This window comes from Actinomadura logoneensis (genome assembly GCF_003428695.1).
In the GTDB taxonomy this organism is placed as follows: domain Bacteria; phylum Actinomycetota; class Actinomycetes; order Streptosporangiales; family Streptosporangiaceae; genus Spirillospora; species Spirillospora logoneensis.
Genome location: NZ_QURH01000215.1, coordinates 1 through 46776 on the forward strand (window position 1 = coordinate 1; position 46776 = coordinate 46776).

The window sequence follows — 46776 nt, forward strand, 5'->3', positions numbered from 1 at the left end:
GCGACGACCAGCACGTCGGTCGCGCCGCCCAGCTCGCCGTCGCGCGGCGGCGGCGCCTCGGCCCGGACGCGGCCCGCCAGCGTCCGGTCGCCGCGCAGGAACTCGTAGAGACCGGCGGTCTCCCGCACCGGGTCCGCGGCACTGATCTTGATGCGTGCATCCATGGTCAACATGGGAGCACGGAACCCGGTCGCGGGGAGGCGTTTTCGAACACACGGACGCCCCCGTTCCGGTGCGGGAACGGGGGCGTCCGCGCGTCCGCCCGGGGGTCAGTCGGTGCGGGAGAAGCGCCGCGCGGCCCAGGCCAGCGGGACGACCGCCAGCAGCGCCAGCAGCGTCCACTCGGCGACGATCGGCGGATGCCAGGACCCGAGCAGGAGCGGCCGGAACAGGTGCGGCGACGCGTCCGGCAGCCGGGACGCCACCGTGCGGCGCAGGGCGTCCACCGCGTAGGTGAGCGGGTTCGCCAGCGCCGGCACCTCCAGCCAGGCGGGCAGCCCCGAGAGCGGGAACATCGCGCCGGACAGGAACGTCAGCGGCGCCACCAGCACCGACAGGGCCGTCCCGTAGGCGGGCGGATTCCGGACGTACGTCGCCACCAGCACCCCGATCGCCGTCATGGCCAGCGACGCGAGCGCGAGCTGCGCGGCGAGCATCGCGATCAGCACCGGATCGGCGGGGACCCCGATGAGCGGCCCGGCGGCCAGCAGCAGCGTCCCCTGGATGGTGGCGATCGTCGCGCCGCCCAGGCACTTGCCGAGCAGCAGCGACTCGCGCCGGACGGGCCCGGCGAGCATCTCCCGCAGGAACCCCACCCGCAGGTCCCACAGCAGGGACGCGCCGACCGCGGCGGCCGGCCCGAGCGCGGCCGTGACCAGCGCGCCGGAGAACACGAACAGCTGGTAGGCGCCGTGCCCGGTCCCCGGCATCAGTCCGGACAGCCCGACGCCGAGGATGAACAGGAACAGCAGCGGCTGCATCATCGACAGCAGCGCGGCGACCCGGCCGCGCCGGTAGACCAGCAGGTCGCGCCGCCACACCATGCGGACGGCCCGGAACTCGGCCGCCCACCGCCGCGCCCGCACGTCGGACGGGAGCTCCCGTGGAACCGGCGGGGGCGCGGCGGCGGGCGGTGTCCCGAGGGCCGCGTCGGCGTTCAGCGGACGGCCCGTGTGGTGCAGGAACACCTCGTCCAGGGTCGGCGGCTCCGCGCCGGGCGCGGTCAGCTCGGCCTTCAGCGCGGCGGGGGAGCCCTGCGCGACGATCCGCCCCGCGTCGATGATCGCGACGCGGTCGCACTGCTCCGCCTCGTCCAGGTAGTGCGTGGTGAGGAAGATCGTGACGGCCTCGCGCTCCCGGACGGCCCGCAGGTGCTCCCAGACGCGGGCGCGCGCGTGCGGGTCGAGGCCGAGCGTCGGCTCGTCCAGGACGATCACCCGCGGCCGGTGCAGCAGCGCGCGGGCGATCTCCAGGCGGCGGCGCATGCCGCCGGAGAACGTCCCGGCGATCCGGTCCCGCTCGTCGGCCAGCCCGACCAGGTCGAGCGCGCGGTCCACGCGCTCGGCGACCAGCTCCGGCGGCACGTCGTACAGGTCGGCGTGGAACCGCAGGTTCTCGGCGGCGGTCAGGGCGAGGTCGAGCGTGGGCTCCTGGAACACCAGCCCGATCCGCCGCCGCGCCTCCAGCGGCTCGGTGCGCGTGTCGTAACCGGCGATCGCGACCCGCCCGGCGGTCGGCCGGGTCAGCGTGCACAGCATCGCGATCGTGGTGGACTTGCCCGCGCCGTTCGGGCCGAGGAACGCGAAGCACTCCCCGGCGGCGACGGACAGGTCCACCCCGTCCACGGCGACGAGGTCCCCGTACCGCTTGCGCAGCCCCGACGCCTCGATCGCGGGCGGGACGCCGGCCGTCGCCGCGGCGTCGGGGACGGCGGAGGGTGCGGTCACGCGGCGGCCTCCAGCGCGGCCTGCCAGTCGTCGGGGACGACGAAGCCGAAGCTCCACCGGTGCCGCTCGGTCGGGTTCACGATGCAGTGCCAGAACAGCCTGGCCGGGTCCTGCTCGATCTTGAAGAAGCGCGCCATCCGGGGCCGCTCCCGCAGCGTGACCAGCTCGTCGGTGCCGGGCTTCTGGTACCGGAAGAACGAGGTGTCGGACGGGTCGGCGAACTCGTCGTCGAAGTCGATGAGGTACATCCGCCAGCCGGGCTGGTCCTCGTTGGTGTGCCAGAGCCGGTAGGACGACGGCGGGTACCACATGCTGCCGGAGAAGCGGACCTCCGGCCCGAACACCTTCTCCAGCGCGCCGACCAGCCGGACCTTGGCGTCCAGGTAGTCCTCGTAGCCGGGGTGCTCGACGTGGTCGTCCAGGTTCACCAGGTGGAAGTGGCGGCGGTCGCCGGGCGCGGTCCGCAGCTCCTCGCGCCAGCGCCGGTACTCGGGGCCGCTCGGCGCGAGGTCGGTGGACGCGAGGTCGGCGGGGACGAAGGCGTCCGCGAACCGGTCCATGTCGACCGTCGGCGGCCGGATCTTCACCAGCGGCAGCAGCTCGCGCACCTCGGCGAAGGCGGGCAGGTCGTCCAGCGCGTACTCGTGGTGCAGCACGCTCGTCCCGCCGCCCGCCTCCTCCCCGGACCCGGACCCGGTCGTGGACCCGGCTTCGGCCTCGGCCTCGGCACGTGAACCGGACGCGCGCGCCACGGCGGCCAGGTCGGGCATGGTGAACTCGAACCCGTGACTGCGGGCGAGGCGGAGCAGTTCCCCGACTCCGGTCATGGCCCGCATCCGCATCCGCAGGTCGGGGTCGGTGTCGGCGGCGTGCATGAACTCCTGGCAGGCGTCCACGGACATTCTCGTCATCACTCCTCAGGGTCGGGTCGGCGGGTCGAGCAACAGGACGGACGGGACCAGCTCGGGACGGGCCAGCCGCAGCGAGTGCATGCCGAACCCGGCCATGCCGAGCATGAGTCCCGGGAAGAACCCCGACTCGGGGCCGGGCCGCGCCTCGGCGAGGTTCCGCCACTGGTTCTGGGCGTGCAGGTTGGCCTCCACCCGGAACGCGGGCTCGGCGCGCAGCAGGGCGTGCCGCAGCAGCAGCTCGGCGTTCCCGGACCTGCCGTGGCAGAGCGAGTCGTTCATCAGCCGGGGGAAGTTGCGGACGGTCGCGGTCAGCCCGCGCTGCGCCCCCTGCAGGAGGCCGTCGTCGCTCCGGCCGAGCGTGTCCCAGGTCGCCAGGCGCGCCAGGCCGATGCCGGCGGCGCCGTTGCACCACGCGTTGGCGAAGTGCCGTCCGTTCCAGATCGGGCCGCCCGGCGAGGACCGCAGGTCGTACCAGTCCTGCACCTGCTCGTCGAAGTGCCGGTCCTCGTAGGCGAAGGCGCGGTGCGCGGCGTCGATGTAGGACGCGCGGCCGAGGCGGTGGCCGAGCATGGCGAGCGCCCAGCCGATTCCGCCCGCGCCGTGCGCGAAGCCGGTCAGGTCGGCCAGCGCCGCGCCCGCCTCGTCGCCCGGCCAGGAGAGCGCGTCGCCGTCGGAGTTGGCGTGCTTGAGCAGGTGCTCGGCGCAGCGCTCGGCGAGGTCGGCGCCGTGCCCGCCGGTCGCGTCCGCCAGCCCGAGGAACACCGGGATAAGCCCCGCGGAGCCGAAGTAGACGTCCAGCCGGTCGTCGCTGTCGATGAGGGGGGCGAGGCCGTCGGCCAGGGCCACGGCCTGGTCGAGCAGGTCCCGCTCGCCCCAGAGCCGGTGCAGGTGGACGAGCGTGTAGATCAGGCCGCCCGTCCCGGCGTACGCGCCGATCCAGCCGGTCTCGGTGACGTGCTCGCGGGCGAAGTCGAGCGCGAGCCGCGCGGTGCGCTCGAACTCCGGACGCGGGCTGACCTCGTTGAGGTAGGCGAGGAACAGGGCGACGCCGGACGTCCCGTTGTACAGCTCGGCCTCGATGTCCACCTCCTCGTGGCCGTCGCGCGACACCACGTAGGAGATCCAGGGGGCGCCGGCGGGCCGCGCCTCGGCGCAGAGCCGCAGCGCGACGGCCTCGGCCTGCTCGACGCAGGTCGCGACGAAGTCCGCGCTGGTCACGTCGCCGCCCGCGAGTCCCGCCGCGATGTACTGCCGCTGCCGCCGCCGGTTCTCCTCGGTCAGCGACCGGATCCGCTCGGCCGCGACGTCCAGCGGCGCCGCCGCCAGCCGGAGCGGGACCTCCGCGCCGTGGTCGTGCGTGACCCGGGCGGTCTCGGCGGGCGTGTCGAACAGCGGGACGTCCATCCGCCACATGGACGCGGCCTCGCGGTCCGGGCAGGCCAGGTCGTGGTCCCAGACGCGCGGGAACGTCCGGACGGTGTCGATCAGCAGGTCCACCTCGACGGGGTCCATGAGGCAGCGCGGGTGCCGGGTGGCCAGCAGCAGCTGCGAGTAGATCTGCGTGCTCCAGTTGACGAACCGCACCCGCGACCCGGTGAACAGCTCGCGCACGGTCCGGACCGCCTCCTCGCCGTCGCGGGCGAACCACCGGTAGACCGCGTCGAACCCGGCCCCGACGTCCTCGGCGAAGTCCTCGGCGTGCGTGATCTCGCCGTCCAGGAACACCCGGTTGCCCGCGCCCGGATCGACCCGGACGCCCGACACGTGCCGCACGGACGCGGCGAACGACGGGCCCCGCTCGTCCAGCCGGGGGACGCTGGTCGGCATCTCGTACGCGCCGCCGCCCGCGTAGCCGCTGAGCCGCATCGAGCTCTCCTCGGCCCGTCCGGACGGCCACTCGATCAGGCCCGTCCGGAACACCGAGTCCATCACCGTGCCGGTCGCGTCCGGGCGCTCGCCCGGGACGGCCCCGAGGATGGTCTCGCCGTCGCAGACGTAGGCGTGCCCGTCCGCGACGATGATGTTCTCGAAGTGCAGGTCGCCGCCGCCGAGCACGTAGAACAGCGCCAGGTAGCCGCCGAGCTCGGCGTACACGGCCGCGGCGGCGGCGCGGTCGGCGACGTGGTTGCGGCCGGACGGGATCAGCGCCTCGTAGCCGTAGCCGTCGCGCGGCAGGACGGGCCGGGAGGCGAAGCCGAGCACGCCGTCCGCGCGCAGCCGGTCCAGCAGGCCCTGCAGCGCCGCCTCGCCCCGGACCGACCGGGGCTTGTAGACGAGCCGGTGCGGGCCGTCCGGCGTCTCGACGTCCAGGAGCACCACGCTGCGGCCTCCGGCGTGGTCGTCGCCGAGGCCGAGGGCGGCGTTCCGCACGGCCGTGACCGGGCCGCCGTAGAACGCCGCGCCGACGTCCGCGGCGTCCGCGCGCAGCCGCCGCACCAGGTCGCGGCCGTGCTCGGAGAGCAGGGCCGTGACGTGCGCGAGCCAGCGCCCGAGGACCGGGAAGTCCAGGAAGAAGCGGTGGTGGCCGTCGGCGCCCGCGAACGTCGCGTCCAGGTACGCGGTGAAGTCGGCGGCGGTCGCGGTCTCGGGGTCGATGCCGTGCTCGGCGGCGTACGCCTTCGCGTCGGTCTCCACCGCCCAGGCCATCGCGAGCTGGAACCGGTTGAGCAGGCGCTCCTGGAAGCCGGTCACGAACCGCCGGTCGAACACCGGCGCGCCGTCGCTCTCGGCCAGGACGGCGGTCAGGCGGCGGTCGAGCTCGGCGAGGAAGGGGGCGCAGACGATCGCGTACCTGGTGTGGAACACCTCGGGCGCGCGCCACCAGGCGTCGGGGCCGCCGGCCGCGTCGTCGCGCGGGCCGTCGAGCGCCGCCCGGTACGTCGGCAGCCACTCGGCGGCCATCTCCTCCAGCAACCGGCCGAAGGGCGAGCCGGCGGCGGCCGGACCGGACGAAGAGAAGGCCAGTTCGTGCCCGCGGTAGGAGGTCAGCAGCGCCTCGAGGTCGTCGTACCCGTCGTCGCGGCCGGGCAGGTCCTTGCGCTTGGCCTGCGCGCCGCGGTCGGCCAGCTTGCGGACCTGCCGTCCGACCAGCCAGGAGTCGAACTCGCCGAGGGCGGGCGGATCCGCGGGCGGGCCGAGCGCGTCCACCACCCGGCGCCGTTCGGCCAGATGGGCGGCGCGGGCCGCCAGGTCTAGACGGTGCTGCTTCACGAACGGGTGCTCCTCGTGAGGTGACGGACGAGAGGACACGGGCCCGCGGGCCACGGGGGGGCAAGGCGGGCGGGGCGCCGGACGCGGCGGGACGGTGGGCCGGACGAGCCGGCCCACCGCCTTCTCACTGGGCCCCGGCGCTCACACGGGTGCTCACACGAGTGCTCACACCGGTGTTCACGCCAGGGGCCACGGGGTGACGGCTCGGCGCGTCATCGGGGACGCGCCGGCCCGGCCGTCACTTGGTGGTGCCGTCGCAGATGAACGTCAGCGGGCCGCTGGTGCAGGTCGACGCACAGGCGTAGACGTCCACGGCGGCGGCGCCTTCGGTCCAGTAGCCCAGCGACTCGGCGTCGGGCTGCTCGACACCCGCGGGGACCGCTGCGACGCCGAAGTCGGCGGGACGCTCGAGGAGTTCGCTGCGGAAGTCGGCGTCCGCGGCGGCGTGCCGGAGAATCGTCGTGGGGGACATGTGTTTCCTCCTTGTGATTCGCTTACTCTGCGATTTTCGGCTGCTCGGCCTTCTCGCTGGTCAGCCGAATGTCAATGAGCTTCTCGATGGCGTGGATCTCCTCCACGGCGGTCACCATTTCGGTGATGTTGTTCTGCCAGGCGGCGACCTCCACTTCGTCCGGGGTCAGGGCGGCCGGGTCCCAGAAGGACTCCAGCCAGTCCTTGGTCTCCTGCGGGTGGACGCTGGGCGCGGGGGTCGCCCGGGCGGCCATCGGGACGGGGTCGAGCTCCAGCGCCGTGGTCAGGATCCGCGCCAGCGGACTGTCCCGCCTGAGCAGCGAACACAGCACCAGCAGATGCTGGATCTGCCGCACTGTCCGGATGTTCATGTGCTTGCTGCAATCGCTGGGCGGCTTCGGCCCGGTGCTCCACATCGCGTCTCCCGAGTTGCCGGCGTCTTTCCCGCAGGGCCATCCAGCGGGTCGTTTCCGGGCCAGGTCCCCCTGGCCGAGCGCCACATTAACAACGGCAAAAGGAACCGGTGAAGGGATGTGCGGGGGAGGTTTTTCTCGCGGACACCGAGGTTTCACCCGCGAATTGTCGAGCAGTTCGCGGATTCACGGTTCAGGGGAGTTGGTCCGGCTTTATCGGACCATTGCGGAAAGCGCCCGAGCCCTCCCCCGGACGATCCGGGGGAGGGCTCGGAGGACGCCGGGACGCCGGCGCGCGGCTCAGCTGGACGCTCGGACGACCAGGTGCGGGGGGAGGATGACGACCGGCTCGGCGGGCGGCTCGCCGTTGATCCGGGCCAGCAGCAGCCGCGTCATCTCGCGGCCCATCTCCTCGGCCGACTGGTGCACGGTGGTGAGCGGCGGGTCGGCGAGCACCGCAGCCGGCGAGTCCTCGAACCCGACCACCGCGACGTCGGCCGGGACGGACCGCCCGTGCCGCCGCAGCACCCGCATCGCGCCGAGCGCCATCGGGTCGTCCGCCGCGAAGATCGCGTCCAGGGCGGGGTCGAGCGCCAGCAGCTCCTCGGCCGCCGCGATCCCGCTGGCCTCGCTGAAGTCGCCGTGCACGACCAGCTCGGGCAGCCCGGCCTCGGCGAGCGCGGCGCGGTAGCCGGTCAGCCGGTCGATGCCGACGCCCATGTCCTGCGGCCCGGCGATGGTGGCGATGCGGCGGCGGCCCCGGCCGACCAGGTGCTCCACGGCCTGCCGGGCGCCGCTGCGGTTGTCGACGTCCACGTACGACACCGGCTCGATGCCGGGCGGACGGCCGCCGAGGACGGTCGGCACGCCGCTCGCCTCCAGCCGTCCGGGCAGCGGGTCCTCGGCGTGCAGGGAGGTGAGCAGCACGCCGTCCACGTGCTGCGGGGTGAGGTACTGCTCCAGCCGCTCGTACTCGGCGGGGGAGCGGGCGAGGGCGAGCAGCAGCTGCAGGCCGGTCTCGTTCAGCGCCGCGCTGACCCCGCGGATCATCCCGGCGAAGAACGGCTCGTCGAACAGCCGCAGCTCGGACTCGGCGACGACCAGCGCGACCGTCTCGGTCCGCCGGGTGACCAGGGCGCGGGCGGCCCGGTTCGGGACGTACCCCAGCTCCTCGATCGCGGCGAGCACCGCGTCCCGGGCCCGCGGGCTCACCCGCGGCGAGCCGTTGACCACCCGGGACACCGTGCCCCGGCCGACCCCGGCCAGGGCCGCGACCTCCTCCAGGGTGGGGCGTGTTCCCCGTCCGGCCATCCCGCCCGCCCTCCCGTTCGCCCTGCTACCCGCGCTCCGTGAGCCCGCCCCGGCGGATCACCTCCGCGTACCAGCGCGCGCTGTCCTTGGGCGCCCGGCGCAACGTGGCGTAGTCGACGTGAACCAGCCCGAAGCGCCGGGAGTACCCCCACGCCCACTCGAAATTATCCAGCAGCGACCACGTGAAGTAGCCGCGAAGCGGGACGCCCGCGGCGATCGCGTCGTGGCAGGCGCGCAGATGGCCGTCGAGGTACTCGATCCGCCCGGCGTCGTGGACCGTTCCGTTGGACGGTTCCTCCTGGTAGCCCGCGCCGTTCTCGGTGACGCACAGGTCCACCGCCGGGTACTCCCGGTGCAGCCTGACCAGCACCTCCGTCAGCCCGGACGGGTCGATCTCCCAGCCCATCCCGGTGACCGGCCGTCCGGTGGACGGGAACCGCACGTGCCCGCTGCCGACCCACGGCGAGTGCTCGGCGAACGGCGACGACGCCGCCTGCGGCGCCGAGTCGGGGTCGCCGCTCACGGTGTGCCGCGAGTAGTAGTTGATGCCGAGGTGCTCGATCGGCTGGTTGATGATCGTCAGGTCGGCCTCCGAGGGCGCGAACCCGAACCGCTCCACGTCGGCGAGCACGTCCCACGGGTAGCGGCCGAGCAGCAGCGGATCGAGGAAGAACCGGTTCTGCAGGCCGTCCACGCGGCGCGCGGCGTCCACGTCGGCCTCCGCGTCGGACGCGGGGGAGACGGCGTACAGGTTCACCGCCGCGCCGAACCGGTTGTCCGGCCGCTGCGCCCGCATCGCCTGGACGGCCAGCCCGTGCCCGAGCATCAGGTGGTGCGCCGCGTGCAGCGCGGCGGCGGGTTCGCGGCGTCCGGGCGCGTGGTCGCCGGAGGCGTACCCGAGGAACGCCGCGCACCACGGCTCGTTCACCGTCAGCCAGTTCCGCACCCGGTCGCCGAGGACGTCGTGCACCCCGGCGGCGTAGTCGGCGAACCGGTACGCGGTGTCGCGCTCGGGCCAGCCGCCCGCGTCCTCCAGCTCCTGCGGGAGGTCCCAGTGGTACAGCGTCGGCCAGGGCTCGATCCCCGCCTCCAGCAGCGCGTCCACCAGCCGGTCGTAGAACGCCAGCCCCCGCGCGCCGGACGCGTGGGCGCGCGGCCACGCCACCGAGAACCGGTACGCCGTCAGCCCGAGGTCGCGCATGATCGCCACGTCCTCGCGGAACCGGTGGAAGTGGTCCACCGCGACGTCGCCGGTGTCGCCGCCCAGCACCGTGCCGGGCCTGCGGACGAAGGTGTCCCAGATGGACGGCACCCGGCCGTCCTCCCGCGTGGCGCCCTCGACCTGGTACGCGGCCGTGGCCGCGCCCCACCGGAACCCGTCCGGGAAGTTCGCGGTCCCGTTCATGCCTTGATCGCGCCTTCCATGATCCCTCCGATGATCTGGCGGCCGAACGCCACGAAGACCACCAGCAGCGGCAGCACCGCCACCGACGTGCCGGCGAACATCAGCGTGTAGTCGTTGAAGTGGGCGTTGGCCAGGTTGTTGATGGACAGCTGGACGGTCGGGTTCTCCGGGGTGAGCACCGCCAGCGGCCACATGAATTCGTTCCAGGTCTGCATGAAGGTGAACAGGCCGAGCACGCCGGCCGCCGGGCGCAGCGCCGGCAGGACGACCCGCCAGTACACGCCGAAGGTGGTGCAGCCGTCCACGCGGGCGGCCTCGACCAGCTCGTCCGGGACGGCCTGGTCGGCGTACTGCCGCATCATGAACACCCCGAACCCGGTGACCAGGAACGGGACGACCACCGCCTGCAGGTGGTTCTGCCAGCCCAGCCTCACCATGATCATGTAGAGCGGGATGATCCCCATCTGCACCGGGATCATCATCGTCGCCACGATCGTGAGCAGCAGCGCGTTGCGGCCGCGGAAGCGCAGCTTGGCGAACGCGAACCCGGCCAGCGAGGCGAAGAAGACGGTCGAGACCGTCACGCAGGACGACACGAGCACCGAGTTGAGCAGGCCCCGGGCGAAGTAGGCGTCCGGGTTGTCGAACAGCCGGTTCACGTTGGAGCCGAGATGCCCGCCCGGCAGCACCGGCGGCGGGACGTCCGCGACGACGTCGTTGGTGCGCGTCGCCACCACGAACATCCAGTAGATGGGGGCCACCGACAGCGCCACCGCGGCGAGCAGCGTCAGGTACGTCAGCGGGCTGGCGTCCCAGAGGCCGTGCAGCCGCCGCGCGGTCGTGCGCGCGGGCCGGGACAGGGGAGCGGGGATCGTCATCGGGTGCCTCCCGCACGCCGGATGAACAGGAAGTTCAGCAGGGAGAACACGATGATGAGCAGGAACAGCACCCAGGCGATCGCCGCGCCGTAGCCGTACCGGTCGTGCCCGAACGCGTTGTCGTACATGTAGAGCGTCAGCGTCTGGAACTGGTGCGTGGCCCCGCCGTCCATTCTGTTGGCCGTGTCGTTGGCGAACAGCACCGGCTCGGTGAACAGCTGCAGCCCGCCGATGGTGGAGATGATCACCGTGAACAGGATCGTCGGGCGCAGCAGCGGCACGGTGATCTGCCAGAACTGCCGCATCCGGGACGCGCCGTCGATCGCGGCGGCCTCGTACAGGTCCTTCGGGATCGCCTGCATCGCGGCCAGGAAGATCAGCGCGTTGTAGCCCGTCCAGCGCCAGTCGACCATCACCGAGATCGCCGTCCACGACCAGAGGCGGTTCGTGTGCCACTCGATGTCGGTGTGCAGGATCCAGTTGATGAAGCCGTAGTGCGTGTCGAACAACTGGCCGAACACGATCGCGACCGCCGCCATCGAGGTGATCAGCGGCGCGACCACCCCGATCCGGAAGACCGTCGCGGCCCGCATCCGCCGGTTCAGCGTGTTGGCGAGCAGCAGCGCCAGCAGGAGCTGCGGGACGGTCGAGAGCACGAAGATCCCGAGCGTGTTCACCAGCGCGTGCCAGAACTGGTCGTCGCCGAACAGGTAGCCGTAGTTGCCGAACCCCGCCCACTCGCGCGTCCCGGACGCCAGCCCCCAGTCGTGCAGCGAGACCCACAGCGTGTAGACGAGCGGGTAGCCGCCGAAGACGAGGAAGACGACGAAGAACGGCGCGACGAACGCGTAGGGGCTGGCCTTGAGGTCGAGCCGGGCGAGCAGCGCCCGCCGGCGCTCGGCGCGGGGCGTCCCGCCCGCCCGGTCCACCGGGCGCGCGGGACGCGTGTCCACACTGGTCATCTGGCGGCCTTCTTGGCCGCCTCGACGGCCTTCCCCCAGGCTTCCTCGGGCTTGACATGGCCCTGGCCGACCGCGATCAGGACGTTCTCCACGGCCTGCCGGACGTCCTCGTTCTTCGGCCCGAGGTGGACGGGCTTCACCGAGGCCACGAGCTGTCCGAAGATCTTCCCGGTGGGCGCGCCGCTGAAGTAGTCGTTGGACGCGCCGGACACCGCCGGGTCCTGCTCGGCCTTGACGTTGGACGGGAAGGTGTCCTTGTCCTTGAACGCGCCGACCTGGCTCTGCGCGCTCGTCAGGTACTGGGCCAGCTCGGCGGCGGCCTTCTGGTGCTTGCTCTGCTTCGGCACGGCCAGCCACGACCCGCCCCAGTAGCCCGAGCCGCCCGGGGTGGTCGCGACGTCCCACTTGCCCTTGCCGAAATCGCCGGAGAACTGCTTGATGCCGCCGAGCATCCAGGACGGGCAGGGCACGGTCGCGAACGTGTCGCGCTTCAGCGCCGTCTGCCACGGCGGCGTGAAGATCGACATGTCCGCCGTCATCTTGTTCTGCTCGAACTTCAGCGCGGTGTCGAACGCCTGCTTCACGGCGGGGTTCGTGTCGAAGACGAACTTGTCGTCCTTGTCGAAGAAGCTGTAGCCGGGGCCGCTGCCCGCGTTCTGCAGGACGGTCGCGCGCAGCACGGCGGTCGGGCCGTCCAGCCACTTGGCGCCGGACACCTTGCCCTGGAACTTCTGCCCGGTCGCGAGGAACTGGTCCCAGGTGGGCCAGAGCTTGGCGACCTCGTCGCGCTCGGTGGGCAGCCCGGCCTTCTTGAACAGGTCCTTGCGGTAGCACATGGCGAGCGGGCCGACGTCGGTGCCGAGGCCGACGAGCTGGCTTCCGTCCGGGCTGAGGCCGAGCTGCCACTTCCACGGCAGGAAGTCGGACTGCATCGAGCGCGCGCCGTAGTCGAAGAGGTTGACGAACTTGGTGCGCTGCTGCATGTAGGTGGGCAGGATGCCCTCCTCCAGCGCGACCACGTCGCCCGCCCCGCTGCCGGTCGCGATCCACTGCTGGAGCCGCGGCTTGTAGTCGTCCAGCGAGGACACCTTGCGCTGCTTGACCGTGACGCCCGGGTGCGACTGCTCGAACCCCTTGTACAGCGTCTCGTAGCCGAACTCGCCGAACACGTCGACGGTCAGCGTGAAGTTCTTGTCGGACTTGGAGTCGCCTCCGCCTCCGCCTCCGCATGCCGCCGCGAGTACGCCGGCGGCTGCCAGCACAGCCGCGGTCCTCAGCCGGTAACCCCTCATCGCGGGTCCCTCTCGTCTGTCGTGGGTGGGAGTGTGGGAGCGCTCCCACGAAGCAAAGAACGTGACCCCGCTCACTGTCAATGCTCGCAATCCAACCGTTACCAAGGCGAACGCCCCGATCAGGGTAGATCGGGGCGTTCGGCGGGCGTCGCGAGGACGTCCGCCCCTCAGTTGACCAGGTGTTCGGGCCCCGGGTGTTCCGCGGCGCGCGGCAGCGGGGCGGCCGGCACCGGAGCGGGCGCGGTCGAGCGGCGGACGACCAGCTCGGGCCGGTAGAGCAGTTCGGTGCGCGGCGGACGGCCGCCGCCGACCTCCTCCAGCACCGTGCTCACCGCGGCCAGCGCCATCTCCCGCACCGACTGCCGGATCGTGGTGAGCGGCGGGTCCAGGTACGCGGTGAGCGGCGAGTCGTCGAAGCCGACGACCGACACGTCCTCCGGCACCCGCAGCCCGCGCTGCCGGGCGGCCCGGATCGCGCCGAGCGCCATGATGTCGTTGCCGCAGCAGATCGCCGTGCAGCCGCGGTCGAGCAGCTTCTGCGCGGCGGCCTGCCCGCCCTCGACCGTGTACATCGTGTTCACGACCAGCCCCCCGGTGTCGGCGGACGGCCCGAGCAGTGTCTCCAGCCCGCGCCGGAACCCCTCGGTCTTGCGCCGGGTCGGGACGTACACGTCCTGCCCGATCGCCAGGCCGATCCGCCGGTGCCCGAGCGAGCCCAGGTGCGCGACGGCCGCCTCCAGCGACGCGACGTCGTCGTTGGAGACGAACGGCGCGTCGATGTCCGGCCGGTAGCCGTTGACCAGCACGATCGGCAGGCCCTGCTCGGTCAGCCGGGTGTACCGGGCCCGGTCGGAGTTGGCGTTGGCGTGCAGGCCGTTGACGAAGATGACGCCCGCGACGCCGCGTTCCAGCAGCATCTCCAGGTAGTCGTCCTCGGCGACGCCGCCGGGGGTCTGCGAGCACAGCACCGCCATGTAGCCGTGCCGCGCCAGCGCGCTCTCGATCACCTCGGCGAACGCCGGGAAGATCGGGTTGGTCAGCTCCGGGATGATCAGGCCGATCAGCCCGGCGCGCTGCTGCCGCAGCCGCGCCGGCCGCTCGTACCCGAGCACGTCCAGCGCGGCGAGCACCGCCTGCCGGGTCGCCGCCGACACGCCGGGGCGGCCGTTGAGGACGCGGCTGACCGTCGCCTCGCTGACCCCCGCGTGCCCGGCGATGTCGGCCAACCGCGTCGTCATGGCCACGAAACTACCTCCACCACACGGCGGTGTCGGGCGGGAGGAGCAGGGCGCCGTCGTTGGCGCGTTCCACGGGCCCGCTGGACAGCAGGATCTCGCCCGCCGCGGGGACGCGCGCCGGCTCGGCGCCGGTGTTGACCGCGCACCCCACCGAGGTGCCGTCGGCCGCCTTGCGGGTGAAGGCGAGCGTGCCGTCCGGGGCGTCCAGCCACGCCAGCGTGCCGTCGCCGAGCGCCCGCTCGGCGCGCCGGACGCGCAGCGCCGTCTTGTACAGGGTGAGCGTGGAGTCCGGGTCGGCCTCCTCTGCGGCGACGGTCAGCGCGCGCCACTCCGGCGGCATCGGCAGCCACGTGGACGGCCCGTCGGTGAACCCGAAGGGAGGCTCGTCGCCGCTCCACGGGATCGGCACCCGGCAGCCGTCGCGGCCCGCGTCCTCGCCGCGTCCGGCCTGCGGGTCCTTGCGGAACTCGGCGGGCAGGTCGAGCACCTCGGGCAGGCCCAGCTCCTCGCCCTGGTAGACGTAGGCCGAGCCGGGCAGCGCGAGGGTGAGCAGCGCCGCGGCGCGGGCGCGGCGCAGGCCGGTCTCGCCGCCGCCGAACCGGGTGGGGTGCCGCTTGACGTCGTGGTTCGACAGCACCCAGGTCGCGGGCGCGGTGCCCGCGCTGCGCAGCGTGCCGTCGATGACCCCGCGCAGCTCCGCCGCGTCCCACGGCGTGCCGAGGTAGTGGAAGTTGAACGCCTGGTGCAGCTCGTCCGGGCGGGTGTACCGGGCGAGCCGCGCGGTGTCGGGCGCCCACGCCTCGGCGACGCCGATCCGCTCGCCGGGGTAGGAGTCGAGCAGCTTGCGCCACGCGCGGTGGATCTCGTGGACGCCGTCCTGGTCGAAGTAGGGCAGGACGGCGGTGCCGAGCATCTCGACCTGGCCGGTGTGGCCGACGTCGGGGAGCCCGGGGGCCTTGACCATGCCGTGCGCGACGTCGATCCGGAAGCCGTCCACGCCGAGGTCGAGCCAGAACCGCAGGATGTCCTCGAACTCGGCGCGGACGCCGGGGTTCTCCCAGTTCAGGTCGGGCTGCTCGGGCGCGAACAGGTGCAGGTACCACTGGCCGTCGGGCAGCCGCGTCCACGCCGGGCCGCCGAACACCGACTCCCAGTCGTTGGGCGGCTCGGAGCCGTCCGCGCCGCGTCCGTCGCGGAACATGTAGCGCTCGCGCTCGGGGGAGCCGGGCCCGGCGGCGACGGCCGCCTCGAACCAGGGGTGCCGGTCGGAGGTGTGGTTCGGCACGACGTCGACGATGACGCGCAGGTCGTGCGCGTGCGCGTCGGCGATGAGGGCGCGGGCGTCGTCCAGCGTGCCGAACAGCGGGTCCACGTCGCGGTAGTCGGCCACGTCGTAGCCGAAGTCGGCCATCGGCGAGACGTAGAACGGGGTGACCCACAGCGCGTCCACGCCGAGGTCGGCCAGGTACGGCAGCCGGGCGCGGATGCCCGCCAGGTCGCCCACGCCGTCGCCGTTCGCGTCGGCGAAGCTGCGCACGTACACCTGGTAGATCACCGCGTCCCGCCACCAGGCGGTGGTCGGCGAGTCGGTCATGGCATCCTTTCGGTCGCGTCGCGCCGGGTCACTTGACGCTGCCGGCCGTGAGGCCCGCGACGATCCGGCGCTGGAAGACGAGCACGACGATGATGAGCGGGACGGTCACGATCACGCCCGCCGCCATCTGCGTGCCGAACGGCTGGTCGAAGCCCGACACGCCGGTGAACTTGGAGATCGCGACCGTCGCGGTCTGCATCTCCTTGCGGTTGACCATCGACAGCGCGATGAGGAACTCGTTCCACGCCGCGATGAAGGTCAGGATCGCGGTGGTGAACACGCCGGGCGCGGCCAGCGGCACGATGATCTTACGGAACGCCTGGCCGCGGGTGCAGCCGTCCACCATCGCGGCCTGCTCCAGCTCGAACGGGAGCTGCCGGAAGAACGCGGTGAGCAGCCACACCGACAGCGGCAGCGCGAAGCCGAGGCTCGGCACGATCATCGCCTGGTAGGTGTTGATCCAGCCGATGTCGGTGAACAGCTTCAGCAGCGGGACGAGCTGGGAGACGCCGGGGAACATCGTGGTCCCGATGACCAGGCCCAGCACGGCGTTCTTGAACCGGAAGTCCAGCCGCGCCAGCGCGTAGGCCGTGAACACCCCCACGACCAGCGTGAACACCGTGGTGACCCCGGCGACGACGATGCTGTTCAGCAGCGCCCGGCCGAAGTCGTTGTGGCCGCCGAACACCGCGCGGAAGTTCTCGGTCGAGACCGGCGACGGCACCGGCGAGTTGTCGAACTGGTCCTGGGGGCGCCGCAGCGCCGAGGCGACCATCCAGTAGAACGGCGCCAGGCAGTAGACCGCGACGGCGGCCAGGCCCAGGTAGGAGAGGGCGCGCTTCACCGCTTCGCCGCCTTTCGCGTCCGCCGGGCCTCGCCGATGATGTCGGCGCCGAGGAGCTTGACGAACAGGTAGGCGATGAGCGCGATGTAGGCGAACAGGATGGTCGCGTACGCCGCGGCCGAGCCGTACCGCAGGTTCGTCGCCTCGAACCAGGCGAGCATGGTCAGGGTCTCCACCGACTTCTGGTTGACGCCGACGAGGACGGCCGGCAGGTCGAACATGCGCAGCACGTCCAGCATCCGGAACAGCACCGCGACCAGCAGCGCCGGCTTGATCAGAGGCAGCGTGACGTAGACGAACCGCTGCCACACGCTCGCGCCGTCCACCCTGGCGGCCTCGTGCACCTCGCGCGGGATCATCTGGAGCCCGGCGAGCACGAGCAGGCCGATGAACGGGGACGTCTTCCACACCTCGGCGATGATCACCGCGAGCTTGGCGGGGAACCCGTCGGCCGTCCACAGCACCTGGTGGCCGATGACGGCGTTGGCGGCGCCGTCGGCCTGGAAGATCCAGCGCCACAGCAGTCCGGAGATCGCAGTGGGGATCGCCCACGGGACCAGGATGCTGGCGCGGACGAGCGCCCGGCCGCGGAACGCCTGCTGCATGATCAGCGCCATGCCGACACCGATCAGGGTCTCCAGGGCGACCGTGGTGAGGGTGAAGAACGTGGTGTTGGTGAAGGCGTTCCAGAACGCGTCGGCGCGGTCGCCCTCGAAGATGGACGTGTAGTTGTCCAGCCCCACGAACCTGTTGCCCTGGACGACGAAGCCGTCGGCGTCCAGGCCGCTGCCGCGCGCGTACAGCGACTCGCGCAGCCCGGCGAGCACCGGGTAGCCGACGACCAGCGCCAGCACCAGCAGGGTCGGGGAGAGCAGGAGCGCGGCCATCCGCCGCTCCCCGCGCCGCGCGCCGCCGGAGCGGCGCGGGCGCGAGGAGTCGGCGGCGGCGCGCCGGGAGACTCCGCTCACTTCAGAGCTCACAGCACGGCTCACAGGCTGGCTCACTGCCCCGCGGTCAGCGTGGTCAGCTTGCCCTGGAGGTCGGTGAGGGCCTGGTCGACGGGCTTGCCGCCGTTGACGGCGTCGTAGACCGAGCCCTGGATGGCTGCGGTGACGTCGCCGTACTTCACCACGACCGGGCGCGGCTTGGCCGTGCTGATGGCCTGCTTGAGCACCGGCAGGTACGGGAACTTCTTGGTCAGCTCGGGGTCGTCGTACAGGGACGCGACGGTCGGGGCCTGCGAGGTGGCCATCAGGTTCGCGCGCTGCGCCTGCTCACCGGTCAGGTACTTGATGAAGTCGAGCGCGGTGGCCTTGTTCTTGGCGAACGCGGAGATCGCCAGGTTGTGGCCGCCGAGGTTGGCGACGCCCGGGCCGTTCTGGCCGGGCAGCGGCGCGACGGCGAACTTGCCGGCCACCTTGGACGAGCCGTCGGTCGCGTTCGCCATCGCGTACTGGTACGGCCACTGCCGCTGGAACAGCAGCTTGCCGCCCTGGAAGTAGCGGCGCCCGCCCTCGGTGTCGAGGGTGACGGCCTCCTTGGGCATCCGGTCCTTGCGGGCGCCCGCGAGGAACTCGATGCCCGCCTTGGCCTGCGGCGTGTTCACGGTCGGCTTGCCGGAGGCGTCCAGGATCGAGCCGCCTTGGGCCTCGATCGCCTCGACGGCGCTGATCGTCAGGCTCTCGGTCTTGTTGACCTCGGTGAAGTAGCAGTCGACGCCCTTGCCCTCGGGCAGCGCCTTCACCTTGTCGCAGTCGGCCCACATCTCGGCGTAGGTCTTCGGCGGCGCGCTGATGCCGGCCTTGTCGAGCAGGTCCTTGCGGTAGTACAGCATCCCGGCGTCGGAGGTGGACGGGACGGCGTAGAGGTTGTCGCGGTACTGCCCGGTCGTGACCGTCGCGGGCAGCATCTTCGACAGGTCGACCTGGTCCTTGGGCAGCGGCGTCAGCCAGCGGTTCGCGGCGAACTCGGCGGTCCAGACGACGTCCAGGTTGAGGACGCCGTACGCGTCCGACTTGGTCTGCGCGTTCTGGATCATCTGCTGGCGCTGGTCGTTCGGCTCGTCCGGCAGCTCGACGACGCGGACCTGCTCCTTGGGGTGCGCGGAGTTCCAGCCGTCGATCTGCTTCTGCAGGTTGCCCGACCGGTCCTTGCCGGTGACGAACGTGACCGGGCCGCGTCCGTCGAGCGCCGCGGACGGGGCCGCGGAGTCCTTCTTGTCGTCGCCTCCGCCGCAGGCCGTCAGCGCCGCGAGCGCCAGACAGGTCAGCGCTCCGGCCGTGATGGTACGCCGCATGGGGGTCCTCCTCTGTGAAACGGGTTTGACGTGTCGTGCAGCCCGTTTCACCTGTTCCTCGTGGGGGTGGTGCGGGCGACGGTAGCAATCGGCCGCAAGGAACGTAAAGTCCTTGCAGAAAGTTTCTGCAAGCGGACAAACGGGTCGACGGCACGCGGCCGGATGCGGGACCCTCCTGGAATGACCGGGGAGCAGGGGAGCGCTGCGGGCACGAGCGCCGAGGCGCCGGCCGGTGCGTCGTCCGCGCCGGGGCACCGGCTCGTGACCGACCACACCGTCCTGTCGGTGGTCGTCGGCTCGCGCGCCTACGGCCTGGACACCGCCGCCAGCGACACCGACCGGCGCGGTGTGTTCGTCGCGCCCACCGAGCTGTACTGGCACTTCGACAAGCCGCCGACGCACGTCACCGGCCCTGGGGAGGAGCAGTTCTCCTGGGAGTTCGAGCGGTTCTGCGAGCTGGCGCTGGCCGCGAACCCGACCGTCCTGGAATGCCTGTGGTCGCCGCTCGTCGAGCACGTCACCCCGATCGGCGCGGAGCTCCTGGACGTCCGGACGGCGTTCGTGTCCAAGCGCGCCCACCGGTCGTTCCTCGGCTACGCCGAGAGCCAGTTCCGCAAGATGGAGAACCACCAGGCGCGCAACCCCAAGCACGTCATGCACATGCTGCGGCTCCTGATCAGCGGCCTCCACCTGCTCGAACACGGGGAGCCGCTGGTCCGGATGGACGACCACCGCGACCGGCTGCTGGCCGTCCGCGCGGGGGAGGTGCCGCTGGACGAGGTCGGGGCCTGGCGCGCGTCCCTGACCGCCCGCATGGCGGACGCCCTGGCCCGCACGTCCCTCCCCGACGAACCGGACCGTCCCCGCGTGGACGCCCTCCTCCACTCCGTCCGCCGCCGAACCCTGCCCGGGGCCTGACGTCCGGCGTCCGGTGTCCGGCTTGCGGCTTCCGGCGGCACGCCGGTCTCGCGGACGGCGCCGGGATCGTCGGTGGGTTCCCGTAGCGTGGGGCGCGTCCGTCACGCACGTCCCGGAAGGCTCCGCATGGCCCTGCCCGACCGTCCGCTCCTGCCCGGCCAGACCCGCGCGATCCCGCGCACGGTCGGCGCGGTCGCCGCCGCGCTCGCCCCGGACAAGCGCGAACGGTTCCTGGCCGAGGCCGGTGAGGCCGAGGGGAGCGCGCTCGACGCCGTCCTCGACCACTGGTGGATGGACGCCATGCTCGACCGCGTCCCGGGCCGCGAGCGGCGCGTCACCGACGCCCTCGCCGGGCGCGGCCTGGTCTCGCTGGAGGAGCTCGCCGCCCGCAGGTCGCGGTGACCGGACCCGAACGCGGCTGGACCGTCTTCTGCCAGGAGGAGGCCGCCGCCGACCTGCACGCCATGCCGCGCCCCCTCTTCGAGGACGTCCTGGACTACTTCGTCCGCTTCGCCGCCGAGGCGGGCGACGCCGTGGACGTCGGCGCGCCCCCGCCCGGCTCCCCCCTGGACGCCACCGGCCTCCGCTACGAACTCTGCGTCCCGGGCCGCCGGGTCCTGGTCGAGTACCTGGTCGTCCACGACATCCGCGAGTTCCGCGTCACCGCCGTCCTCTGGCTCGGCTGACCCCGCCCCGTCGCGCGTGACGTCCGGTCACGCCGTGCCCGGTGTCCATCTGGAGTCGAAGATTGCTGCCAGGTGTGGTCGCCACGCGCGCTCCCCCCGAACCGCGAGCACATGATCCGGGGCAGCATGAGGACCGTGACCGGTTAACGTCCGGTCCGGAACGCGCCGAACGACCCGGCGCCGGGTTGACGGGACATCACTCCAGGGCAACCGTGAGTTCTATGGGCCGCGGCTCAGCAGGCGATACGATCCGCGCCGGGCGGCGTCGCCACGGCTGGACACAGTCTGACCTGGCGAAACGCCTGAATGTTTCCCGCTCAACAGTGTCGCGGCTGGAGGCGGGGAAGCAGCAGGCGCGCGACGTGCGGACACTACACCGCGCAGCCGAGGTACTGGGCTTGGCTCCAGAATCTCTCGGCGTTGTGGGCGAGGCCGTGACGGGCGCGCCGAGTGTGATGGAAGATGATCCCGTGCGCCGTCGCCAACTGCTCACCTCTCTGGCAGTGACCGCTGCCGCCTCGGCCGTACCCGGCGGGCTGGCAGCAGGCACGGCCCGTGCCGTCACGCCCGGTCCCGATGGGGCCCTTCTCGACGCCTTACGTGGCCTACTGCTCGGTACCTCGCTCCCTCCCGGGGCAGCCCCGTGCACCACCGCTCAAGCCCGCACGTTGCTGGGGAAGGCCACCACGGCATTCCACAGTTGCCGCTATGTCGACCTCAGCAGGGACCTGCCCAAGCTCGTCGTGGGGATGCAGCAGCTCGCCGCGGCCGACGACGACCCGCACGCCTACGGGCTTCTCGCCCACGCCTACACCCTGACGTCCCGTCTGCTCATCAAGCTCGACGCAGTCGACCTTGGGCTGCTGGCCGCCGACCGGGCGCACACATTCGCAACCGGAGGCAGCGACCCGGTCCTGCTGGGAGAGACCGCCCGCAACAAGTCGATCCTGATCCGCAAAGCCGGATGGCCCGACGACGCCGCAGCGATCGCCCTGCACGCCGCAGACCAACTCACCGGCACCGACCCCCGGTCCCGCTCCCAACGTGGACTGCTGCTGATGAGCGCGGGATACACGGCCGCGAGATCCCGTGACGCCGCGACACTGGTCGACCTCACCGAGCAGGCCCGCCGCATCGCCGACGGCCTCGGCGACCGGCTGATGCTGCCCACCCACGGCGGCGGATTCGGCCGCTCCATCGTGGACCTGCACCTGATATCCGGGCACACCGCAGTCGGCAATCCCACCGCCGCGCTCGCCGTCGCCGACCGTGTGAAGGTGAAGAACCTCCCCACGATCGAACGACGCGCCCGATACCTCACCGACACCGCAGCCGCGCACGCCATGCTCGACCAGCGCACCGAGTGCATCGACACCCTCCTCCAGGCCGAGCGGATCGCACCGCAGGAAGTGCGGACCCGACCCGCCGTCCGCCGCATGGTCGGGAACCTGATGGTCACTGGGCGGATCTCGCCTGACCTGCGTGCCCTGTCCGCCCGGCTACGCCTGCCGTAGGAGCCTGTCAACCCCGCGTGCAGAAAACGCACACCGTGTGCACGACATGCACACGGCACCGCGGGCGGAGCCGGAGCGGCGCACTGTGAGGGCATGAACACCTCGTTGGGCGCCAACACCGGATTCGCGACCGGACTGGTCTGGGCCACCCCCGAGCAGGCCGCCCAGGCGGCCCGCGCCGCCGGACACGGCCCCGACATCGCGCCGGCCCCTCACACACGGCACGAGTGGGCACGCCACGCCCTGACCGCCCCGCCCATCCTCACCGTGGTCCAGAACCGCATCGGGCCGGCGGTGGCAGTGATCGAATCGACGCTCCTGCTACGGAAGAAACCCCGCGCGTTCGTGGTGCCGCCGCATCAGGACGGCATCGACGCGAGGTGGGAACTCGCTCCTGACCGTGCGGTCTCGGTGTGGTTCGCGCTCACCGACGCCACGATCGCCTCCGGCTGCGTGCGGGTCGTCCCCAGCTCCCACGGCAGCGGGTACCAGCCTCATATCCGAGCGCCGCACGACCCCGGCCGCGGCGCGCCCCTCACCCTCGCCACCGCGCCCGCAGAGAACCGGTACGTGCCCGTCCCGGTGCGCGCAGGGCACGCGCTCCTGATGGACGTCCGCCTGATCCACCGTTCCGACATCAACACCACCGGGCAGCCCCGGATCGGTTTCAACGCCGTGTACGTCGCCCCCGGAGCGGTCCGTCTCCACCACGGCCAGCCCCCCGCAACCACCCTCCTCACGGGCGACCGGTCCACCACCTGACGTGTCCAACCCCCCGGTCTGAAAGGAGACCACGGACATGACCAAGACCCTCTACGAGATCCCCGCGACCCAGCAGGTGACCCGCGTCCGGGTTCTGGTCGGCGAGGACGGCGACGCGGCCCGCCGCGGCGACAAGAAGCCCGTCGCCCGCTCCGACTGCCGGTACTACTGCCCGGACGCCGCGACCGTCGAGCGGTGCATCGAGTCCATCCGCGACTCCGACGAGCGGCTTCGCGCCCGCCCCGAGGACATGATGCTGTGGGACTGGGAATGCACCTACTACGAGGCCGACCCCGACAGCGAAACGGGCGGCGGGACCATCCTCCTCGGCGTCGCCTGGTACGACATGGAGTTCTACGAGGACCGGCGCGACGCGTGGTTCGGCGCGATGCACAAGCGCGTCTACGCGCAGATCGGCATCCCGCTGGAGAACGTCGAGGTGACCCACTGGCGGCTGGACGCCGCCGCCTGACCCGACGTCCTCTTCGGGCTGAACAGGCCCTCCCCGGCCGAGTGATCCGTCACCTGCCCGGGAGGGCCTTCCCGCGCTCAGTCCCTGCTCAGAACAACCACCGGGACGGGTTCCCGCTCCGTCAGCGACCGCGTCACCACCCACACCAGCGACGCCACCAGCACCATCCCCGCTCCGGCACCGATGAACGCCTCGTCCGGGTTGCCGTCGGCGAGGAACGGCAGCAGCAGCGTCCCGGCCGTGCCGGCAGTCCGAAGCCACGTCTGATCGAGCGTCAGCAACGCCAACCGCTCATCCCGGGCGAACCGCGACAGGTGGGTTCGCAGGCCGACAGCCGCGAACGGCGACGCCGCGCCCACCGCCACCGACAAGGCGAGGAACTGCGGCATCGACCATGACGCGCCGAGCGCCACCAGCAACGCCCCCTGAGCCGCCCACGCCAGGCAGTACCCGCCGGGAATCCGGCCCGCCGTACGAAGGTTGCCCACCAGCAGGTTCGCGGCCACGGCACCGAGACCGGTCGCGGTCGCCGTCCACGCGTACACCGGCCCGGACGCCGACGCCCCCAGCCGCACCGTCAGCAGTGCCGGTATCGCAAGCGTCACCCCGTACAGCAGCTGTCCGGCGGCGTGTAGCGCCATCATCCAACCGGTCACCGGCAAGGCACGCAGCAGCCGGCGCGCCGGGGCCGGACGCACCGACGCCGACGCGACCTCCCGGGACGCAGCGGTCGCCGGTGCGCGGCGCGTCAGCACACCCAGCGCCGCCGCCGACGCTGCGAACGTCGCCGCGTCCAGGACGTACAGCTGAACCTCGGGGATCACCATCAGCAGCAGCGCAGCCGATCCGGGGCCCGCGATCCGCCCGATCCGGTTCATCAGGTCCATCAACCCGGATACCTGCCGGACCTGGTCGGCAGGCACGAGGTCGACCGCGAGCGACCCCAGTTGCGGGTCGAAGACCGCTCCCAGCAGGCCGAGTAGCGCCGCGACAGCCAGCAGAACACCCGTGTTGGGGCCCCCTACCGTCCACAGCACGGGCAGGATCGCCACGATGAGCATGCGGGCGGCGTCGACGGCCGCCAGACGGCCGAAGCCCGAAGCCTGCGCCACGACCCGCCGTCCGGCGATGCCGACCAGCAGACAGGGCAGGGACTCGACCACCGCGACCACGCCCATCAGCGCAGTCGACCCGGTCGTCTTCCACGCCAACCACATCACCGCGAGCGCGTATGCCCGGTCGCCGAGCACGCTGAGTGTTTGCGCCGACCACAGCAGCGCGACGTTCGGATCTCGCAGCAGCCTCACGTACCCCACGCGTGGCAGCCTGCCGCAAGATCACCGGCAGACCGGTGGTTCGCGCTGATCGGCATCGCCTTGGGCGTGGCGAGCGAGTGCGCCTTCTGTTCGGCGGCGGCAACGTGCCGGAGGGCGGCGTCGTCGGGCAGCGGCGGCTGGAGCGTCGCGGGGCCTTCCCCGGCCCACTGGCCGGGGTCGACGCCGCTGACCGCATCGAGCGCCTTCGCCCCGACGCGGGAGATCTCAGCAGGTGCAGCGGAGACGCTTCGGCGCGGAACACACCTCGAAAACGAAATCGATCTCCGGTGGGGTGAAACGCCGTATGATCATGGAATCGGAGAACGCGGGATCGGCTGCGTACAGGTTCGGATCAATGTCGTCGAACAGGTCGCGCAGCAAGGCGACCAGAGCCTCGGTCCGGGTTCGGACCGGCGACTCCTCGGCGTGATACGCGGCTCCCAGTGCCTCGGCGATGCTCGCCGCCTTCCATGGACGCGACTTCTCTTCGGTGATGCCGAGCCACTGTTCGATCGTGCCGTCCAGTCGCACTCCACCTTTACAGGTCGAGCCTTGGTCGCACGCGGCGGCGGACAACGCGGCCAGAGCCGCGTTGTCCCGGCAGTGGTTGTTCTTGTACTCGTTGGTGCCCGGCTGACGTCGTGCCGCGTCCTCGTCCCAGAGCACCACGTGGGGGACGCCGGCGAGAGAGAGGGTCGCCGACGCCCGATGCAACTCGAATTTTCCGCCCGCGTCGAAGACACCGACGTTCGGGCCGATGCTCGTAAGGTGACCGCGCCGGTTCAGCCATTCGAACAACAGCGCGTCGCTGCTGCCCTCGACCACCACCACCTGATCGGCGAAGAAGGCGGCGGCACTGCGTGGGTCCAGATCATAGAGAACGCGTGTGTATTCCTGGGTGGGGTCCGGTTTGCGAAAACTCTTGAAACACGTTTGCGAGGCTTGCGCATAGGCGGATCGGTAGCCCACCGCATCGATGATCTCTGCCGTCCGATCAGGTGCGGGCGAACTGGCCTTGATCCGGCCGACGACACGGTGCACGCGCGTGATCCCCTCGGGCGGCACCTCGGCCACGGACAACGCCGTCGGGTCGTGCGTGCTGATCGTCACCGCCGTGTTCCCGGATTTGGTGAGTTCCCGCAGGTCCTGCGCGAGGCGGGAGACCTGGGCCGGGTGCAGGAACGCTTCCGGTTCCTCGAACAGGATCCAGCGGAAGGGGTTGTCCTTCGCCTGGGAACGAAGGCCCGCCGCCGCCTGGATGAGCGCGGCGATCAGTGTGCGTTGGACGCCCGCGCCCTGGGATTCGGCGGGTCTCGCCTCGCCGTCCTGTCGTAGCTGCAACTCGACCAGGTGGCGCATGATGAACTCGGCCGAGACCGTGCCGAAGTCGACCTTCGCCGTCAGCTGCCAGGGACTCAGAGCGTCGTCGAGGCGGTTCTCCAGCGCGGTGAGCGGCCCTCTCGCCAGCATGTCCCTGAGCGCTCGTACGCCGGACGAGACCGAGGCCACGAGGTTGTCGGTCACGGAACCGTCGAAGGCCATGACCAGGATGTCGCGGAGCGGGGACGGCTCGCTGGACGAGGTGTGGTCCTTCGTCCGGGTGGTGATCGGAACGTACACGCACTGCCCGAGCTTGCCCGATGTCGCCTCCCAGCCGGTCGGCAACAGCTCCCCGCCTCCCGGCGGGACGAAGTAGAACTCCCCGGCCGCGTGCCGGCCGTCCTGGGAGAGGTAGCGGCGGACGCTGAGCATCCCGTCCTCCAACAGGGACGTTCCCGAGACGCCTTCGTCCCTGTCCGCCGCGCTCTGCTCGACATCGTCGCTGTGCAGCACCAGCTGATCGGCCTCCGCGGGTTCCACTGCATAGGTGATCTCCACCCAGGAAGGGTCAGACGTGTCCCGCCATGGCCGGTCGCGCCGCTCGTCCCACGCCAGCGTGCCGTAGAACAGCCGGATCGCGTCCAGCAACGTCGTCTTACCTGCGTTGTTCGGGCCGATCAGGGCGCTGAAGAGGCGGGGATGGAAGGTGACGTCCCGTGCGCCGCGGATGTTGTGCACGGTGACTCGGAGGGGACGCATCGGGGGGAGGCTCCTCGTTCCGTCGGGAGGATCAGCGCGGCAGGAAACGGCTGGGGGCGCCGTGGTAGGAGACATGCAGGCGGTCGCGGGCGCGAGTGCACGCGACGTACAGCACGCACCTCTCCCGCTGGAGGCTTTCGGAGTGCGCGGCGGGATCGGTCTCTTCGGGGACCACCGCTCTCGGGTGCGGCATCATGCCCTCCTGCACCTCGACGACCGCGACGCACTGGAACTCCAGGCCCTTGATGTCGTGCATCGTCCCGACCTGGACGGCGTGACCCGTCGCCCCGAACGCCTCGGTGGCGATCCCCGACTGCCGGAGCCGCTTCTGCAGGTCACCGGCGCGGTAGCGGACCCGCGCGACGACGCCGATCGCGCCCGGTTCGACGCCGGCGGCGAGCCACCCCCGCACCTGCTCGACGACGGCGTCGAACTCCTCGTCCCCGTCCGCGAACCGCCGCACGATCGGACGGCGGCCGTGCATGGGGGACTCGAAGTCGTCGAGGGTGTTCGGCCATCCTTCGAGTTCGGCCTCGGTCACCAACCCCAGGACGCGGCGTGCCCAGTCCAGGATCTCCTGGGTGCTCCGGTAACTGATGGTCAGCCGCTTGGTGCGTCCGCCGGTGATGTTGACGCCGGTGTCCCGCATGGCGACCCGGTGCTGCCAGATCCGCTGGTGCGGGTCACCGACGAGGAACAGGTCATCGGGGCCTTCGGCGACGGCGGCGCGGAGCATCCGCCATTGCGCCGGGTGCAGGTCCTGGGCCTCGTCCACGACGATGTGCCGATAGGGATGCGAGCCGCTACGGACTAGTGCGCCGGCCGCTTCGGCGGGGATCTCGGTGAACGTCCAGCATCCGTTCGGGGGCATGGCCCGCAGACGTTCCTTCAACGCCTCGATGGCCCCCCAGAGGACGGTTCGTAGCTCCGGGGAGAGCGCGGCCTTGCGGCCCCGGCGTTTGACTTTCCGGTAGACGTCGAGCGTGCGGATGTCCTGCGCGAGGATGACCTGCTCCCACTCGTCCAAGACGAACTCGTCGGCGGGCCCGGCGTCGGGTGTGGACATCTCCTGGAGAAGGTCACGACGGCTGATCGGCGTGGGCTGCCAGCCGTCGGCGAACGTGCGCAGGATGCCCATCGCGACCTGGTGGATGTGCACGACCTCGACTCGCGCGCGTTCCTTCGGGTCCTCGATGAGCAGGTCGAGCTGGCGGCGGAGCTCGGCAGCCAGCGACTTGGTGTGCGTGGTGACCAGGATCGGCGTACCGTCGTCGTGGCGGTAGCGCCGGGCGAGATGGGCTGCGCGGTGCAGGGCGGTGACGGTCTTGCCGGTGCCCGCGCCGCCGGTGACCATGATCGAGCCCGGGTAGGACGGCTGGTAGGCGATGCGCCGCTGCATCGGGTGCAGGAAGATCCGCCAGAGCGCGAACGGCGGCTGGAGCATCTTCTGAAGCTCCTCCGGCCCCTCGATCAGCGCCACCTGGTCCGGGGTGCGTTGGATCGCCGTGGCCAGGTCCTCGACGTCCACTGAGGCGGGGGCCTCGGCGTCCACCAGGTTCTTGCTGAGCTCGTCCCAGATCTTCTCGGGCTCCATGTGCGCGGCGAACGCCACCAGGACGTCGTACTGGAGCGGCGGGAGCAGATGCGCGAGAGCGTCGAGGTGTTCCTCGCGGGCGAGGTGCCGGATCAGGGGGAGGAGCTTGTCGTCGATGCCGAACGCGAGCAGGTCGGCGTCCTTGACGTGGGAGAAGAGCCGGTCGGACGTGTCCTCGGCCGTGATCTCCAGTGCCGTGCCGACCGCCCGCAGTTGTTCTTCGTCCCGGCTCTCCAGGACACCGAGCACGGTGTTCACGGTGAACACCCGGCTCATCGCGTACTTGATCGCCTGGTCGTGCGGCAGGACGCGCAGGAGGCAGAACAGGTCGCCCGATTCAGGGGCGAGCACGACGCCGCGCCAGAACCGGTCGATGCGGATGGTGCGGATCCGCGGGTCGCGGGAGTTGCGCAGCTTCTCCAGGTGGAGGCCCGCATGGGTGTGCTTCGCGAACCTGCTGATCGCCTCCCGCACGGCCTTCTGCACCGGCTTTTCCAGCGTGGTGAACTCGGCGAGGAAATCCTTGGAGATCGCCAGCTGGGCCACGGGCGCAGTCCCTCCGGGGCAGGGGTTCGGGCGGCGGGGACGCACATCCTAACCCCTTGATCATCTTCGTGTCGCCAGAACGGTCAAGGTGATCGAATCCGCCCTGTCCGGCGGGTTCGTCGGGGCTCGGCGAATAGTGTGAGGGGGACGCCTGGAGAGGGGGACGCGGATGACGATCACCAGGCCCCTCCCCGGAAAGCTGCGCCGGACCGCCGACGACATCGAGCGTGAGAGCGGCGGGGCCCTGTACGTCGAGATCATCGAAGGCGCTCTGGTGATGCGTCCCGCTCCGCCTGGCCGGCACGCCCTCACCGTGGTCCGCGTCCGCGACGCCCTCGGCGCCCGCGCGGCACGGAACGGTCTGGCCGCAGCCGACACGGTTTCCATCCCTCTGCCGGACGATCCGGACGACTACGCCACGCCGGACCTCGCGGTGCTGCCGCCGGCCAGCCTGGACACCGACGACTGGCTGATTCCGGGAGACGAGTTCGTCCTCGCGGTCGAGGTCGCCTCACCGTCGGAGTCCCGGCCGTCCATCGCGGCCAAGACCGCGTGGTACTCGCGTTCGCTGGTCGGCGCCCTGCTCTACCTGTCGCCCGGCACCGGCGAATGGACGGTCAGCAGTGAGCCGCGCGGCGACGGGACGTGGGTGACCACCTCGTCCGGCGTCTACGGCGAGAAGATCACCCTGCCCGAGCCGCTCGGCGCCCTGGACACCACGGATCTGCCCCGCTACGGCGACTGACTCGCGGGACCGGAAACGGTCACCTCGCGGTTTCCTCCCGAACGGCGCGCCCATCCGCGCCCGGCCGCTATCGTCTAGCCGACGATCTTCAGCGGGGAGGGGCCGTTTTCGTGGCGAAGTTGACATTGCCGCAGCTAGAGGCACATCTGTTCGGTGCGGCGGACATCCTTCGCGGCAAGATGGACGCCTCGGAGTTCAAGGAGTACATCTTCGGGATGCTGTTCCTGAAGCGGTGCTCCGACCAGTTCGACGTGCTGTTCGAGCGGGTCGTCCAGGAGCAGGTCGCCGCCGGGAAGAGCGAGAGCGCGGCAAGGTCGATCGCCGACAACCCCGTCTGGTACGACGGACACGACTTCTACGTCCCGGAGAAGGCCCGCTGGAGCTACCTCGTCGACAACTCCAGGCGCAAGGGCGTCGGTGACCTGCTGAACAAGGCCCTCGAGGCGCTGGAGGAGGCCAACACCTCCGCGCTGGAGGGCGTTGTCGGCCACATCGACTTCACCCGCAAGGTCGGCAAGACCTCCCTGCCGGACAAGCGGCTCCAGGAACTGATCTCGCACTTCGGGATCTACCGGCTCCGCAACGACGACTTCGAGTTCCCCGACCTGCTCGGGGCCGCGTACGAGTATCTGATCGGCGAGTTCGCCGACTCGGCGGGCAAGAAGGGCGGCGAGTTCTACACGCCGCGCGGGGTCGTCCGGATGATGGTCCGCCTGGTCGAGCCGAAGGCGGACATGCGGGTGTACGACCCGTGCTCGGGCTCCGGCGGCATGCTGATCATGGCGAAGGAGTATGTCGCCGAGGCGGGCGAGGACGCCAGGAACCTGTCCCTGTTCGGCCAGGAGGCCAACGGTGGCACCTGGGCGATGTCCAAGATGAACATGATCCTGCACGGGATCACCGACGCGGAGATCGAGAACGAGGACACCCTCGCCAACCCGCAGTTCCCGGACGGGCGCGGGGGCCTGGAGAAGTTCGACCGGATCCTCACGAATCCGCCGTTCTCCCTGAACTACGACCCGGACACCGTCCAGCACGGTGAGCGGTTCGTCTACGGCTGGACGCCGGGGACGGGCAAGAAGGCCGACCTGATGTTCGCCCAGCACATCCTGTCGGTGCTCAAGCCCGACGGCATCGGCGGAGTGGTCATGCCGCACGGCGTGCTGTTCCGTGGCGGCGCGGAGCGGACGATCCGCGAGGGCATGATCGGGGACGATCGGCTGAAGGCCGTGATCGGCCTCGCCTCGAACCTGTTCTACGGGACGGGCATCCCCGCCTGCATCCTGATCCTGCGCGGCCCCGGCGAGCCGAAGAAGGAACATCGCGGGAAGGTGCTGTTCATCAACGCCGACCGCGAGTACCGCCAGGGACGCGCCCAGAACTACCTGGACCCCGAGCACGCCGAGAAGATCGTTTCCGCCTACCGCGCGTACGACGACGACCCGGACCTTGAGATCCCCGGCTTCGCCCGCGTCGTCTCCGTGGAGGAGCTGGCGGAGAACGAGTACAACCTCAACATCCGCCGGTACGTGGACAACACCCCGCCGCCGGAGCCCCAGGACGTCCGCGCCCACCTGCACGGCGGCGTTCCCAAGTCCGAGGTGGCCGCGCACGCGGAGGCGTTCGCCGCGTATGGCATCGACGTGACGACTCTGTTCGCCGAGCGGGACGCGGAGTACAACGACTTCCCGGCGGACGGTTGGGAGACGGCCGTCGAACGCATCCCGGACCTCGCCCGCCCCGCCGAAAACCGCCTGCGGGAGGCGTTCGACCGCTGGTGGGACAGCCACGGCAAACGTCTCCGCGAGCTGCCCGAGACCAGGCGCATCATGGAGACCCGCGCCGAGCTGCTGGACTCCTTCGTGGCGGAGCTGGAGCCGGTCGGGCCGCTGGACCGCTTCCAGCTCGCCGGCGCGATCGCCTCGTGGTGGGGTGGCGTCCAGTACGACATCCGGACGCTGGCGTACCACCGGTTCAGCGGTGTGGTGCAGGGATGGCTGACCAGCATCCAGACGGCCTTCGACGAGAACGGCCCGGCTGCGGTCATGAACGCCCAGCGCCTCGCGGCCGAGAAGCGCAAGGCCCGAGAGCACCCGCTCGTTCCGTTCGTGCTCGCCGACTACCTCAACGAGCTGGAGAAGGCCGAGAACGAACGCGCCGAACTCGACGCCAAGGTCAAAGCCGCGACGGCTTCACCCTCGGACGAGGAAGGTGAGGGCGGCGGTGAGGCCGAGGAGATCGATCCGGCCGAGCTCAAGCGCCTCAAGGCTCGGCTCGCTGCGGCCAAGAAGCGCGTCAAGACGCTGGAGAACACCTTCGTCCACGAGTTGGCCATTGGAGTCCAGAAGATCCACGACGCGGAGACCGAGCCCGACCTCGTGATGCGCATCCTCAAGGCGAACCTGGCCACGGGACTGGACGCCCGAATGGCCACCGGCCGCCGCGCCCTCACCGACCGCTACCGCACCTGGGCCGACAAGTACGCGGTCACCCTCCGAGAGCTGGAATCCGAACGAGCCGCAGCCGCCGCCCGCGTGGACGCCATGCTGAAGGAGCTCGGCTATGCCTGAGCGTCGCATCGGAGTGCCGCAGATCGCGCATTGGCCTGAGATGCGGTTGGACAGCGTATGTGAGTTGATATCCCGAGGGACGGCGCCAGCGTACGTCGATGACAGTCCGATTCGTGTAATTGGACAGAGATGTGTCCGCGAATGGGGATTTGACGCATCGGCGACACGTGGACATGACCCTCGCGCGCTTAACGTCTTGCGCGCCAAAACAGGCGATGTTCTCTTGAACTCCACAGGCGCTGGGACGATTGGACGCTCCTGCGTCTTTGGCGAAGTTGGAGATTTCGTCGTAGATAGCCATGTCACTATTCTGCGTCCTGCATTGGCGAAAATCAACCCGCGGTGGATGGAAATGCTCCTGAGGTCTCCTTGGGGGCAGCGGTATCTCGAAGCTCATTGCTTCACTGGATCAACCAATCAGGTAGAGCTATCGCGTTCCGAATTGGTGTCCACTGTAGTCCCAGTACCTCCGGTGGCGGAGCAGCGACGGATTGCGGAGGTTCTCGACGCGGTTGACCATCAGGATGCGATGCTGGAGGCGTGCCTCAAGAAAAAGGAGGTCATTGTAGGGGGCCTTATTTCGAGCCTCCTTGATTCGGTTTCATCGGTTGAATCTGAACTCTCCTCGTTTCTTTCTGGTCCACCTAAGAACGGCTACTCTCCGGTCGAAGTGGATAACTGGACCGGAGTGAAGGCGCTCGGACTTAGCTGCTTGACGCCTCGAGGGTTCCGTCCCGTTCAGCTGAAGAATGTTCCCTCTGGAGACTCAAGGAATCGTGCGGCGATGCTGGCTAACGGAGATCTCCTGATCAGTAGGGCCAACACGAGGGAGCTGGTCGGGTTGGCTGGCATCTACCGCGACGTCGGCGCTCCCTGCATCTACCCCGACTTGATGATGAGGGTCACGACGTCGGCGCAGTGTTTGCCAGAATTTCTGGAGCTACAACTGCTGGAAGGTCGCGTTCGGCGTCAAATTCAAGCCATGGCACAAGGAACGTCCGAGTCCATGGTGAAGATCAATTCACGTACGGTGATGGAACTTCGCGTGAGAATTCCCGAGTTGGCTGAGCAGCGGAGAATCCTCGGCATCGTTGCCGCTGCCCGTTCAGAGGTTGAGTCGCTTTATCAAGAGCGTCAGCGGCTGCGGCTGCTGAAGCAAGGGCTGGCAGATGACCTGCTCACCGGCCGCACCAAGGTCGCCTGATCAGCGGTTACATCTCTTCGAGGGTGCTGAAGGGAACGTCCAGCTTGATGCCCTCGGGGAGTTCGGTGGTGAGTGCACCTCGATGGACCTTGGCCAGGCGGTAGGCGCGGGCTGGCCAGTTGAGGCGGTATTCCTCCACTGAGTGGATGCGGGTGTTCTCCATGACCACGATGAGGAAGGCCGGGATTCGCTGGAAGGCGTACTCGGCCTTCTTGTCGACGAAGTCGGTGTCCTCGTTGGTGCTGGTGATCTCGACGGCCACCAGGACGTCAGCGGAGGTCAGCTTGCTTCCACGCTCGATGCAGCGGAGAACGCTGAGGTCCGGTCGGCGCAGAGTGAACCGCTTACGCTCGTCGGTGATGTGGGGATTCACGAAAGCGTATTTCATGTCCGTGTCCTGAAACACCTGGATGCACGGCTCGCAGGGCTTTGCCTCCATCAGAGCGGTTTGCAGCCGGAAGGCGACCACCCGGCGCTCAGGTGACGGGGGCTGGCAGAAGAAGGCGTTGCCCTCGACGACCTCGATGGTGTGGGCGACGTCCGCAGGCAGCGCCTCGTACTGCTCTTCCGAGATGAGGAGGCTGGACGGGTCGGGGGCCCAGGCCGGCTGAGTCATGTGTTTCCTCTTCGCATGTGACTGCTGGTGGACGCGCCGGCCCAGCCGACGCGCGGGCACCAGCGTTGTGTGTTGACATGTGCGCGGTTGGAAAGCGCGTCGAGCCAGGCCTCAGTAGGAGGTCTTGGGCATGAGGGCCCAGACGACCTTGCCGTGACCGGTGGCAGCGGGGCGGATGCCGGTCTCCTCCGCGTAGGCGGCGACGATCAGGAGGCCGCGGCCGGACTCCGCGTCGAGAGGCGCATTGCACGGAACGGGGAGCACGGGGGACGGATCCCAGCATTCGAGCAGGGGGGCGCCTCCGTGGACCGCGGTTCGGATGCGCAGCTCCCTGCCCGGAGCCGCGTTGAGTGCGTTGGTGACGATCTCGCTCATGACGAGGGTCGAGTCCTCGATCAGCGACTTGGTGAAGTTCCAGTTGAGGAGCGCGTAGCGGACGAGTTCCCGGGCCAGCACGGCCGAGGACGGCGTCGCCAGCAGGCTCATGCGGATCTCCGGGAAGCCCGGGGCGTACGTGTGATCGTTCATCGAAACCGTCCGTGAGATTCTGCGAAGTCGCTCACAGGTTCACGCTCGGTGAGTTAGCGTGCACGCATTGCTGAACGTCGCATACACCTACCTCCCGGGGGCCATGATGAGCGTTCGCGAGACGATCGACCCGAAGTCTTCAATGTGGGGCTGGCTGGCCTTTGACCTGTGGTTCTGGCGTACGCAGCGTGAGTTGTCGCTGGCACAGGTCGGCTTGATCGCCAAGGTCACGCGGGGCAGCGTATGTAACTGGGAAGCCGGGCGGGCTCGTCCCACTGAGGAGCACATGCAGCGCCTTGACGCCGCGTGGTGCACAGGCGGGCACTTCGAGCGGCTGCTTCACTACGCGAAGACCGGTCACGACCCGGACTGGTTCAAGCAGTACCTCCAGTACGAGGCCGCTGCGAAGGTCATCAAGCTGTACCACGGCAAGATCGTCCCCACGCTTCTCCAGACCGAGGACTACATCCGTGGCGTCTTGGCCGGCCGCAAGGCCACGGCCATTGAGGACTCCATCAACTCGCGGAACGAGAGGCAGAAGCTTCTTACGGCGCCCCACCGCCCTCACCTGTGGGTGCTCCTTGATCAGGAGGTGCTGGAGTGTCCGGTGGGGTCACCGAAGGTGATGATCGAGCAGTTGGATTATCTTCTCGAAGTCTCGGCCGATCCCCTGACCAGCGTTCGGATCGTTCCGCGCTCCGCTGGATTCCACCCCGGCCATGACGGCCCGTTCCAGATTCTCAAGCTCGGTTCGGGGCGTCTTGGGACGCGCGAGGTCGCTTATGTCGGGGCTCAGCTCGGAGGGCGGTTGATCGAAGGGGGTGAGGAGACCGAAGTCCTCGGGATACGCTGCGATCAGATCGGGGATCTTGCCATGTCCAAGGCGGACTCGCGTTCGCTGATCTTGGAGACCAAGAGGGGTTACCAGTGATCCAGTGGCGAAAGAGCTCTTACAGCGGCGGATCGAGCGACGAAGCGTGCGTGGAGGTCGCGCGGGTGGGCAGCGGGGTCGGGGTGCGGGACTCGCGGGATCCGGACGGGCCGCGGCTGGCGGTCAGCGCGGCGACCTTCGCTGGGCTGCTGGAGCGGGTGCGGCTCGGGGATCTTGACCGCTGATCGGGCATCTTGTCGCTTTTCTTGTGAATCCCGTGGCGGCGCTTGATCATCTTGGGCCATGATGGCCACTCCGTGAACCAACCGTGGGCGTGAACGGGGACCACCATGACCGGGCCGGAGTACACCGAGGTCGAAGCGCCGCTGATCGAGCAGCTTGTGGGCATGGGCTGGGAGCACGTCCCCCGTGCCTCCGCCGGGTCGTTCGATCCTCGCGGCGGCCAGGCGCCGATCCGGGAGTCCTTCACGGACGTGCTGCTGCGGGAGCGGCTGCGCGCGGCGCTGCTGAAGATCAACCTCGGTCCCGACGGCGCGCCCTGGCTGGACGACGCCCGGATCGACCAGGCGGTGGCGGCGCTGGAACGCCTCGGCGCGCCGAGCCTGCTGGAGGCCAACGAGAAGGCCACGGCCCTGCTCATCGACGGCGTCCAGGTCCCGGGGCCGGACGGCGGGAACGGGCGGGCTCGCACCGTCCACTTCATCGACTGGACGAACTGGGAACGCAACGACTTCACGGTCGTGTCCCAGTTCCGGGTGGACGTCCCCGGCACGCAGGGGCGCAAGCACATCGTCCCGGACGTCGTGCTGTTCGTGAACGGCGTCCCCCTGGTCGTCGCCGAGGCCAAGAGCCCGGCCCGGCGCGACGGAATGCTCGAGGCCGCCACGCAGATCCGCCGTTACACCGGTGAGCGTGACCGCAAGGCCCGCGAAGGCAATCCGAAGCTGTTCCACACCGTCCAGCTCACCGTCGCGACGAACGGTGACAAGGCGCTCCTCGGCACGTTCACGTCCAAGCCGGAGCACTACGTCCCGTGGAAGGACGCCTACCCGCTCAGCGATATCGAACTCGCCGCCGACCTGGACATCGCTCCCGAGCGGGTCCGCGCGCAGGAGCGGCTCGCGGGCGTCGTGCTGAAGCCCGAACGGCTCCTGACGATCGTCCACGACTACGTCACGTTCATGACGCTGGACAACGGCCATCGGGTCAAGATCGCGCCGCGGTACCAGCAGTTCCGGGCCGTGGAGAGGACCATCGACCGGCTTCTGACCGGTGAGACGCGCATCCAGAACGGTGAGCAGGACAAGCGGGGCGGCGTCGTCTGGCACACCCAGGGCTCCGGCAAGAGCCTGACCATGACCTTCCTCGTCCGGCGGATGCGTTCGATCGAGGACCTGGCGAACTACAAGGTCGTCCTCGTCACCGACCGCAAGGACCTGCAGAAGCAGCTCCACGACACGATGGCGCTGACCGGCGAGCACCTGAAGGTCGCCAAGCGGGTGAAGGACGCCAAGACCGAGCTGGCGCTGCACAGCCCCGACATCGTGTTCGTCATGATCCAGAAGCAGCAGGACGTCGCGGCCCGGCAGGCCGCCGAGGAGCTGGGGGAGCGGACGCCGTCGCTCGGCGAGCTCAACACCGACGAGTCGATCGTCGTGCTGATCGACGAGGCGCACCGGTCGCACGGCTCGATGCTCCACCTCAACCTGCTGGAGGCGCTTCCGAACGCCGCGCGGATCGGCTTCACGGGAACGCCGATCATCATGGGGAAGAAGAAGCGCACCGAGGAGATCTTCGGGACGTTCATCGACCGCTACCGCCTGGCCGAGGCGGAGGCCGACGGCGCCGTCGTCCCGATCTTCTACGAGGGCCACACGGTCAAGGGCGCCGTGCGCGACGGCCGGGACCTGGACGAGGTCTTCGAGGACATGTTCGCCGAGCACACCGAGCAGGAGCGCGCGGAGCTCCAGCGCAGGTACGCGACCCGGGGCGATGTCCTGGAGGCCCAGGAGCTCATCGACGCCAAGGCCCGGCACATGCTGCGGCACTACGTCACGACCGTCATGCCGGCGGGGTTCAAGGCGCAGGTCGTCGCGCACAGCCGCGAGGCGACCGTCCGCTACCGCGAGGCGCTGACCAAGGCGCGGGACGAGCTGGTCGCCGACGCGCTGAACCCGGGGAAACTGCCCGAGCACCTGCGCGAGGCCGACCCCTACGACCCGTCGCTGCGGCCCCGGGTCGCGGTTCTCGTCCACGCCTACCGGAAGCTCGACCTGCTGCGCGCGCTCGACTTCGTTCCGGTGATCTCCGCCGCCGCGAACGATCCGGAGCGCCTCTGGGAATGGAGTGAGCCGCAGGCGCAGGACAGCCGTATCGAGGCGTTCAAGAAGCCCTTCCCCGCCGAACTCGGACCCAGGGACAAGCCGATCGGCTTCCTGATCGTCAACGCGATGCTGCTGACCGGGTTCGACGCCCCGATCGAGCAGGTCATGTACGTGGACCGGTCACTCAAGGAGGACACGCTCCTCCAGGCGGTGGCGCGCGTCAACCGCACCGCCGAAGGGAAGACGTGCGGTTACGTCGTGGACTACTACGGCGTGGCCAACCATCTGGCCAAGGCGCTCAAGGCGTATGCCAGTGAGGACGTCGAGGGGGCGCTGAACAAGCTCGAGGACGAGGTGCCGCAGCTCGAGGCGCTGAGCCGGCGCGTGCGGTCGGTCTTCGAGCGGCGCGGCGTCCAGCCTTCGGCGGCGACGATCGAGGAATGCGTTCTCCTCCTGGAGGAGGGCGTGGTCTTCGACCGCTACGAGGCGGAGCTGAAGAGGTTCCTGACGACGGTGAACCGCGTGATGCCCAACCCGGCCGTCCGGCCGTTCCTCGGCGACGCCCGGCTGTTCGCGGAGATCGCCACCCGGGCGCGCCGCCGGTACCGGGTGGACGGCGGCGAGTTCGATGCGAGCCTGTACGGCGCGAAGGTCCGGGAGCTGATCGACGAGCACATGACGTCGCTCGGCATCGACGAGAAGCTACCCCCGGTAGCGCTCACCGCAGCCGACTTCGACGAGAAGGTCGCCGCGCTCCCCGGGGCGCGGTCGCGCGCCTCGGAGATGGAACACGCCGCCAGGCATCACATCGAGGTGAACTACGGCCGGGACCCGCGTCTCTACAAGCGGCTGAGCGAGCGCCTCGAGGAGATCCTGCAGCAGTACGCCGACGACTGGGACCGGCAGGCCGCCGAACTGGCCGGGCTCATCGTCGAACTCCGCGACGCGGAGGAGGCGGGCGCCCAGGACCCGCGCAGCCGGGTGGAGAGCGCCCTGTACGGCGTGCTCGTTGGAGTGATCTTCGATGACGCGCTCACGTACTCCGAGAACGACGCCGCGCTCATGGCCGGGGTGAGCGATCTCCTCGACCTCGTGCTGGAGGACGTCCGGCAGCGCGACTTCTGGCGCAACCCGGTGAGGGAGGAGAACCTCGGGAAGAAGGTCGCCCGCCGGCTGCTCTCCGCGGACATCGGGGTGGACATCAGCCAGGCGGTGGCCGTCGCCGCCGACCTGATGGACGTCCTCCGGCACAACCGGGACGTGCTGACGGACCTCTGACGCGTCCGGCGGGGGCGGTGCGGAACCGTCGGACCCGGCTGGCAGGCTTGGCGGGTGCAAGGTTCCGCAGCGGACCCGGTCCCCGAGAGGATGCGGGTGGGTGATCTCGACGTTCGGGTGAAGGTGTCCGAGCGGCGCTCCACGGTTCGGCTCACCGTGGAGCGGGACGACACCGTCACCGCCACGGTCCCACCCGGCCTCGCGCCGGACGACCTGGCGAAGGTCATCAAGAGTCGCCGGCGGTGGCTGTACGGCAAGTTGGCCGAGCGGCAGGAGATCGGCGAAGGACGTCCCCCTCGCGAGTTCGTGTCAGGCGAGGGGTTCTTCTACCTCGGCCGCAGCTACCGCCTGCTCCTCGTGGAGGAGGGCGCGGCTCCTGTGCGGCTCGTCCGTGGCAGGCTGCGGCTGCGCCAGGACGTGCTTGACGACCCCACGGGCCACCTCGTCGGCTGGTACACACGAAGAGGCACGGAGTGGCTTCCCCGGCGCCTGGAACCGTGGGCTCAGCGGATGCGAGCGGACGTAGCGGACCTTCGTGTCCTGCCTTTGGGGTACCGCTGGGGGTCGTGCACCATGCGCGGACGGGTGAACCTCCATTGGGGTGTCATGCAGCTTCCTCCCGCGCTGGTCGATTACGTGCTCGTCCATGAGCTGGCCCATCTGCATCATCACGATCACAGCGCGCGGTTCTGGAGGCAGGTCGAGCGTGCCATGCCCGATTTTCAGAGCCGCCGGAGCCGGTTGAAGCGGCTGGGGCCCGATCTGTGGCTCCCGGAAGGCGAGGGGCGGGGCGACCGCTGACAGGGCGACGCCGCGAAGAACCGCATCGCGCTGCTGAAATACGCGACGCAGCAGTTCAAGAGCAAGGCTCCCAAGGCGCGCGTTTATCTGGATGGCGGAAATGCCCATTGGGTGGCTCCCGCGGCCATGGCCGCGCGCTTGGACGCGGCCGGCGTGAAGAACGTCCGCGGCTTTTCCGTGAACGTCTCCAACTTCTTCACGACGGCCGAGTCGTCGGCTTATGCGAAGAAGGTCAACGCGGCTCTGTCGGCCAAATACCGGTACGCCCGCGGATTCGTCATCGACACCAGCCGGAACGGCCACGGCGGCAAGCCGGGCGTCTGGTGCAACCCGGCGGGCGCCAAGCTCGGGACCGCTCCGCAGGTGGGCGGCGCGGGCTCGGACTACCTGCTGTGGGTCAAGGTCCCCGGTGAGTCGGACGGCCCGTGCGGCGTCGGCAGGAACGTCCAGGCCGGGACGTTCAGCCCCGACCTGGCGATGCGACTGATCGACGGCCGCTAGGACGGTCGCGCCGTGGCGCCGCCCCGGCGGGTGGCGTCACAGCGGGTGGGGTCACGGCGGGTGCCGCCCCGGCGGGTGGAGTCACGGCGTGGTCGGCGGGGCGTGCGGTCCGGCGCGGTCAGCGGGAGGCGGCCAGGGTGCGGACGGCCTCGACGACCGCGGCGCGGCGGCGGGCGAGGGCGGCCTTCTCGTCCGGCTCGTCCAGCACCATGCGGCGCATCTGCGGGACGGCGAAGTTCCAGGCGACGAGCCCGAGGATGGTGAACAGCCAGTCCTGCGCGGCGCGGACGCGGGCGGCGTCGTCGGCGGCGCGCGCGCCGACGCCCGCGGCGACCAGGTCGCGGGCGTAGCCGCGGTAGACCTCGGTGCGCTCGTCCTCGCCCCAGGTCTTCGGCCGGCAGGACTCCAGCGCCTCCCACATCAGCAGCCGGACGAGCTCCGGGTGCTCGTGGTACCAGTCGAACAGCTGGCCCACGGTGTCGCCGATCGCCTCCGGGTCGAGCGTGCCCGCGTGGCAGACCTCCTCCATCTTGGCCTGCAGGACGGCGCCGAACAGCGCCTCCTTGTTGCCGAAGTAGAGGTAGATGGCCTGCTTGTTGGCCCGCGCGGCGGAGGCGATCCGCTCGACCCGGGCCCCGGCGAGGCCGTGCGCGGCGAACTCGGCGGAGGCGGCCTCGAAGATCCTCGCCCGGGTGGCGTCCGCGTCGTAGCTCATGCCGGAAATTAAACCATCTGGTTGACAACCCGCTCCGGACGCCCTCATGATCTAAACCAACCGTCTGGTTTATTTCGATCGGAGAACACCCGTGTCCACTGCCACCTCTGCCCCCGCTCCGGTCCGCTCGCCACTGCCTGGCGGCCTGGCCGGTTCGACCGCCGTCGTGCTCGGCGGCTCGTCCGGCATCGGGCTCGCCGCCGCCCGGCTGCTGCACGGCCTGGGCGTCCGCGTCGTCCTCTCGGGGCGCGACAGGGCCCGCCTGGACGCGGCCGTCGCGTCCGTCGCCGCGACGGAGGGGACGCCGACGTGCTCGGCGCGGTCGCCGACGCCGCCGACGAGGACGCCGTCCGCGCCGCCTTCGACCTGGCCGGGCGGGTGGACCACGTCCTGCTCACCGCCGGCGGCTACACCGGCGCGGGTCCGCTGACCGAACTCACCCGCGAGGCCGCGCACGAGGCGTACGACCAGCGTGTCTGGGCCGCGGTCGTGGCCGCGCGCCTCGCCGCCGAGCGGATGCCCGCCGGAGGTTCGCTCACCTTCACGTCCGGCAACCTCGTCGTCCGCCCGACGGCCGGGATCGCGGGCGCCATGGCTCCGGGCGGCGGGATCGAGACGCTGACCCGCGCGCTCGCGGTCGAGCTCGCGCCGCGCCGGCTGCGGGTCAACACCGTCCGCTACGGCGCGTTCGACACGCCGCTGCTGCGCTCGGTCGGCGGCCTTCCCACCGACGAGGCCGTCCGGGAGGCGGGGGCGGAACTGCCGCTCGGCCGGTTCGGGACGGCCGAGGAGGCGGGCGCCGCGTCGGTGTTCCTCATGGCCAACACCTACATGACCGGGCAGGTCGTCACGGTGGACGGCGGCCAGATCCTCGCGTGATCCGCGGCTCGTCCCCTATTGTTTACAAGCAGTCGCCATGGGAATGCAAAGCGTGATGAATGCCCGGCGGAAGGGGACGAGCATGCTGACTCCGTCCGAGGTCGCCCAGAAGGTCTTCACGACCGTGCGGCTGCGGGAGGGGTACGACCTGGCCGAGGTGAACGGTTTCCTCGCCGACGTCGAGACCACCCTGACCGCGCTGCACCGTGAGATCGACGGGTTGCGGGCCCGGCCGCCCGAGTCGCCGGAGGCCGCGGCCCGCGTCATGGGCCTCGCCCAGGAGACCGTGGACCGGCTGCTCGACACCGCCCGGCGGGAGGCCGCCGAGATCGTCGAGCGGGCGCGCGAGCGGGCGGCCGAGCTGGAGGCCGAGGCCCGCGCGGCGGCGGCCGACCTGCTCGAGGACGCGCGGGAGCGGCACCGGGAGGCGCTGCGGTCGGCCGAGGAGGTCGTCCGCCAGGAGGCCGAGCTGCGGGCGGGCCTGGACGAGCAGGTCACCGGCCTGCGCGAGATCCTGGACGCCCTGGAGCGGCAGCGCGGCACCCTGCCGCCGCCGTCCGCGCACGGCCGTCCGCGCCAGTTGCTGATCCCGGACCAGGCGTCCGCCCCGGAGGCCGAATCCGAGGCCGAATCCGAGGCCGAATCCGAGGCCGAATCCGAGGCCGAGGCGGGTGCCGAGGAGGCCCCGGCCGCATCGGGGCGGGCGGCCGGGGGTGATGCCTCGACTCCGGCTGAGCAGGCGGATTCCGGCCGGGCGTCGGGTCCGGAGGCGCCTCCGGACCCGCGAGCGGACGCGAAGCAGATGGACGCCGAGCAGGGCCCCACCGAGGAGCAGTCCGCCGACCAGCAGCGGGCCGCCGCGCGGAAGTCCGGCCAGCAGAAGACGGCCGACCGGAAACCCGCGCACCGGAAGTCGTCCGCGCGGACGCCCGCCTAGCCTCCGCGCCGCCGGGCGTCCGGGGTTCCAGGGGCCGGGGTCCGGCGGGGACTAAGCCTTCCGGCGGGCCTTGACGGTGCAGTCGAGGCGGGTCACGACGGTGCCGTCCGGGCCGGTCTGCAGGCGTTCGTGCTCGACGGCGCGCTGCACCTCCCACTCGGCGGGGTCCAGGTCGAGGACGGTGACGACCTCGGCGGCCGTGGGCAGGAAGTTGTGGGCGTCCGGGGCCCACGGCGGCGGACCGGCGTGGCCCTCGACCAGCAGCGTCCCGCCGGGGGCGACGGCGTCGCGGGCCGCGTGCAGGATGTCCGCCGAGACCGGCGCGGCGGGGGAGTGCAGGAACTGCGAGGTCACCAGGTCGAAGCGGCCCTCGGGGAACGACTCCGACAGGTCGCGGCGCTCGAACGTGACGGCCTCCGCGACGCCGGCGTCCGCGGCGTGCTCGACGGCGCGGCCGATCGCGACGCCCGACACGTCCACGGCGGTGACCTTCCAGCCCTGCCGGGCCAGCCACACGGCGTCCGCGCCCTCGCCGCAGCCGAGGTCGAGCGCCGTTCCGGGGGTGAGGCCGGAGACCTCGGAGACCAGGGCGGCGTTGGGCTTGCCGCTCCAGATGTGCCCGTGGCCGTGGCCGCCGTAGCGCTCGTCCCAGAACTCTTCGTTGGTGGGTTCCTTCGTCATGCGGACAGCATCGTCAGCGCCCGCCGGGAAGGGCAAACCCTGTTGCCGAACCGGCAACACGCAACCGAACGGCCGCACTGAAAGGCGGCACCGAACACCGGCGCCGAGCCGGGTCAGCGGGCGGCGTTCTCCTCGTCCACGTACGCCATGGGGTCGGGCCCGCCCGCCCGGATCACCGCCGTCCGCACGGTCCGGACGATCCGCTCGTGGTCCCGGCCGAGGCTCCACGTCCGGCACGTCCGGCCGGACGCGTCGCGGACCAGGAGCTTCGGCCACTGCGGCCCGAGCCCGCCCGGCAGGTTCTCCTGAAGGAAGGCGATCTCGCCGAGGGGGAACGCGTGGGTCCCGAACGTCCGGTGGACGGTCAGGGCGTCCGGGCCCAGCGTGATCCGGCGGTGGAACGCCGCCCGCAGCGGGACGGCGACCAGCAGCACCAGCCCGACCAGAGCGGGGACGAGCACGGCGGGTTCGGCGAGGCGGCCCGGATCCCCGCCGACGGCCGCCGCGACGAGGACGGCGTAGAGCGGGGGGAGGGCGAGGGGCGCGGAGCGGAAGCCCGTCCAGGTCTCAGACACCGAGGTTCAGCTTCCGGTTGATCTCGCCGGGCGGCGGGACGTTGCTGTGGTCGTCCTCCTCGCCCTGCCCGAGCCCCGTGGTGATCTTGGTTCCGGCGGCGATGGCGCCGTCCTTCGGGTCGTACTCGAACGGCTGGCGCGCGCCGCCGGCGCCGCGCAGCGCGTTGCGCGCGTCCCGGCCGTCGTTCACCAGGTCGCGGCCGAGCCCGCCGGGGCCGAGGGTGCGGTTGCCGCCCTTGCCGGTCAGCTTCCACACCGCCGAGTTGCGCAGCGCCTTGAGCTTGGTGACGACCCGCCGGACGACGTCGGCCATCTTCCGGAAGACGGACAGCACCCGCTGGACGATCCGGGCGCCGCGGCTGGTCGCGACGGCGGCCTCGGCGGTGGTCGCGCCCGCCGCGGCGGCCTCGCTGGCGCCGAGGGTCGGGATCGCGGCGGCCTGCGCGGCCAGCCAGGTGATGATCAGCCACTCGACGAACTGCGAGATCAGGTCCTTGATCAGGGACATCGCGGTGTCGCAGAGCGAGGCGGTGAGGGCGAGCAGGCCCTTGATGTCGCCGATCGCGTTGGCCGTGTCGCGCGTCCCCTGGACGAACTCGGCGATCCGCTGCTTGCCCGCCTCGCTGGCCGGACCGGTCCAGGTCTCCAGGTCCTTGGCCAGATCCCGGTCGAGCTGGTCGGCGAGCGACACCAGGTCCTTGGCGACCTTGTCCCACTCCTGGCGGTGGTCGCCGATCGCGCCGTCGTCGCCGGTGACCCAGGTGAGCATGTCGTGCAGCGGCTTGATCACGTCGACGAGGAACCCGACGCCCGCGCCGACCAGCGCGCCGAGCGGGTCCATCCACGCGGTGAATCCGGTGTAGCCGAGGTCGGCGATGTCCCCGGCGATCGAGGTGTAGTCCTCGTTCTGGTAGTGCTGGACGCCCTTGGCGACCTGGCTCCAACCGGGGACGTTGCCCTCGCCCGCCTTGTACGGGTCGGTGAAGATCTCCACCATCGCGCGGTCAGTCCTTCCCCGCCGTGCCCGGCTCGGTCTCCGGGCGGTCGGCCTCCAGCGCGGAGATCCTGGCGAGGATCGCCTCGTTCGCGCCCGCGTAGTTCCGCGCGGTCGCCTCGATCCCGCTCTCGATTCCGCGCAGCGAGGTGACCAGCAGGTCCAGGTGCTCGTTGATGTCCTTGGCGGCCTCGTCGTAGTGGACGCTGAACGCGATCCCGACCGCGCCCCACTCGTGGCCGCTGACGCTGATGCCCTTGGCCGCGCCCTGGATCGAGGTGGCGGAGTCGGTCAGCCGGTCCGCGCTCTCGGCCGCCGCCAGCAGCCTGCCGACGTCGTGGGTGGTCTCGGTCATCGCTGTCCGTCCCGCTCGTCGTCGCTCGGCGGCGCGGGCAGCCGGGAGTGGACGAGCGCCTCGACGTCCATCCCGGCCGGGGCGAGCGGCGCGACGGCCGCGGCCATCCGTCGGGAGACGTCGGCGCTGGCCGCGGCGATCGTGCTCATCAGGGACGCCGACAGCTGCGCGGCGCTCTGCCGGAGCGCGCGCTCGCTGAGGTCGATGGCGGTGACGGCGCCGCCGGGGGCGACGGTCACCGAGACGAGGCCGTCGGCGGACTGCGCGGTGCTGCGCATCGCGGCGATCCGCTCGCGCATCTCCGCGTACCGTTCGAGCTTTTCCTGGGCGTCCTTGGTCAGATTCTCCAAAGCCTTTTCGATGGCTTCGGGAGACTGGTCGAACACGTTTTTCGCCCCCGGGGGGAAGGTTCAGATGTGGCGTGAGAGCGTAGGCGATGCGTTCAGCGCATCGCAAGGCGTCGGCCGCGCTCTCCAGAGCGTCCGATTGCGACGTTCCTCATGTCCGGGGACGCGAATTCCCACCGGGCGCGAACGGGCGGAAAGCGCCGATTCGGCTTCGGTGCGGGCGGCTTGTCAGGCGGACGTGAGCGCCGCGTCGACGGCCTCGGGCGCGAGGGTGTGGTCCAGGACCATCGCGGCGCATCCGGTGAGGCCCGCCAGCTCGCCCAGGCGGCTCGGCTCGATCCGCAGGGAGCGGGTGGCGAGGGCGGTCGCGCGCCGGTAGACGACCTCGCGGACCCCCGCGACCAGCGGCTCGTACGCGGCGGTGAGGTCGCCGCCGAGGATGACGACGGCCGGGTTCAGGATGTTCACGGCGGCGGCGATGACCTCGCCGAGGCGCCGTCCCGCGTCCCGGACGAGCAGGACCGCCTCGGCGTCCTGCTCCTGCGCGCGCGCCACCAGGGTCGGCAGGTCGGGCGCGCTGGACAGCGCGACGAGGGCCGCTCCTCCGGCGACCGCCTCCACGCAGTCGAGGTTGCCGCAGCGGCAGGTGACGCCGGGGCCGTCCGCGACGGGGACGTGCCCGAGCTCGCCCGCCGCCCGCTGCGCGCCGCGCTGGATGCGCCCCCCGGAGATCAATCCCGCGCCGATGCCGGTGGAGACCTTCACGAACAGCAGGTCCGCGACGTCCGGGTGGTGGACGCGGTGCTCGCCGAGCGCCGCGACGTTGACCTCGTTGTCCAGCAGGACGGGCACGCCGAAGCGCTCGGCGACCGGGGCGGTGTCCCACAGGTCGAAGTCGGCCGGGTCGGGCGCGCCGATCCCGGCGCCGCGCACGGCGGACGCGTCCAGGCCGCACTCGCCGAGCAGGGCCGTCCACTGCTCGACCAGCGCGGGCAGCGCCACCTCGGGCAGCCGTCCGGGCGGCAGGTCGGCGTCGGCGCGGCCGAGGATCGTGCCGGCGAGGTCGCAGACGGCGAGCTGGCCGCGGGACTGGCCGAGGTTGGCGACCAGGACCGCGCCGCCCGCCGCGTCGAAGGCGAGCCGCGCGGGCGGCCGGCCGCCGGTGGACGGGCCGTC

At 70.8% G+C, this 46776-nt stretch carries 43 protein-coding genes and 2 pseudogenes; 17 read left to right on the top strand and 28 right to left on the bottom strand.

The features are described 5' to 3' along the window. From DZF91_RS43145 to DZF91_RS12100, 16 genes are all read right to left on the bottom strand, one after another. Positions 1–173: effector-associated constant component EACC1 (locus DZF91_RS43145; RefSeq protein ID WP_407920907.1), on the bottom strand; the 173-nt coding region annotated here is incomplete at its 3' end. A gap of 96 nt (positions 174–269) precedes the next feature. Beyond that, on the bottom strand, positions 270–1946 hold the full coding sequence (locus DZF91_RS42935) for an ATP-binding cassette domain-containing protein (protein WP_328589158.1): 1677 nt from the start codon (positions 1944–1946) through the stop codon (positions 270–272). Continuing rightward, positions 1943–2857, bottom strand: a complete 915-nt coding sequence (locus DZF91_RS12035) for a Nif11-like leader peptide family natural product precursor (protein WP_235834227.1) — start codon at positions 2855–2857, stop codon at positions 1943–1945. Before DZF91_RS12035 ends, DZF91_RS42935 begins: the two co-directional genes overlap by 4 nt. A 6-nt stretch (positions 2858–2863) precedes the next feature. Further along, on the bottom strand, positions 2864–6067 hold the full coding sequence (locus DZF91_RS12040; protein ID WP_117357561.1) for a type 2 lanthipeptide synthetase LanM family protein: 3204 nt from the start codon (positions 6065–6067) through the stop codon (positions 2864–2866). A gap of 238 nt (positions 6068–6305) precedes the next feature. Beyond that, the gene (locus DZF91_RS12045) at positions 6306–6539 is read right to left on the bottom strand and encodes a cinnamycin family lantibiotic (protein WP_117357562.1); all 234 of its coding nucleotides are present in this window, start codon (positions 6537–6539) and stop codon (positions 6306–6308) included. Positions 6540–6561: 22 nt separating this feature from the next. Beyond that, on the bottom strand, positions 6562–6909 hold the full coding sequence (locus tag DZF91_RS12050) for a DurN family substrate-assisted peptide maturase (protein ID WP_147341115.1): 348 nt from the start codon (positions 6907–6909) through the stop codon (positions 6562–6564). A 342-nt stretch (positions 6910–7251) separates the two neighbouring features. Then, positions 7252–8262 (bottom strand): LacI family DNA-binding transcriptional regulator, encoded by a 1011-nt coding sequence (locus DZF91_RS12055; RefSeq protein ID WP_117357564.1) that lies wholly within the window; start codon positions 8260–8262, stop codon positions 7252–7254. A 25-nt stretch (positions 8263–8287) separates the two neighbouring features. Then, complete coding sequence (locus DZF91_RS12060) at positions 8288–9667, bottom strand: GH1 family beta-glucosidase (RefSeq protein WP_117357565.1); 1380 nt, start codon at positions 9665–9667, stop codon at positions 8288–8290. Next, a complete protein-coding gene (locus tag DZF91_RS12065) occupies positions 9664–10545 on the bottom strand; it encodes a carbohydrate ABC transporter permease (RefSeq protein WP_117357566.1) in 882 nt (293 codons plus the stop codon). Before DZF91_RS12065 ends, DZF91_RS12060 begins: the two co-directional genes overlap by 4 nt. Further along, positions 10542–11507 carry a carbohydrate ABC transporter permease gene (locus DZF91_RS12070; protein WP_117357567.1) on the bottom strand — a complete coding sequence of 322 codons (966 nt, stop codon included), beginning with the start codon at positions 11505–11507 and terminating at the stop codon, positions 10542–10544. Before DZF91_RS12070 ends, DZF91_RS12065 begins: the two co-directional genes overlap by 4 nt. Next, on the bottom strand, positions 11504–12769 hold the full coding sequence (locus tag DZF91_RS12075; RefSeq protein WP_235834228.1) for an ABC transporter substrate-binding protein: 1266 nt from the start codon (positions 12767–12769) through the stop codon (positions 11504–11506). Before DZF91_RS12075 ends, DZF91_RS12070 begins: the two co-directional genes overlap by 4 nt. Positions 12770–12966: 197 nt before the next feature. Further along, a complete protein-coding gene (locus DZF91_RS12080; protein WP_117357596.1) occupies positions 12967–14037 on the bottom strand; it encodes a LacI family DNA-binding transcriptional regulator in 1071 nt (356 codons plus the stop codon). A gap of 10 nt (positions 14038–14047) precedes the next feature. After that, positions 14048–15631: a glycoside hydrolase family 13 protein gene (locus tag DZF91_RS12085; protein ID WP_117357569.1), complete on the bottom strand. Its 1584-nt coding sequence runs from the start codon at positions 15629–15631 to the stop codon at positions 14048–14050. A gap of 28 nt (positions 15632–15659) precedes the next feature. Further along, complete coding sequence (locus tag DZF91_RS12090) at positions 15660–16475, bottom strand: carbohydrate ABC transporter permease (RefSeq protein ID WP_199486579.1); 816 nt, start codon at positions 16473–16475, stop codon at positions 15660–15662. Then, on the bottom strand, positions 16472–17443 hold the full coding sequence (locus DZF91_RS12095; protein ID WP_235834229.1) for a carbohydrate ABC transporter permease: 972 nt from the start codon (positions 17441–17443) through the stop codon (positions 16472–16474). The genes DZF91_RS12090 and DZF91_RS12095 overlap by 4 nt, the downstream gene beginning before the upstream one ends. A 32-nt stretch (positions 17444–17475) precedes the next feature. Further along, on the bottom strand, positions 17476–18771 hold the full coding sequence (locus DZF91_RS12100) for an ABC transporter substrate-binding protein (protein ID WP_117357570.1): 1296 nt from the start codon (positions 18769–18771) through the stop codon (positions 17476–17478). Between the two features lie 180 nt (positions 18772–18951). Between DZF91_RS12100 and DZF91_RS12105 the strand changes: the two genes are divergently transcribed. The 6 genes from DZF91_RS12105 to DZF91_RS12130 all read left to right on the top strand — a co-directional run bounded on the left by DZF91_RS12105 (position 18952) and on the right by DZF91_RS12130 (position 23123). After that, on the top strand, positions 18952–19689 hold the full coding sequence (locus DZF91_RS12105; RefSeq protein WP_117357571.1) for a nucleotidyltransferase domain-containing protein: 738 nt from the start codon (positions 18952–18954) through the stop codon (positions 19687–19689). 126 nt (positions 19690–19815) lie between these two features. Next, a complete protein-coding gene (locus DZF91_RS12110) occupies positions 19816–20091 on the top strand; it encodes a hypothetical protein (RefSeq protein WP_117357572.1) in 276 nt (91 codons plus the stop codon). After that, the gene (locus DZF91_RS12115; protein ID WP_117357573.1) at positions 20088–20375 is read left to right on the top strand and encodes a hypothetical protein; all 288 of its coding nucleotides are present in this window, start codon (positions 20088–20090) and stop codon (positions 20373–20375) included. Before DZF91_RS12110 ends, DZF91_RS12115 begins: the two co-directional genes overlap by 4 nt. Positions 20376–20596: 221 nt before the next feature. Continuing rightward, a complete protein-coding gene (locus DZF91_RS12120) occupies positions 20597–21889 on the top strand; it encodes a helix-turn-helix transcriptional regulator (protein WP_117357574.1) in 1293 nt (430 codons plus the stop codon). A gap of 93 nt (positions 21890–21982) precedes the next feature. Continuing rightward, positions 21983–22651: a phytanoyl-CoA dioxygenase family protein gene (locus tag DZF91_RS12125; protein ID WP_117357575.1), complete on the top strand. Its 669-nt coding sequence runs from the start codon at positions 21983–21985 to the stop codon at positions 22649–22651. 37 nt (positions 22652–22688) lie between these two features. Then, the gene (locus DZF91_RS12130) at positions 22689–23123 is read left to right on the top strand and encodes a hypothetical protein (protein ID WP_199486580.1); all 435 of its coding nucleotides are present in this window, start codon (positions 22689–22691) and stop codon (positions 23121–23123) included. 77 nt (positions 23124–23200) lie between these two features. Here DZF91_RS12130 and DZF91_RS12135 read toward each other — a convergent pair whose 3' ends face one another. From DZF91_RS12135 to DZF91_RS12145, 3 genes are all read right to left on the bottom strand, one after another. After that, the gene (locus DZF91_RS12135) at positions 23201–24439 is read right to left on the bottom strand and encodes an MFS transporter (protein ID WP_158587922.1); all 1239 of its coding nucleotides are present in this window, start codon (positions 24437–24439) and stop codon (positions 23201–23203) included. Between the two features lie 225 nt (positions 24440–24664). Next, on the bottom strand, positions 24665–26497 hold the full coding sequence (locus DZF91_RS12140; protein ID WP_158587923.1) for an ATP-dependent nuclease: 1833 nt from the start codon (positions 26495–26497) through the stop codon (positions 24665–24667). Between the two features lie 52 nt (positions 26498–26549). Continuing rightward, positions 26550–28658: a UvrD-helicase domain-containing protein gene (locus DZF91_RS12145; RefSeq protein WP_117357578.1), complete on the bottom strand. Its 2109-nt coding sequence runs from the start codon at positions 28656–28658 to the stop codon at positions 26550–26552. Positions 28659–28827: 169 nt separating this feature from the next. Between DZF91_RS12145 and DZF91_RS12150 the strand changes: the two genes are divergently transcribed. From DZF91_RS12150 to DZF91_RS42645, 3 genes are all read left to right on the top strand, one after another. Then, a complete protein-coding gene (locus tag DZF91_RS12150; RefSeq protein ID WP_117357579.1) occupies positions 28828–29403 on the top strand; it encodes a Uma2 family endonuclease in 576 nt (191 codons plus the stop codon). Positions 29404–29513: 110 nt separating this feature from the next. Beyond that, positions 29514–31973, top strand: coding sequence for a type I restriction-modification system subunit M (locus DZF91_RS12155; protein ID WP_117357580.1), 2460 nt, complete (start codon positions 29514–29516; stop codon positions 31971–31973). Positions 31974–32013: 40 nt separating this feature from the next. After that, positions 32014–33177, top strand: a complete 1164-nt coding sequence (locus DZF91_RS42645; protein WP_268915935.1) for a restriction endonuclease subunit S — start codon at positions 32014–32016, stop codon at positions 33175–33177. A 7-nt stretch (positions 33178–33184) separates the two neighbouring features. On the opposite strand, the gene DZF91_RS12165 is transcribed toward DZF91_RS42645, so the two are convergent. Both DZF91_RS12165 and DZF91_RS12170 read right to left on the bottom strand, forming a co-directional pair. Then, positions 33185–33793, bottom strand: coding sequence for a Uma2 family endonuclease (locus DZF91_RS12165; protein ID WP_117357582.1), 609 nt, complete (start codon positions 33791–33793; stop codon positions 33185–33187). A 111-nt stretch (positions 33794–33904) separates the two neighbouring features. Beyond that, positions 33905–34321 (bottom strand): ATP-binding protein, encoded by a 417-nt coding sequence (locus DZF91_RS12170; RefSeq protein WP_117357583.1) that lies wholly within the window; start codon positions 34319–34321, stop codon positions 33905–33907. A gap of 58 nt (positions 34322–34379) precedes the next feature. On the opposite strand from DZF91_RS12170, the gene DZF91_RS12175 reads away from it, so the two are divergent. The 5 genes and pseudogenes from DZF91_RS12175 to DZF91_RS12195 form a co-directional block, all read left to right on the top strand. Further along, positions 34380–35252 carry a helix-turn-helix domain-containing protein gene (locus DZF91_RS12175; RefSeq protein WP_117357584.1) on the top strand — a complete coding sequence of 291 codons (873 nt, stop codon included), beginning with the start codon at positions 34380–34382 and terminating at the stop codon, positions 35250–35252. Next, a complete protein-coding gene (locus tag DZF91_RS12180) occupies positions 35249–35437 on the top strand; it encodes a DUF397 domain-containing protein (RefSeq protein WP_117357585.1) in 189 nt (62 codons plus the stop codon). The genes DZF91_RS12175 and DZF91_RS12180 overlap by 4 nt, the downstream gene beginning before the upstream one ends. A gap of 105 nt (positions 35438–35542) precedes the next feature. After that, positions 35543–38815, top strand: a complete 3273-nt coding sequence (locus DZF91_RS12185; protein WP_117357586.1) for a type I restriction endonuclease subunit R — start codon at positions 35543–35545, stop codon at positions 38813–38815. Positions 38816–38911: 96 nt separating this feature from the next. After that, the gene (locus tag DZF91_RS12190; RefSeq protein ID WP_199486582.1) at positions 38912–39616 is read left to right on the top strand and encodes a M48 family metallopeptidase; all 705 of its coding nucleotides are present in this window, start codon (positions 38912–38914) and stop codon (positions 39614–39616) included. Positions 39617–39637: 21 nt separating this feature from the next. Then, positions 39638–40117, top strand: a pseudogene (locus DZF91_RS12195) (glycoside hydrolase family 6 protein); the annotation flags it as partial. A gap of 118 nt (positions 40118–40235) precedes the next feature. Here DZF91_RS12195 and DZF91_RS12200 read toward each other — a convergent pair. Then, positions 40236–40832, bottom strand: coding sequence for a TetR/AcrR family transcriptional regulator (locus DZF91_RS12200; protein WP_117357588.1), 597 nt, complete (start codon positions 40830–40832; stop codon positions 40236–40238). A gap of 166 nt (positions 40833–40998) precedes the next feature. Here DZF91_RS12200 and DZF91_RS42650 point away from each other — a divergent pair. From DZF91_RS42650 to DZF91_RS12210, 3 genes and pseudogenes are all read left to right on the top strand, one after another. Next, positions 40999–41067 (top strand): annotated as a pseudogene (locus DZF91_RS42650) (hypothetical protein); the annotation flags it as partial. A 74-nt stretch (positions 41068–41141) separates the two neighbouring features. After that, a complete protein-coding gene (locus tag DZF91_RS12205) occupies positions 41142–41711 on the top strand; it encodes an SDR family oxidoreductase (protein ID WP_199486583.1) in 570 nt (189 codons plus the stop codon). Between the two features lie 82 nt (positions 41712–41793). Further along, positions 41794–42648, top strand: a complete 855-nt coding sequence (locus DZF91_RS12210; protein WP_158587924.1) for a DivIVA domain-containing protein — start codon at positions 41794–41796, stop codon at positions 42646–42648. A 51-nt stretch (positions 42649–42699) separates the two neighbouring features. Here DZF91_RS12210 and DZF91_RS12220 read toward each other — a convergent pair whose 3' ends face one another. The 6 genes from DZF91_RS12220 to DZF91_RS12245 form a co-directional block, all read right to left on the bottom strand. After that, positions 42700–43329, bottom strand: coding sequence for a class I SAM-dependent methyltransferase (locus DZF91_RS12220; RefSeq protein WP_117357590.1), 630 nt, complete (start codon positions 43327–43329; stop codon positions 42700–42702). Between the two features lie 113 nt (positions 43330–43442). Continuing rightward, the gene (locus DZF91_RS12225; RefSeq protein WP_117357591.1) at positions 43443–43904 is read right to left on the bottom strand and encodes a hypothetical protein; all 462 of its coding nucleotides are present in this window, start codon (positions 43902–43904) and stop codon (positions 43443–43445) included. Next, the gene (locus DZF91_RS12230) at positions 43897–44901 is read right to left on the bottom strand and encodes a WXG100 family type VII secretion target (protein WP_117357592.1); all 1005 of its coding nucleotides are present in this window, start codon (positions 44899–44901) and stop codon (positions 43897–43899) included. The genes DZF91_RS12225 and DZF91_RS12230 overlap by 8 nt, the downstream gene beginning before the upstream one ends. A gap of 7 nt (positions 44902–44908) precedes the next feature. After that, a complete protein-coding gene (locus DZF91_RS12235) occupies positions 44909–45253 on the bottom strand; it encodes a hypothetical protein (RefSeq protein ID WP_117357593.1) in 345 nt (114 codons plus the stop codon). Next, positions 45250–45603 carry a YbaB/EbfC family nucleoid-associated protein gene (locus DZF91_RS12240; protein WP_117357594.1) on the bottom strand — a complete coding sequence of 118 codons (354 nt, stop codon included), beginning with the start codon at positions 45601–45603 and terminating at the stop codon, positions 45250–45252. Before DZF91_RS12240 ends, DZF91_RS12235 begins: the two co-directional genes overlap by 4 nt. A 225-nt stretch (positions 45604–45828) precedes the next feature. Then, a partial coding sequence (locus DZF91_RS12245) for an ROK family protein (RefSeq protein ID WP_147341116.1) occupies positions 45829–46776 on the bottom strand: 948 nt, incomplete at its 5' end.

Excerpts from the sequence above, each read along its gene's own strand:
- DZF91_RS12055 (WP_117357564.1), bottom strand. The coding sequence starts at position 8,262 with ATGGCCGGACGGGGAACACGCCCCACCCTGGAGGAGGTCGCGGCCCTG.
- DZF91_RS12230 (WP_117357592.1), bottom strand. The coding sequence starts at position 44,901 with ATGGTGGAGATCTTCACCGACCCGTACAAGGCGGGCGAGGGCAACGTC.
- DZF91_RS12110 (WP_117357572.1), top strand. The coding sequence starts at position 19,816 with ATGGCCCTGCCCGACCGTCCGCTCCTGCCCGGCCAGACCCGCGCGATC.
- DZF91_RS12060 (WP_117357565.1), bottom strand. The coding sequence starts at position 9,667 with ATGAACGGGACCGCGAACTTCCCGGACGGGTTCCGGTGGGGCGCGGCC.
- DZF91_RS12065 (WP_117357566.1), bottom strand. The coding sequence starts at position 10,545 with ATGACGATCCCCGCTCCCCTGTCCCGGCCCGCGCGCACGACCGCGCGG.
- DZF91_RS12165 (WP_117357582.1), bottom strand. The coding sequence starts at position 33,793 with ATGACTCAGCCGGCCTGGGCCCCCGACCCGTCCAGCCTCCTCATCTCG.
- DZF91_RS12105 (WP_117357571.1), top strand. The coding sequence starts at position 18,952 with ATGACCGGGGAGCAGGGGAGCGCTGCGGGCACGAGCGCCGAGGCGCCG.
- DZF91_RS12120 (WP_117357574.1), top strand. The coding sequence starts at position 20,597 with ATGGGCCGCGGCTCAGCAGGCGATACGATCCGCGCCGGGCGGCGTCGC.
- DZF91_RS12070 (WP_117357567.1), bottom strand. The coding sequence starts at position 11,507 with ATGACCAGTGTGGACACGCGTCCCGCGCGCCCGGTGGACCGGGCGGGC.
- DZF91_RS42645 (WP_268915935.1), top strand. The coding sequence starts at position 32,014 with ATGCGGTTGGACAGCGTATGTGAGTTGATATCCCGAGGGACGGCGCCA.
- DZF91_RS12200 (WP_117357588.1), bottom strand. The coding sequence starts at position 40,832 with ATGAGCTACGACGCGGACGCCACCCGGGCGAGGATCTTCGAGGCCGCC.
- DZF91_RS12100 (WP_117357570.1), bottom strand. The coding sequence starts at position 18,771 with ATGCGGCGTACCATCACGGCCGGAGCGCTGACCTGTCTGGCGCTCGCG.
- DZF91_RS12185 (WP_117357586.1), top strand. The coding sequence starts at position 35,543 with ATGACCGGGCCGGAGTACACCGAGGTCGAAGCGCCGCTGATCGAGCAG.
- DZF91_RS12150 (WP_117357579.1), top strand. The coding sequence starts at position 28,828 with ATGACGATCACCAGGCCCCTCCCCGGAAAGCTGCGCCGGACCGCCGAC.
- DZF91_RS12220 (WP_117357590.1), bottom strand. The coding sequence starts at position 43,329 with ATGACGAAGGAACCCACCAACGAAGAGTTCTGGGACGAGCGCTACGGC.
- DZF91_RS12130 (WP_199486580.1), top strand. The coding sequence starts at position 22,689 with ATGACCAAGACCCTCTACGAGATCCCCGCGACCCAGCAGGTGACCCGC.
- DZF91_RS12080 (WP_117357596.1), bottom strand. The coding sequence starts at position 14,037 with ATGACGACGCGGTTGGCCGACATCGCCGGGCACGCGGGGGTCAGCGAG.
- DZF91_RS12045 (WP_117357562.1), bottom strand. The coding sequence starts at position 6,539 with ATGTCCCCCACGACGATTCTCCGGCACGCCGCCGCGGACGCCGACTTC.
- DZF91_RS12085 (WP_117357569.1), bottom strand. The coding sequence starts at position 15,631 with ATGACCGACTCGCCGACCACCGCCTGGTGGCGGGACGCGGTGATCTAC.
- DZF91_RS12235 (WP_117357593.1), bottom strand. The coding sequence starts at position 45,253 with ATGACCGAGACCACCCACGACGTCGGCAGGCTGCTGGCGGCGGCCGAG.
- DZF91_RS12125 (WP_117357575.1), top strand. The coding sequence starts at position 21,983 with ATGAACACCTCGTTGGGCGCCAACACCGGATTCGCGACCGGACTGGTC.
- DZF91_RS12050 (WP_147341115.1), bottom strand. The coding sequence starts at position 6,909 with ATGAACATCCGGACAGTGCGGCAGATCCAGCATCTGCTGGTGCTGTGT.
- DZF91_RS12035 (WP_235834227.1), bottom strand. The coding sequence starts at position 2,857 with ATGACGAGAATGTCCGTGGACGCCTGCCAGGAGTTCATGCACGCCGCC.
- DZF91_RS12210 (WP_158587924.1), top strand. The coding sequence starts at position 41,794 with ATGCTGACTCCGTCCGAGGTCGCCCAGAAGGTCTTCACGACCGTGCGG.
- DZF91_RS12170 (WP_117357583.1), bottom strand. The coding sequence starts at position 34,321 with ATGAACGATCACACGTACGCCCCGGGCTTCCCGGAGATCCGCATGAGC.